General features: G+C 59.6%; 54 protein-coding genes and 1 pseudogene (1 of these 55 only partly in view). 32 read left to right on the top strand and 23 right to left on the bottom strand.

The genetic code is table 11. From position 1 onward, the window contains the following. A protein-coding gene (locus HX868_RS04695; protein WP_177002076.1) for an antibiotic biosynthesis monooxygenase crosses the window boundary here: on the bottom strand, positions 1-396 show its 5' portion. It extends 165 nt beyond the left edge of the window; the window shows 396 of its 561 coding nt (coding positions 1-396); its start codon is at positions 394-396; its stop codon lies beyond the left edge, outside the window. 215 nt (positions 397-611) lie between these two features. Here HX868_RS04695 and HX868_RS04690 point away from each other — a divergent pair, with 215 nt between their 5' ends. Further along, positions 612-1,556 (top strand): MerR family transcriptional regulator, encoded by a 945-nt coding sequence (locus tag HX868_RS04690; protein ID WP_177002075.1) that lies wholly within the window; start codon positions 612-614, stop codon positions 1,554-1,556. Between the two features lie 2 nt (positions 1,557-1,558). On the opposite strand, the gene HX868_RS04685 is transcribed toward HX868_RS04690, so the two are convergent. Both HX868_RS04685 and HX868_RS04680 read right to left on the bottom strand, forming a co-directional pair. Beyond that, positions 1,559-2,164, bottom strand: a complete 606-nt coding sequence (locus HX868_RS04685; protein WP_177002074.1) for a hypothetical protein — start codon at positions 2,162-2,164, stop codon at positions 1,559-1,561. Positions 2,165-2,222: 58 nt separating this feature from the next. Then, positions 2,223-2,690, bottom strand: a complete 468-nt coding sequence (locus HX868_RS04680; protein ID WP_038842203.1) for a PAS domain-containing protein — start codon at positions 2,688-2,690, stop codon at positions 2,223-2,225. Positions 2,691-2,828: 138 nt separating this feature from the next. Between HX868_RS04680 and HX868_RS04675 the strand changes: the two genes are divergently transcribed. Beyond that, positions 2,829-3,284 carry a flavodoxin gene (locus tag HX868_RS04675; RefSeq protein ID WP_177002073.1) on the top strand — a complete coding sequence of 152 codons (456 nt, stop codon included), beginning with the start codon at positions 2,829-2,831 and terminating at the stop codon, positions 3,282-3,284. Here HX868_RS04675 and HX868_RS04670 read toward each other — a convergent pair. After that, positions 3,265-4,161 carry a LysR family transcriptional regulator gene (locus tag HX868_RS04670; RefSeq protein WP_033896202.1) on the bottom strand — a complete coding sequence of 299 codons (897 nt, stop codon included), beginning with the start codon at positions 4,159-4,161 and terminating at the stop codon, positions 3,265-3,267. The two genes, HX868_RS04675 and HX868_RS04670, sit on opposite strands and share 20 nt — an antisense overlap. A 98-nt stretch (positions 4,162-4,259) precedes the next feature. Between HX868_RS04670 and HX868_RS04665 the strand changes: the two genes are divergently transcribed. The 8 genes from HX868_RS04665 to HX868_RS04630 all read left to right on the top strand — a co-directional run bounded on the left by HX868_RS04665 (position 4,260) and on the right by HX868_RS04630 (position 14,557). Beyond that, a complete protein-coding gene (locus tag HX868_RS04665) occupies positions 4,260-4,631 on the top strand; it encodes a CidA/LrgA family protein (RefSeq protein WP_177002072.1) in 372 nt (123 codons plus the stop codon). After that, the gene (locus HX868_RS04660) at positions 4,621-5,307 is read left to right on the top strand and encodes an LrgB family protein (protein WP_033896204.1); all 687 of its coding nucleotides are present in this window, start codon (positions 4,621-4,623) and stop codon (positions 5,305-5,307) included. Before HX868_RS04665 ends, HX868_RS04660 begins: the two co-directional genes overlap by 11 nt. Positions 5,308-5,457: 150 nt before the next feature. Continuing rightward, entirely contained in the window at positions 5,458-6,240 is a 783-nt protein-coding gene (locus HX868_RS04655) for a class II aldolase/adducin family protein (RefSeq protein ID WP_177002071.1), read from the top strand. After that, positions 6,240-7,142, top strand: a complete 903-nt coding sequence (locus HX868_RS04650; RefSeq protein ID WP_177002070.1) for an alpha/beta fold hydrolase — start codon at positions 6,240-6,242, stop codon at positions 7,140-7,142. Before HX868_RS04655 ends, HX868_RS04650 begins: the two co-directional genes overlap by 1 nt. A gap of 117 nt (positions 7,143-7,259) precedes the next feature. Next, entirely contained in the window at positions 7,260-8,171 is a 912-nt protein-coding gene (locus tag HX868_RS04645; protein WP_177002069.1) for an SDR family oxidoreductase, read from the top strand. 499 nt (positions 8,172-8,670) lie between these two features. Continuing rightward, a complete protein-coding gene (locus HX868_RS04640) occupies positions 8,671-10,452 on the top strand; it encodes a DUF1302 domain-containing protein (protein WP_177002082.1) in 1,782 nt (593 codons plus the stop codon). A gap of 26 nt (positions 10,453-10,478) precedes the next feature. Next, positions 10,479-11,837 (top strand): DUF1329 domain-containing protein, encoded by a 1,359-nt coding sequence (locus HX868_RS04635; RefSeq protein WP_038842226.1) that lies wholly within the window; start codon positions 10,479-10,481, stop codon positions 11,835-11,837. A gap of 218 nt (positions 11,838-12,055) precedes the next feature. Then, positions 12,056-14,557: a LuxR C-terminal-related transcriptional regulator gene (locus tag HX868_RS04630; protein ID WP_177002068.1), complete on the top strand. Its 2,502-nt coding sequence runs from the start codon at positions 12,056-12,058 to the stop codon at positions 14,555-14,557. Here HX868_RS04630 and HX868_RS04625 read toward each other — a convergent pair. Continuing rightward, the gene (locus HX868_RS04625) at positions 14,554-15,429 is read right to left on the bottom strand and encodes a helix-turn-helix domain-containing protein (protein ID WP_177002067.1); all 876 of its coding nucleotides are present in this window, start codon (positions 15,427-15,429) and stop codon (positions 14,554-14,556) included. The two genes, HX868_RS04630 and HX868_RS04625, sit on opposite strands and share 4 nt — an antisense overlap. Before the next feature lie 138 nt (positions 15,430-15,567). On the opposite strand from HX868_RS04625, the gene HX868_RS04620 reads away from it, so the two are divergent. Further along, the gene (locus HX868_RS04620) at positions 15,568-16,467 is read left to right on the top strand and encodes a DMT family transporter (protein WP_177002066.1); all 900 of its coding nucleotides are present in this window, start codon (positions 15,568-15,570) and stop codon (positions 16,465-16,467) included. 108 nt (positions 16,468-16,575) lie between these two features. Here HX868_RS04620 and norR read toward each other — a convergent pair whose 3' ends face one another. Further along, on the bottom strand, positions 16,576-18,099 hold the full coding sequence (gene norR / locus HX868_RS04615) for a nitric oxide reductase transcriptional regulator NorR (protein ID WP_177002065.1): 1,524 nt from the start codon (positions 18,097-18,099) through the stop codon (positions 16,576-16,578). Between the two features lie 147 nt (positions 18,100-18,246). On the opposite strand from norR, the gene hmpA reads away from it, so the two are divergent. The 8 genes from hmpA (at position 18,247) to ptaA (ending at position 27,013) form a co-directional block, all read left to right on the top strand. Next, positions 18,247-19,428 carry an NO-inducible flavohemoprotein gene (gene hmpA, locus HX868_RS04610; RefSeq protein WP_095013488.1) on the top strand — a complete coding sequence of 394 codons (1,182 nt, stop codon included), beginning with the start codon at positions 18,247-18,249 and terminating at the stop codon, positions 19,426-19,428. A 209-nt stretch (positions 19,429-19,637) separates the two neighbouring features. Next, entirely contained in the window at positions 19,638-20,144 is a 507-nt protein-coding gene (locus tag HX868_RS04605) for a disulfide bond formation protein B (RefSeq protein ID WP_010206438.1), read from the top strand. A 792-nt stretch (positions 20,145-20,936) separates the two neighbouring features. Continuing rightward, positions 20,937-21,878 carry a ubiquinol oxidase subunit II gene (gene cyoA, locus HX868_RS04600; RefSeq protein ID WP_177002081.1) on the top strand — a complete coding sequence of 314 codons (942 nt, stop codon included), beginning with the start codon at positions 20,937-20,939 and terminating at the stop codon, positions 21,876-21,878. A gap of 3 nt (positions 21,879-21,881) precedes the next feature. Then, positions 21,882-23,900 (top strand): cytochrome o ubiquinol oxidase subunit I, encoded by a 2,019-nt coding sequence (cyoB, locus tag HX868_RS04595; protein ID WP_016979642.1) that lies wholly within the window; start codon positions 21,882-21,884, stop codon positions 23,898-23,900. 3 nt (positions 23,901-23,903) lie between these two features. Further along, positions 23,904-24,530, top strand: a complete 627-nt coding sequence (locus HX868_RS04590; RefSeq protein ID WP_016979641.1) for a cytochrome o ubiquinol oxidase subunit III — start codon at positions 23,904-23,906, stop codon at positions 24,528-24,530. Further along, complete coding sequence (gene cyoD, locus HX868_RS04585) at positions 24,530-24,871, top strand: cytochrome o ubiquinol oxidase subunit IV (RefSeq protein WP_016979640.1); 342 nt, start codon at positions 24,530-24,532, stop codon at positions 24,869-24,871. Before HX868_RS04590 ends, cyoD begins: the two co-directional genes overlap by 1 nt. 11 nt (positions 24,872-24,882) lie before the next feature. Further along, positions 24,883-25,770 (top strand): heme o synthase, encoded by an 888-nt coding sequence (cyoE, locus tag HX868_RS04580; protein WP_003194050.1) that lies wholly within the window; start codon positions 24,883-24,885, stop codon positions 25,768-25,770. A 145-nt stretch (positions 25,771-25,915) separates the two neighbouring features. After that, positions 25,916-27,013, top strand: coding sequence for a pyoverdine biosynthesis transaminase PtaA (gene ptaA, locus HX868_RS04575; protein ID WP_177002064.1), 1,098 nt, complete (start codon positions 25,916-25,918; stop codon positions 27,011-27,013). 90 nt (positions 27,014-27,103) lie between these two features. On the opposite strand, the gene HX868_RS04570 is transcribed toward ptaA, so the two are convergent. After that, a complete protein-coding gene (locus tag HX868_RS04570) occupies positions 27,104-27,823 on the bottom strand; it encodes a hypothetical protein (protein WP_177002063.1) in 720 nt (239 codons plus the stop codon). Between the two features lie 70 nt (positions 27,824-27,893). After that, positions 27,894-28,397, bottom strand: a complete 504-nt coding sequence (locus HX868_RS04565) for a DUF6622 family protein (RefSeq protein WP_177002062.1) — start codon at positions 28,395-28,397, stop codon at positions 27,894-27,896. 199 nt (positions 28,398-28,596) lie between these two features. Between HX868_RS04565 and HX868_RS04560 the strand changes: the two genes are divergently transcribed. Further along, positions 28,597-30,621: a c-type cytochrome gene (locus tag HX868_RS04560; RefSeq protein ID WP_177002061.1), complete on the top strand. Its 2,025-nt coding sequence runs from the start codon at positions 28,597-28,599 to the stop codon at positions 30,619-30,621. Here the strand turns inward: HX868_RS04560 and HX868_RS04555 are convergent. Both HX868_RS04555 and HX868_RS04550 read right to left on the bottom strand, forming a co-directional pair. Beyond that, entirely contained in the window at positions 30,618-31,868 is a 1,251-nt protein-coding gene (locus HX868_RS04555; protein ID WP_177002060.1) for a 2-aminoadipate transaminase, read from the bottom strand. The two genes, HX868_RS04560 and HX868_RS04555, sit on opposite strands and share 4 nt — an antisense overlap. A gap of 83 nt (positions 31,869-31,951) precedes the next feature. Continuing rightward, positions 31,952-32,851 carry a LysR substrate-binding domain-containing protein gene (locus HX868_RS04550; RefSeq protein ID WP_177002059.1) on the bottom strand — a complete coding sequence of 300 codons (900 nt, stop codon included), beginning with the start codon at positions 32,849-32,851 and terminating at the stop codon, positions 31,952-31,954. 144 nt (positions 32,852-32,995) lie between these two features. Here HX868_RS04550 and HX868_RS04545 point away from each other — a divergent pair, with 144 nt between their 5' ends. Beyond that, entirely contained in the window at positions 32,996-34,024 is a 1,029-nt protein-coding gene (locus HX868_RS04545; RefSeq protein WP_016979634.1) for an amino acid ABC transporter substrate-binding protein, read from the top strand. A 12-nt stretch (positions 34,025-34,036) separates the two neighbouring features. On the opposite strand, the gene HX868_RS04540 is transcribed toward HX868_RS04545, so the two are convergent. The 5 genes from HX868_RS04540 to HX868_RS04520 all read right to left on the bottom strand — a co-directional run bounded on the left by HX868_RS04540 (position 34,037) and on the right by HX868_RS04520 (position 39,205). After that, on the bottom strand, positions 34,037-35,050 hold the full coding sequence (locus tag HX868_RS04540) for a diguanylate cyclase domain-containing protein (RefSeq protein WP_177002058.1): 1,014 nt from the start codon (positions 35,048-35,050) through the stop codon (positions 34,037-34,039). Positions 35,051-35,224: 174 nt separating this feature from the next. Then, a complete protein-coding gene (locus HX868_RS04535; RefSeq protein WP_095013479.1) occupies positions 35,225-35,533 on the bottom strand; it encodes an XRE family transcriptional regulator in 309 nt (102 codons plus the stop codon). 10 nt (positions 35,534-35,543) lie between these two features. Next, the gene (locus HX868_RS04530) at positions 35,544-35,885 is read right to left on the bottom strand and encodes a type II toxin-antitoxin system RelE/ParE family toxin (RefSeq protein WP_177002057.1); all 342 of its coding nucleotides are present in this window, start codon (positions 35,883-35,885) and stop codon (positions 35,544-35,546) included. A gap of 192 nt (positions 35,886-36,077) precedes the next feature. Further along, on the bottom strand, positions 36,078-37,967 hold the full coding sequence (locus HX868_RS04525) for an alkaline phosphatase D family protein (protein ID WP_177002056.1): 1,890 nt from the start codon (positions 37,965-37,967) through the stop codon (positions 36,078-36,080). Between the two features lie 449 nt (positions 37,968-38,416). After that, positions 38,417-39,205: an MlaA family lipoprotein gene (locus HX868_RS04520; protein ID WP_177002055.1), complete on the bottom strand. Its 789-nt coding sequence runs from the start codon at positions 39,203-39,205 to the stop codon at positions 38,417-38,419. Positions 39,206-39,370: 165 nt separating this feature from the next. Here HX868_RS04520 and HX868_RS04515 point away from each other — a divergent pair, with 165 nt between their 5' ends. Both HX868_RS04515 and HX868_RS04510 read left to right on the top strand, forming a co-directional pair. Continuing rightward, positions 39,371-40,081, top strand: coding sequence for a response regulator (locus tag HX868_RS04515; RefSeq protein WP_177002054.1), 711 nt, complete (start codon positions 39,371-39,373; stop codon positions 40,079-40,081). Beyond that, complete coding sequence (locus HX868_RS04510; protein ID WP_177002053.1) at positions 40,078-41,394, top strand: sensor histidine kinase; 1,317 nt, start codon at positions 40,078-40,080, stop codon at positions 41,392-41,394. Before HX868_RS04515 ends, HX868_RS04510 begins: the two co-directional genes overlap by 4 nt. A gap of 11 nt (positions 41,395-41,405) precedes the next feature. On the opposite strand, the gene HX868_RS04505 is transcribed toward HX868_RS04510, so the two are convergent. The 3 genes from HX868_RS04505 to HX868_RS04495 all read right to left on the bottom strand — a co-directional run bounded on the left by HX868_RS04505 (position 41,406) and on the right by HX868_RS04495 (position 44,835). Further along, positions 41,406-43,649 (bottom strand): ATP-binding protein, encoded by a 2,244-nt coding sequence (locus HX868_RS04505; RefSeq protein ID WP_177002052.1) that lies wholly within the window; start codon positions 43,647-43,649, stop codon positions 41,406-41,408. Beyond that, entirely contained in the window at positions 43,646-44,260 is a 615-nt protein-coding gene (locus HX868_RS04500; protein ID WP_177002051.1) for a biliverdin-producing heme oxygenase, read from the bottom strand. Before HX868_RS04500 ends, HX868_RS04505 begins: the two co-directional genes overlap by 4 nt. 194 nt (positions 44,261-44,454) lie before the next feature. After that, positions 44,455-44,835 (bottom strand): response regulator, encoded by a 381-nt coding sequence (locus HX868_RS04495; RefSeq protein ID WP_177002050.1) that lies wholly within the window; start codon positions 44,833-44,835, stop codon positions 44,455-44,457. A gap of 187 nt (positions 44,836-45,022) precedes the next feature. On the opposite strand from HX868_RS04495, the gene HX868_RS04490 reads away from it, so the two are divergent. The 3 genes and pseudogenes from HX868_RS04490 to HX868_RS04485 all read left to right on the top strand — a co-directional run bounded on the left by HX868_RS04490 (position 45,023) and on the right by HX868_RS04485 (position 46,200). After that, complete coding sequence (locus tag HX868_RS04490) at positions 45,023-45,397, top strand: c-type cytochrome (RefSeq protein ID WP_177002049.1); 375 nt, start codon at positions 45,023-45,025, stop codon at positions 45,395-45,397. 3 nt (positions 45,398-45,400) lie between these two features. Beyond that, a pseudogene (locus HX868_RS30645) lies at positions 45,401-45,559 on the top strand (two-component sensor histidine kinase); the annotation flags it as partial. 68 nt (positions 45,560-45,627) lie between these two features. Continuing rightward, on the top strand, positions 45,628-46,200 hold the full coding sequence (locus HX868_RS04485) for a hypothetical protein (protein ID WP_177002048.1): 573 nt from the start codon (positions 45,628-45,630) through the stop codon (positions 46,198-46,200). Here the strand turns inward: HX868_RS04485 and HX868_RS04480 are convergent. The 3 genes from HX868_RS04480 to HX868_RS04470 are packed head-to-tail and all read right to left on the bottom strand — an operon-like array spanning position 46,139 to position 48,167. Next, entirely contained in the window at positions 46,139-46,696 is a 558-nt protein-coding gene (locus HX868_RS04480; protein ID WP_343047982.1) for a hypothetical protein, read from the bottom strand. The two genes, HX868_RS04485 and HX868_RS04480, sit on opposite strands and share 62 nt — an antisense overlap. Positions 46,697-46,700: 4 nt before the next feature. Beyond that, positions 46,701-46,988, bottom strand: a complete 288-nt coding sequence (locus tag HX868_RS04475; protein WP_177002047.1) for a colicin E3-like toxin immunity protein — start codon at positions 46,986-46,988, stop codon at positions 46,701-46,703. Between the two features lie 15 nt (positions 46,989-47,003). After that, positions 47,004-48,167 (bottom strand): S-type pyocin domain-containing protein, encoded by a 1,164-nt coding sequence (locus tag HX868_RS04470; RefSeq protein ID WP_177002046.1) that lies wholly within the window; start codon positions 48,165-48,167, stop codon positions 47,004-47,006. Between the two features lie 163 nt (positions 48,168-48,330). On the opposite strand from HX868_RS04470, the gene HX868_RS04465 reads away from it, so the two are divergent. Both HX868_RS04465 and HX868_RS04460 read left to right on the top strand, forming a co-directional pair. Next, complete coding sequence (locus tag HX868_RS04465; RefSeq protein WP_016979613.1) at positions 48,331-48,627, top strand: ArsR/SmtB family transcription factor; 297 nt, start codon at positions 48,331-48,333, stop codon at positions 48,625-48,627. Between the two features lie 179 nt (positions 48,628-48,806). Beyond that, complete coding sequence (locus tag HX868_RS04460; protein ID WP_177002045.1) at positions 48,807-49,988, top strand: MFS transporter; 1,182 nt, start codon at positions 48,807-48,809, stop codon at positions 49,986-49,988. 136 nt (positions 49,989-50,124) lie between these two features. Here the strand turns inward: HX868_RS04460 and HX868_RS04455 are convergent, their stop codons facing one another. Next, positions 50,125-50,496 (bottom strand): PH domain-containing protein, encoded by a 372-nt coding sequence (locus HX868_RS04455; protein ID WP_016979611.1) that lies wholly within the window; start codon positions 50,494-50,496, stop codon positions 50,125-50,127. A gap of 127 nt (positions 50,497-50,623) precedes the next feature. Here HX868_RS04455 and HX868_RS04450 point away from each other — a divergent pair, with 127 nt between their 5' ends. Continuing rightward, complete coding sequence (locus HX868_RS04450) at positions 50,624-51,259, top strand: LysE family translocator (RefSeq protein ID WP_177002044.1); 636 nt, start codon at positions 50,624-50,626, stop codon at positions 51,257-51,259. Positions 51,260-51,267: 8 nt separating this feature from the next. Here the strand turns inward: HX868_RS04450 and HX868_RS04445 are convergent, their stop codons facing one another. Continuing rightward, on the bottom strand, positions 51,268-51,597 hold the full coding sequence (locus HX868_RS04445) for a hypothetical protein (protein ID WP_177002043.1): 330 nt from the start codon (positions 51,595-51,597) through the stop codon (positions 51,268-51,270). 176 nt (positions 51,598-51,773) lie between these two features. Here HX868_RS04445 and HX868_RS04440 point away from each other — a divergent pair, with 176 nt between their 5' ends. From HX868_RS04440 to HX868_RS04430, 3 genes are all read left to right on the top strand, one after another. After that, complete coding sequence (locus tag HX868_RS04440) at positions 51,774-52,310, top strand: sigma-70 family RNA polymerase sigma factor (RefSeq protein ID WP_177002042.1); 537 nt, start codon at positions 51,774-51,776, stop codon at positions 52,308-52,310. Beyond that, positions 52,307-53,272: a FecR domain-containing protein gene (locus HX868_RS04435; protein WP_177002041.1), complete on the top strand. Its 966-nt coding sequence runs from the start codon at positions 52,307-52,309 to the stop codon at positions 53,270-53,272. The genes HX868_RS04440 and HX868_RS04435 overlap by 4 nt, the downstream gene beginning before the upstream one ends. A 91-nt stretch (positions 53,273-53,363) precedes the next feature. After that, positions 53,364-55,772, top strand: a complete 2,409-nt coding sequence (locus HX868_RS04430; protein WP_177002040.1) for a TonB-dependent siderophore receptor — start codon at positions 53,364-53,366, stop codon at positions 55,770-55,772. The last annotated feature ends 193 nt before the right edge of the window (positions 55,773-55,965 follow it).

Genomic DNA, 55,965 nt, shown 5'->3' with positions numbered 1-55,965 from the left:
CAGGACAAAGTTGAACAGCAGCGACACCGGGAAAAACGCCAACCAGATCGCCACCGCCTGCTTCCAGCGCGGAGGGCGCGCTCCGACCGCGCCGAACCAGCCATCGATACCGCGTACGCGGTGCTCGGACGGGTTGGCAAACAGCTCGCTGCCACGGCTCAACCAGGCACTGCGGGAGGCCGAAAACTCCCAGGCATGCAGGGTCTTTTCATCGGCGAAGCGGAAAATGATCTGGAATTCATCATCGTTGGGCGGCGGTGCAAGGACGCCTGAGCCCAGGTAGCCGGGAAAATCCGTGGCCAATTGCTCGCCTTCGCGCAGCCAGGCCATCAGTTCTTCGTAGCGACCCTTGGCCACGCGGCGCGCAACCATCAGGGTGACGGGAGAGGTAGACATTGTGTATCTCCAAATAAGCGAGTGCGCTGGGCCGGGTAGGCGGCACACAAACGAGGCTGCGGGGTGGTGCAGCGACGTAGAAAAAACAGGCAAGGATTATTCCTGTTTTAACGAAATACGCCAGATACTTTGGTCGGTTCGTCGTGCAGCTTGTGTCGATCCGCTGAAAAAGCGTTAAATTGGATCCAAATCGACACGGATGTTTTTGACCTCTGATGCCCGAAACTATTGCTCCTCAACGCGAAACGACTTCCGACAACGGCAGCGTTTGCGGCGATCTTTTCCCTATCCGCGAAGTCGCTCGGCTGACCGGCGTAAACCCAGTCACCTTACGTGCCTGGGAACGACGCTATGGTCTTATCCAGCCCACTCGCACCGAAAGTGGGCATCGGTTGTACTCGCGTGACGATATTGACACCGTGCACCAGATTCTCGATTGGATCGAACGTGGCGTCGCCGTGAGCAAGGTGGGCAGGATTCTTGCGCGCGACGAGCTGCTCAGCGAACCTGGCGCCGGCCCTGGCGTGGAGTGGGAGCAGTGGCACGGGCAATTGCGCCAGGCAATCAGCGCGTTCGATGACCGCCAATTGGATCGTTTGTACGGCCAGATCTTTTCCGCCTATCCCCTCGCCGTGGTGTTCCAGGACATTCTCATGCCGCTCTGGCAGGCGTTGTTGCGTCACCAAGGCCGCTTTGGCCAGGCCAGCGAGTGGCTGTTCTTCGATAATTTCCTGCGCTCGCGTACGGCGCAACGTTTGCAGATGGCTGCCGCTGCGCCGGTGCCCCGGGTATTGCTGGCCGCCGTTGCCGGGGAGTGCCGCGAGCTGGAGTTGCTGGTCGCGGGCTTGCTGATGTCGGGGGAGAAACAGGCGGTCAAGGTCTTGGGCGTGGGCCAGCCATTCGATGAGTTGACCCTGATCTGTGAAAAGACCCAGCCCCAAGCCTTGGTGCTGTTTTCCAATCGCGCCCCCGGCAGTGAGTTGCCGTTGCGGCTCAGGCGTCTGGCGCTGACCCTGAATTGCCCGCTGCTGTTGGCCGGCGATGCAGCGGACTTGGCGCAGGAAAGCCTCGCCGGTTCATCAATCGGCTGCCTGGGTAATGAAGGCCGGTTGATGCAGCGCCGCTTGCAGCAGTTTCTGGGCGGTGGCCTGGATACCTGATCTCAGGCGTGGACTTCAGGATGGACCAGGCGGTGCTGGTGCAGGATGAACTGGCGCAGGCGCTCGGTTTCGTCGACGTCGCCCTGGCTCAGCCGATAGGCGAACAGCCCGCGTGCGGTTTCCCGTTCGAAGGTTCCGCGCAACGCAATGCGCTCGTAACCTGAAGGACTGAACCACAGGGAAAAGGTTTTCGGCGGCTTGACCCGGCCCCGAATCTCCACCAGCACACCCTTGAACGACACCTCATGCACCCACAGGGCACCTGGGGTACCCCTGACATTCTCCAGCGCCACCGGCGTTTCAAGTGCCAGGCGCCACGGCCGGATCATCGGACCGTCTTCGAAAATACTCGGTACGCCCAGACGCAGATGAACGGCGTGAAACTCATCTTCCACCAGGTGCAGTGGGAAGGTCAGTTGCTGGTTGTCGAACTGCGCCTGGATGGTGACGTGGTCGTGAGCGGCCAGTCGCGTGAGCAAATCGCGAATTTGCGCACCGCCGTTGACCGTCAGGCTCGACGACGCATCCCGCAGATTCAACTGCGGGTTGTGTTGCATGGTCTGGATAAAGTCCAGCTCGTCCTGTGTCAGGAGTGCGTCGCGTTGCATGAGGCTTGCTCGGTGGGTAGGCATTAAATTGCCATTATCCTCTTAATGACCGTTTTTTCTAATTATTGTTAGCTCCACTCGTCGTTTTGAGTGTGGCCAGTTCGGCCTTGAGTTCGGCCACCTGGGCTTCCAATTGAGCCACGCGCTGTTGGGTCTTGACCTGAACCGTCACGTCCTTTTGCACGCCGACGAAATACGTCTGTTTGTCCGCGGGGTTGTAAGTGGTGGATAACGACAATTCATTCCAGAAAGGCGTGCCGTCCTTGCGGTAGTTACGTAGGGTCTCTCGGCAGTTGACGCCGGCCCTGAGCGCTTCACGAATGGCGATCAGGCCCGATTGATCACGGTCACCGGATTGCAGGAAACGGCAATCCTGATAAAGGATCTCGTCGCGGGTGTAGCCGGTCATCCGCTCGAAAGCCGGGTTGACGTAGATCAGCGGCAGGTCCTTGCCTTCCCGTTCAGCGATTACGATGCCGTCATTCGAAGCGTCGATGACCATTTGCATCAATTGAGCATTAATCATGCAGGGGAATCCATCCATTTGAGATGTCGCAAGTCTAAGGCAGCGCAGTCATCTTTCCAGTGGGTCGCGACGTTTTTTTGATGAGCTCGGTTGAGCTGCTAATATCCCACGCTTTCGCTCAACTACAGGATCAGATTGATGAAAGTCGCCATCCTTTCCGGCTCGGTCTACGGCACCGCTGAAGAAGTTGCCCGCCACGCTGCCGATATCCTCAAGGCCGCCGGCTTCGAGGCCTGGCACAATCCCCGCGCAACGCTGGCGGATGTGCAAGCGTTCGGCCCCGAGGCGTTTTTGGCGGTGACGTCCACCACCGGCATGGGCGAGTTGCCCGACAACCTGCAGCCCCTGTATTCGATGATTCGTGATCAACTGCCTGCCGCCTGGCGTGGCTTGCCCGGTGCGGTGATCGGCCTGGGTGACGCCAGCTATGGCGACACCTTCTGCGGCGGCGGCGAGCAAATGCGCGAGCTGTTTGGCGAACTCGGCGTGCGCGAAGTGCTGCCGATGCTGCGCCTGGACGCCAGCGAGAGCGTCACCCCGGAAGCCGACGCCGAACCGTGGCTGGCCGAGCTGGTCACTGCACTGCGCGGCTGACCGGAAATTCTCGCAGCAACGCCAGCCAGGCCTGTGCTGCCTTCGACAGATAGGCGCCCGCACGCCAGGTAAACGCAATGTCCCAGCGCAGGTCGTCGGGTGCCTTGAGCGTCAGGCGCACCACGCCCGGTCGCACCAGCCCACGGGCAACCACGCTGGGCAACAGCACCACGCCCTGGCCGGCCGCGACGAGGGCGGCAAGGAAGTCTGCCTGGCCGCTACGGCCGATTTCCCTCGGGGTGAAGCCCACCTGCTGGCAGGCCTGGATCAGCCGATCATTGAGCACAAAGCTGCGCTGGTACATCAGGAACGGCGTGTCCGCCAGTTCCTCCAGGCGCACCTGGGCGTTCTGTGCCAGCGGGTGATCCATCGGCAGCAAGGCGTCGAGCGGCTCATCGCAGAAGGCTTGCCGGGCGAAGGCTGGATCACTGGAATTCAGGCAGCCACCCACATCCAGTTCACCATTGAGAATCGCCTGTTCGATCGTGCGGCTACCGCCTTCCAGCAACTGGATGGTGACCTTCGGGTAGCGCCTGCGGTACTCGGCAAACAGTCCCGCAAACAACGTGTCCCCCGCCAATAGCGGCAGGCCCAGGCGCAACTCTCCGCGGGCCAGTTGCTGCATGTCATCCAGCTCACTCAGCAATTCCGTCTGCAAGCGCAGCATGGCTTCAGCCCGCTGCAGCACCACCTCGCCGGCGGCGGTCAGGCGGATGTGTGAGCCGGTGCGCTCCAACAGCGGTGTGCCCAGGCTCTGCTCCAGTTGCGCCACTTGTTTGCTGACGGCGGATTGACTGATGTGCAGCGTTTTTCCCGCTTGAGTGAAGCCACCGCGGTGGATCACTTCGACAAAACTGCGCAGCTGTTTGAATTCCATGATCAGGATTCCCATTTGGAATAGCTGGCAGTCTAACAATTCGCTGTGGGGATGGGGTGTGCCTCTCTAAAATGAAGGCCTGCGAGGAACCAAAGCCCATGAAGCGTTTCACCCGTCTGTTGATTGAATTGGTCGTGCTGTTGGCCATTTACCTGCTCGGTTGCCAATTGGCCGTGTGGCTGGCGTGGCCGATCCCTGGCGGCGTGGTGGGGCTGGGCCTGCTGCTGGCAAGTTTTGCCAGTGGCCTGGTCAAGCCGGCGGCCCTGCAATTGGGCGCCGGTGTGTTGATGGCTGAAATGTTGCTGTTCTTCATTCCTGCGCTGATGAGCCTGCTGGACTACGGCGGCCTGTTGCGCAATGACGGCTGGCGCATCCTGCTGGTGATTGGCTTCAGCACGCTTGCGGTGATGTTGGTGACCGCGTTCACCGTCGAACTGGTGTGCCGCTGGAGGCTGCGCCATGAAGCTTGAGCTGATGCCGGTGTTCTGGCTCGCCTTGACCTTGGGCGCGTATGTCTTCAGCCGGTGGATCTACCGTCGCACCGGACGTTACCTGTTGTCGCCGCTGATCCTGGTGCCGGTACTCTTGCTGGCCGTGGCGGTGCCGATGAACACCGCCTACGCGGAATACTCCGCTGACACCCATTGGTTGATGCTGGTGCTGGGCCCGGTGACCGTGGCCTTCGCGGTGCCGATCTGGCAGCAGCGCACGTTGCTGGCGCGTTACTGGTCGGCCTTGTTGCTGGGCATGATCGCCGGCAGCGTGGCCTCCATCGCCACCTCATTCGGCTTGGCCAAAGCGCTGGCGTTGGACACCTCGGTGACGATGTCCCTGGTGCCGCGCTCCATCACCACACCGTTCGCCATGCCCGTGTCGTCCGACCTCGGTGGCGTGCCGGAACTGACGGCCGTGTTCGTGATGTTCACCGGCGTGTTCGGCGCCATGCTTGGCGGCGTGCTGCTCAAGTGGTTGCCATTGCGCACACCCTTGGCGCGCGGCGCGCTGTTCGGCGTGGGCGCTCACGGCGCGGGCGTGAGCCGAGCACACGAAGTGGGCGGTGAAGAGGGTTCGGTCGCGGGCTTGGTGATGGTGTTGACGGGCCTGCTCAACCTGTTCGCCGCGCCTTTATTGGCGGCACTTCTCTGACGTCGCATGTACAGATTTAAACTATTCTCAACGCTGACTCGTACGGTCATCAAGCTGGCTGCCAAGGCAACTACGGCGGCCACGACGTCTGACTAGACTGGCCCATCACTCAAAAAAACAACAAGAAAATGCGCCAAGGAGGTCGTTGCCGTGAGCCTAGCCCCCGTTCTATCGTCACAGAATGTCAAAGATCAGGTCAGCGCTGCCGAATGGCAGACCCGTGTCGACCTGGCTGCCTGCTACCGCCTGGTGGCGATGCATGGTTGGGATGACCTGATCTTCACCCATATCTCGGCCAAGGTGCCGGGCACTGATGACTTCCTGATCAACCCCTATGGGCTGATGTTCCACGAGATCACCGCGTCGAGCCTGGTCAAGGTCGACCAGGCCGGCAACAAGCTGATGGACAGCCCCTACGAGATCAACCCGGCGGGCTACACCATTCACAGCGCCATCCACGAAGTGCGCCACGACGTGACCTGCGTGCTGCACACCCACACCGCTGCCGGTGTGGCGGTGGCGGCGCAGAAGCAAGGCGTGTTGCCGATCAGCCAGCAATCGATATTCGTGCTGTCGAGCCTGGCCTATCACGCCTACGAAGGTGTGGCGCTGAATCACGAAGAGAAGGCCCGCCTGCAGGCCGATCTGGGCGACAACAACTTCCTGATGCTGCACAACCATGGCCTGCTGACCTGCGGCAGCACCATTGCCGATACCTTTTTGATGATGTTCACGTTCCAGCGCGCCTGCGATATCCAGGTGCTGGCGCAAAACGGTGGTGCTGAATTGATCAGCATCGGCCCGCAGATTCTCGCTGGCGTCAAGGCAATGGTGGCGGCTGTCACAAAGAGCGCACAAGGTATGGGGGGCGCGCTGGCCTGGCCGGCGTTGCTGCGCAAGCTGGACACTCAAGACCCTGGGTATAGAAGCTGATGCCACTCGCCGAGATCCCGCTGAGAGCCTGGCGCAAACGCAGCCAGACGTTCGACTTCCATGGCCGCACCATCCGGTATTGGGTGGCGGGGCAGGGCGAGCCGTTGCTGCTGATCCATGGCTTTCCCACCGCCAGCTGGGACTGGCACTACGTGTGGCAGCCCTTGGCCCAGCGCAACTTGGTGATCGCCTGCGACATGCTCGGTTTCGGCGACTCGGCCAAGCCACTCGACCACGGTTACTGCCTGCTGGAGCAGGCGGATTTGCAACAAGCCCTGCTGGAACATTTGCGCGTGGAGCAGCCGGTGCATGTGCTGGCCCACGACTACGGTGACAGCGTCGCCCAGGAACTGCTGGCCCGGCACTACGAAGGGCGCTTTCAGATGGCCAGCTGTGTGTTTCTCAACGGTGGGCTGTTTCCCGAAACCCATCGCCCGGCGCTGGTACAGAAGCTCTTGCTGAGCCCACTGGGCTGGATGATCGGTCGTGCCTTTGGGCGCAATGCCTTGGCGAACAGTTTCAGCCAGATCTTCGGCCCCAACACCCGCCCCAGCGAAAGCGCTCTGGATGATTTCTGGAGCCTGATCGACTGCCATGACGGCACGCGCATCCTGCACAAACTCATTGCTTACATCCCTCAACGCCGCCGTATGCGTGAGCGTTGGGTGGCAGCGATGCAACAGGGCGATGTGCCGCTACGGGTGATCGATGGCGAAATCGACCCGATTTCGGGCGCTCATATGGTGGAGCGTTACCGCGAGTTGGTGCCCCACGCCGACACGGTGCTGCTGGCCAACATCGGCCACTACCCACAGATCGAGGCGCCGGTGCAGGTGCTCAAGCACTACCTGGCGTTTCGTGATCGGATTGGGCAACCGACATCGCGATTGGCCTATTCCTGAGCTGACGATTATCCCCCAGCCTTATCGAGCACCATTCAGCCCTGGCCGGCTTTATTGTGACCAAAGCTCCCGTGCCTGACACTCGACCCATTCCCATTGTCGCCTTTGGAGTTCGGTATGAGTCAGTCAGTGCAGTTCCAGGATAAGGTCGTGATCGTCACCGGTGCCGGCGGCGGGTTGGGCCGGGCGCATGCGCTGCTGTTCGCGAAACATGGCGCCAAGGTGCTGGTCAACGACCTGGGCGGTTCTACCCAGGGGGAAGGTGCCAATGCCTCGGCTGCCGACCGTGTGGTGGCGCAGATCCGCGAAGCTGGCGGTATTGCTGAAGCCAACCATGACTCTGTCACCGACGGTGACAAGATTGTGCAGAACGCCCTCGATGCGTTTGGCCGTATCGACGTGGTGGTCAACAACGCCGGCATCCTGCGCGACAAGACCTTCCACAAAATGGACGACAGCGACTGGGACCTGGTTTACCGGGTGCATGTCGAAGGCGCCTACAAAGTCACCCGCGCCGCCTGGCCCCATCTGCGCGAGCAGGGTTACGGTCGGGTGATCTTCACCGCGTCCACCTCAGGCATCTACGGCAACTTTGGCCAGTCCAACTACGGCATGGCCAAGCTGGGTTTGTACGGGCTGACGCGGACCCTGGCGTTGGAAGGCCGCAAGAACAACATCCTGGTCAACGCCATCGCCCCCACGGGCGGCACGCGGATGACCGAAGGCCTGATCCCGCCGCAGGTATTCGAGCGGCTCAAGCCGGAGTTGGTCAGCCCGTTGGTGGTGTACCTGGGCAGCGACGCTTGCGAGGAAACCTCGGGGCTGTTTGAAGTGGGCGGTGGCTGGATCGGCAAGACCCGCTGGGAGCGCAGCCTGGGCGTGGGCTTTGATCCGGAAGCGGGCTTCTCGCCCGAAGACGTGGCGGCGCATTGGCAGCAGATTTGCGACTTCGAAGGGGCGGCTCACCCCAAGGACAACATCGAGGCGTTGAAGGAGATGATGGCCAATTTGCAGAAATTCAGCCTGTGATCGTTGCTTGAAAAAGCTTGAATCCTACGGGGCGCTAAGGGCGCCCCGTTTTATTCCAGGCATAAAAAAGGCCGCTGCATAGGCAGCGGCCGAAGTAAGACGTTGGATCAAGGAGCGACAAATCAACGTCAGTGAACACGGGTAACAGACTGAAAACAGGCATCAATCCATTTGAGTCTGGCTTTTCTTCCGGTTGTGTAAGCGGGCCGTTTGCCCTGAAAGCCCGGTAAGAATAGCCGCTTGTAACAAAATGAGTAATGCCGATTCGTGACAAGGACTGTTGCACAATAGGCAACAGTTTCAGCGCTCTCCATACATTCCCCTGATAAGCCACCATCCACCCAATGCATGCCGGTGCCCCAAGCCCAGGCCAGAGCGCCCTGTCATCCTTTCGGGCGACAACACGAATCCCTCCTTGGTGCGCTTATCGCTCCTGATGGGCGGCAGTAGGGTGGGGCCTTCTGTCACTCACCGGGGAAGACGCATGACAAGAACAACAATGCGCGCCATCTTCAGGCCACAGGCGCTGGCCGCTGCGGTTGCGTTGGGGTGCTGTGCCCAGGCACAGGCTGTTTCGTTCAACATTGGCGAGATCGAAGGGCAATTCGATTCCTCGCTGTCGGTGGGCGCGAGCTGGGGCATGCGCGACGCCGATAAAAAGCTGGTGGGCACCGTCAACGGCGGCACTGGCCAGGCGTCTACCGGGGATGACGGTCGCCTGAACTTCAAGAAGGGCGAGACCTTTTCCAAGATCTTCAAGGGTATTCACGACCTGGAACTCAAGTACGGTGACAGCGGCGTGTTCGTGCGGGGCAAGTACTGGTACGACTTCGAGTTGCAGGATGAAGATCGCGAATTCAAACAGATCAGCAATCACCACCGCGATGAAGGTGCGCGGTCTTCCGGCTACGAATTGCTCGATGCCTTCGTCTATCACAACTATTCCATTGGCGATCAGCCAGGGAACGTGCGGCTGGGCAAACAAGTGGTCAGTTGGGGCGAGAGCACCTTTATCGGTAACTCCATCAACAGCATCAACCCCATCGACGTCTCAGCCTTCCGCCGCCCAGGTGCGGAAATCAAGGAAGGGCTGATTCCGGTGAACATGCTGTTCGCCTCCCAGAGCTTGACCAACCAGCTGACAGTGGAAGGTTTTTACCAACTGAACTGGGAAAATACCGTACTGGATAATTGCGGCACATTCTTTGGTGGGGATGTGGCGGCCCACGGCTGTAATGGCAACTACACGGTGGGTAACCCGGCGATTGCGCCGTTGCAGCCAGTGGCGGCACGGTTTGGCCAAGGCTTCGAAGTGACTCCCGAAGGCGTGATTGTGCAGCGCGCGCGTGACCGTGATGCACGCGATTCCGGCCAATTCGGTACGGCGTTGCGCTGGCTCGGGGATGACACCGAGTACGGCCTGTACTTCATGAACTATCACAGCCGCACCCCGACGGTGGGGACGATCACCAACAACTCCAATGCGACGACGATGAACGCCATCCGTGACCTGGCTAACCTCCTGCAGCCGGTCACTCGCCCCGGCGCAGGGCTGGTCACCAGCACGATGCTCGGTCGTGGTCAGTATTACCTTGACTACCCGGAAGACATCCGTCTGTTCGGCGCCAGCTTCTCCACCACCTTGCCCACCGGCACGGCGTGGACCGGCGAGATTAGCTACCGCCCCAATGCCCCGGTGCAACTCAATACCACCGACCTGACCCTGGCGCTGGTCAACCCGACCTCCGGCCAACTGGCCTCGCCAATCCGCAGCAACTTCGGTGACGACAACAAAGGCTACCGCCGCAAGGAAATCACCCAGATCCAAAGCACCATGACCCAGTTCTTTGACCAGGTGCTGGGGGCCGAACGCCTGACGCTGGTTGGCGAGGCTGCGTACGTACACGTCGCCGGGCTGGAAGACAAATCCAAACTGCGCTACGGCCGCGACTCGGTCTACGGTGCCTATGGTTTCCAAGGTGACACCGATGGTTTCGTCACCGCCAATTCCTGGGGTTACCGCGCGCGGGCGATCCTTGACTACAACAACGCGATTTTCGGGGTGAACCTCAAGCCCAACCTGTCCTGGTCCCATGACGTGGCCGGCTACGGCCCCAATGGCCTGTTCAACAAAGGCGCCAAGGCCATCAGCATCGGTGTGGACGCGGACTACCGCAGCACCTACACCGCCAGCCTGAGCTACACCGACTTCTTCGGCGGCGACTACAACACCCTGACCGACCGCGACTTCCTCGCCCTCAGCTTCGGCGCGAACTTCTGACCTGGCTTAAAGAAGGACAAGCATCCATGCGTAAGACAATTGCAGTGTTGGCCCTCAGCCTGTTGGCCACCCACGTGATGGCAGCGGTGTCGCCGGAAGAGGCGGCCAAGCTCGGCACCACCCTGACCCCGGTCGGCGCCGAAAAAGCCGGCAACGCCGACGGCTCGATTCCGGCCTGGACCGGTGGCATCCCGAAAAATGCCGGTGCGGTGGACAGCAAGGGTTTCCTGGCCGACCCGTTCGCCAGTGAAAAACCGCTGTTCGTGATCACCGCAGCCACCGTCGACAAGTACAAGGACAAACTCTCCGACGGCCAGGTGGCGATGTTCAAGCGCTACCCCGAAACCTACAAGATCCCGGTGTACCCAACCCACCGCACGGTCAACCTGCCGCCGGAGATCTACGAGTCGATCAAGCGCAGTGCGCTGAACGTCAAGCCGATCAACGACGGCAATGGACTGGAGGGTTTCACCGGTAATCGCTACTACGCGTTTCCGATTCCGAAGAATGGCGTGGAAGTGCTGTGGAACCACATCACCCGCTACCACGGCGGCAACCTGCGCCGCATCATCACCCAGGCCACGCCGCAGACCAACGGCAGCTACACGCCGATCCGCTTCGAAGAGGAAGTGGCGGTGCCGCAACTGATCCCGGACATGGACCCGGCCAAGGCGGCCAACGTGCTGACCTTCTTCAAGCAATCGGTGACGGCCCCGGCGCGCCTGGCGGGCAACGTGCTGCTGGTGCACGAAACCCTCGACCAGGTGAAGGAGCCGCGCCTGGCGTGGATCTACAACGCCGGCCAGCGTCGCGTACGCCGCGCGCCGCAAGTGGCGTATGACGGGCCCGGCACTGCCTCCGACGGCCTGCGCACCTCGGACAACTTCGACATGTTCTCCGGCGCCCCGGACCGCTACGACTGGAAGCTGGTGGGCAAGAAAGAGATGTACATCCCCTACAACAGCTACAAGCTGGACCAGCCGACACTCAAGTACGACGACATCATCAAGGCCGGCCATATCAACCAGGACCTGACCCGCTATGAGTTGCACCGCGTGTGGGAAGTGGTGGGCACGGTCAAGCCGAGTGAGCGGCACATCTACGCCAAGCGCCACATGTACATCGATGAAGACAGCTGGCAGGTGGCACTGGTGGATCACTACGACGGCCGTGGTCAACTGTGGCGTGTCGCCGAAGGTCATGCGCAGTTCTATTACGACCACCAGACTCCGGCGTACACCGTGGAAACCCTCTACGACATCATCGCCGGGCGCTACATCGCGCTGGGCATGAAGAATGAGGAGAAGAGCAGCTTTGTGTTCGGTTTTGCGGCCAAGGCGGCGGACTACACCCCGGCCGCATTGAGGGCCGAAGGGGTTCGATAACACGACTCTCTGTAGGAGCGAGCTTGCTCGCGAAGAACGTCAATGATGACGCGCGCATCCAGTGTGCACGCGGCGCCTATGAGTTTTTCGCGAGCAAGCTCGCTCCTACAGTGGTCTATGTCCGTTGATCATTGTTCTGAATACTTCTTCAGTAACTGCCAGGGACGGGGCTAGGGTAGGCGCCACGTTGCATAACAATAAAAAAGCAGGATGCAGCAATGACCGCCATGACACGCTGCCTGGACCGTCCTGGATTCATGCCTCGGCTGTCCGCCCATCATTTGTTGCGCCCACGCTTGGCCGAGCCTTTGCTGGCGGCACAGGTCAGGGTCAAGTTGCTGTGCGCGCCCGGCGGCAGTGGCAAGAGCGCGCTGCTCGCCGAGTGCGCGTTGCAGGCACCCAAGGATTGCCCGGTGTACTGGTTGCCGCTCAATGGTGCTGCCCTGAGCCCCCTCGATCTTTGCCAGCGCCTGGCGCAGAACCTGGGTTTGCCGTTCACCGATGAAGCGACCCTGCTGTCGGACCTTGCGCGTTGGCAGGCCCCGGCGTGGGTGTTCCTCGATGACTTCTGCCGCTTGCCCGCGCCGGACACCGACGCTTTGCTCGATCGCCTGTTGACCGCCAGCAGTCCAGCCCTGACCTGGTGGCTGGGCGCGCGGCGCCGGCCACTGTGCAATTGGCCGCGGTTGCTGCTGGACGATGAGCTGCTGGAGTTTGGCGCAGACTTGGCGTTCAGCCCTGCCGAGGTCCAGCAATTGCTCATTCATGCCCCAGGGCAGTCTGTCGACAGCGTGTTGCAGTTCAGTGCCGGCTGGTGTGCCGGCGCGCGCATCGCCTTGCTGGGGGACGGCCACCCGGAAAAAACCCTGCTCGATTACCTGCAACACGAGCTGTTCAGCACCTTGCCACCCGAACTGGCCGAAGCCTGGCGCGTGCTGGCGCATTTGCCGCGCTTCAACGCGGGGTTGTGCGAGCACCTGTTCGGCTTTGGCGACGGTGATCAGTACCTGCACGATCTGCAGGCCCTCGGCGCGTTTGTCCAACCCTGGGAAGACACCGAGTGGCTGCAGGTCTTTCCACCCCTCGCCGATTTGCTGCGTGACGAGCCCTGGCCAGCCAAGCGTTCATGGCATCGCCGCGCCTGCCAATGGTTCACCGCCGAACAGGACTGGCAGGCCGCGTTTGAACACGCCTTGCTCGCCGAAGAATATGAAGTGGCGGTGAGCCTGTTGCAGCACTTCAGTTTTGAAGACCTGTTCCGCCAGCAGAACGCGATGTTGCTGTTGCGCCTGCATGAACAGCAGGGCGATGAGCTGATGCTCGGTTCGGCGCAATTGGTCGGTTTGCTGACGGCGGCGTTGCTGTTCGCCGGGCGCTTTGAGCAAGCTGCGCAATGCATCCATCAACTGGCACGCTTCGCGCCGCAACCGACGGCGGCGCAACAGCGCTACCTGCTGGCGCGCTGGCAGGCGCAATGGGGCTGGTTGCTGCATCTGGGCGGTGATGCCGAGCGCTCTCGCGAGCATTTTCTGGAGGCGCTGCAAGCCTTGCCCGACAGCGCCTGGACGTCGCGGTTGATGTGCCTTTCGGGCCTCACCCAGCAAGCCTTGCTGCGTGGTGAACTGGACGTGGCCCAGGCCCTGAGCCGCGAAGCCTTGTGCCTGGCCCGTGCTCATGGCTCGTTGCTGCTCGAAGCCCTGTTGGAGCTGGATCACGCGCAACTGCTGGAGCAGCGTGGCGCCCCTTATCGGGCGCAAAGCCTGCTGGAAAATGTGCAGGCGATGCTGCTCAAGCAGCGCCTCAAGGCCGGGCCTTTGGTCGGGCGCATCGCCCTGCGGCGCGGGCACTTGGCGTTGCGGCAAGGGCAGGACAGCCTGGCTGCCGAGTGTTTCGAGGCGGGCTTGAAGATGTGCCTGCACAGCCAGGACAAACGCGTGCTTTACGGATTCCTTGGACTGGCTCTGCTGGCCGCCAACCGTGGCGATTACGCCCAGGCCTTTGTGCAACTGCGCGATGCCGAGCGGCTGATGCAACAGCGTCAGGTGCCCGACACGGTGTACCGCGCGGTGTTGCTGCTGGTCAGCGGGCATTTCTGGTTGCAGCAGGGGCGTGCCGAATTGACAGTGGAAGCGGTTCGCCGCGTGCTTCGCCACTTTCGTGGGCCCCAGGCCAGACAGGCACCGCCGGCCACTCTGGAGCTGGTGCCGCGCCTGGAGTACCTGCTGGTGCTGGCTGAAGTGAAGCTGGGTTGCGCCGATCAGCCAGTGGCGCGGCTCACGGCCTTGCTGGACACCACCCGCCAACGCGGCATGCTCTGCCTGGAAACCGAGCTGCACTTGGTGCTGGGCGAAGTGGCCTGGCAAATCGGTGATTCCACGCTGGCGCGCCGCTCGCTGCAAACCGGGCTGGCGTTGGCGGCACGCTGCCAGGTGCAGCAGGCGATTCGTGAACTGCGGTTGCGCTCGCCGGGGTTATTGAGCGAGCTGGGCATGGAGCCGCAAGCGCCAGTGTCAGGTGCGGCAGAAAGCCCACTCAGCCAGCGTGAGCTGGAGGTGCTGCAGTTGATCGCCCTGGGCAATTCCAATCTGGAAATCGCCGACCGGCTGTTTATCTCCCTGCATACGGTCAAGACCCACGCGCGGCGTATCCACAGCAAGCTCGGCGTGGAGCGGCGCACGCAAGCGGTGGCCAAGGCCAAGACATTGGGGTTGATGACCTAGGCGCAAAACGCCTGTCGGTACTCGCCGGGCGTGGCGCCCATGGCTTGGCGGAAGCGATGGGTGAAGTGGCTGGCGCTGGAGAAACCGCACATCAAGGCAATTTCACTCAAGGGCAGGGCGCCACTGCGCAGCAGGGCCTGGGCGCGGGTGAGGCGACGCGCCAGCAGGTATTGGTGCGGCGGCAGGCCGAAGCTTTGGCGGAACATCCGCGCGAAATGGTATTCCGACAGTGCACACATCCCGGCCAATTGGCCCAGGCTGATCGGGTCTTCCAGGTGCTGGTCGATGTACTCCACCAACAGCCGTCGCTGATGCGCCGCCAGCCCGCCTTTCAACCGCAATCCTTCGCGGGCACCCACCTGGCTGAGCAGGGTATGGCTGAGCATTTCGTGGGCCAGGCTGCTGGTCAGCAGGCGTTCGGCGGGTTCGTGCCAGTTCAGTGCGATCAACTGGTGAAAGCGCCGGGCCTGGCTGGCGTCTTCCAGGAAGGTGCTTTCGCGCAATTGCAGGGTGCGCGGTTCGCGGTCGAGCAGGGTGACGCAGCCCAGGGCGAATTGCTCCGGGCTGAAGTACATATGGGCCAGGCGGATTTCGCCGTTGATCACCCAGGCCGACTGATGCTCGGCGGGCAGGATGCACAGCTTGTCGGGCCCGCCCTTGGTGCCGGGCTGGTCGCGCCGAAAGGTGCCGGTGCCGCCGCCGATGTAGCACGACAAGGTGTGATGGCTGGGCGCCTGGTAATCCTGGGCATCGTGATGGTTGCTCCACAAGGCTGCAGACAAGCCGTCACCGAGCTCGGCGCAGGCTTCGAGGCGTGCATTGGGCGAGCGGTTAAGGGCTTGAAAGACTTGCAGGGATTCCAGATCAGGCATGGTTCGTACTCTCCGACGCCTTGCATCCTACTCCGCGCGGTGAGTGCTGTGCGCCCACCGTCCGACAAAAGCGCAAGATTGTGCAAGAGCGTGCCATGAATCGCGGGCCACACTGTGGCTCAATCGATGGAGCCCGCTATGAACCTTTCCCTGTATTTACTCACCGTGCTGATCTGGGGCACCACTTGGATCGCCCTCAAATGGCAGCTGGGCGTGGTGGCGATTCCCGTGTCCATCGTCTATCGCTTCGGCCTGGCGGCGCTGGTGTTGTTTGTGTTGTTGCTGCTCAGCCGCAAGTTGCAGGTGATGAATCGGCGTGGGCATTTGATTTGTGTGGCGCAGGGCCTGTGTCTGTTCTGCGTCAACTTCATGTGCTTCCTTACCGCCAGCCAGTGGATTCCCAGCGGCCTGGTGGCGGTGGTGTTTTCCACGGCCACGCTGTGGAATGCGCTGAATGCCCGGGTTTTTTTCGGCCAGCGGGTGGCGCGCAATGTGTTGATGGGCGGCGGGCTGGGTTTGATGGGCTTGGGCCTGCTGTTCTGGCCGGAACTGGTGGGGCATACCGCCAGCCCGCAGACCTTGCTCGGCTTGGGGTTGGCGTTGCTGGGGACGATGTGTTTCTCGGCCGGCAATATGCTGTCTAGCCTGCAACAGAAGGCCGGGCTCAAGCCGCTGACGACCAATGCCTGGGGCATGGCGTACGGCTCGGCGATGCTGGCGACCTATTGCGCAATGCGTGGGATTCCCTTTGAGATGGACTGGAGCGCGCGGTACATCGGCGCGCTGTGGTACCTAGTGATTCCAGGCTCGGTGATCGGCTTTACTGCCTACCTGACGTTGGTCGGACGCATGGGGCCGGAGCGCGCGGCGTATTGCACGGTGCTGTTCCCGGTGGTAGCGCTAAACGTGTCGGCGTTTGCCGAAGGGTACCAGTGGACTGCACCAGCGCTGGCAGGGTTGGTGTTGGTGATGCTGGGCAATGTGTTGGTGTTTCGTAAGCCCAAGCCGGTCGTGGTTGCCTCACAATCCTTGGCCTGACCCATCAGTGTAGGAGCCGGCTTGCCGGCGATGGCGGTATGTCAGACAGCTTGTCTTTAATTGACCCACCGCTATCGCCGGCAAGCCGGCTCCTACAGCGCGTGGGGGTTATTTGAGGCCGAGGCGCTTGGCCATGCGGCCTAGGTTGGCGCGGTCCAGCCCGAGTTCACGGGCTGCGCTGGCCCAGTTGTGCTGGTGGCGCTCCAGGCAGGCGCTGATGATCTGGCGTTGATAGTGTTCGGTGGCCTGGCGCAGGTCGCCGGTTACGCTGGGCACCGCATCGACCGGTTCGTCGATCACCGGCGCACTGACATCGGGCAGATCCAGGTCCTGGGCGTTCAGGCTCAGAATCTTCGGACGCTCGCGACAGTTTCCCAAGGCTTTCAGCGCGCTGCGTCCGATCAAATGCTCCAGCTCCCGTACATTCCCCGGCCAGTTATAGGCCAGCAGCGCCGCCTGGGCGTCGCTGGTCAGGCGCAGACTGCCCAGGCCCATGCGTGACCTGTTCTGCTCAAGGAAAAAGCCGGCCAGCAGCAGTACATCGCGCCCGCGCTCGCGCAGCGCCGGCACTTGCAGCGGGTAGACGCTGAGGCGGTGATAGAAGTCGGCGCGGTAGCGGCCATTGCGCACTTCGTCGGCGAGGTCGCGGTTGGTGGCGGCGATCAGGCGCACGTCCACCTGGTGTTCCTTGTCCGAGCCCAGGCGTTGCAATTGACCGCTTTGCAGTACTCGCAGCAGCTTGGCCTGCACAGTCAGCGACAGTTCGCCCACTTCATCGAGAAACAGCGTGCCGCCATTGGCCAGTTCGAACTTGCCACGACGTTCGTTCAACGCGCCGGTAAAGGCCCCGCGCACATGGCCGAACAGCTCGCTTTCCACCAGGGTTTCCGGCAGGGCGGCGCAGTTGAGGCTGATCAGCGGTTTATCCGCGCGCGTCGAGGCCGCGTGGATGGCCTGGGCCACCAATTCCTTGCCTACCCCGGTTTCGCCGGTGATCAGCACGGTGAGGTCGCTGCCGCCCACCAGCTTGATCTCTTCTACCAGGCGCTTGTGGGGTTTGCTCTGGCCGATCATCTCCTTGTGCTGCTGGCCGCTGGCCTCGCGGTAGATTTCCGCGCGCAGGGTCAGGCGTTCGATACGCTCAGCCACATTGACGGTGGCGGCGGCGAGGCTGGCGAAGGCTTGCAGGGCGTCCAGTTCCACGCGCTCGAATCGCTCGGTGTCGAGGGCGTCCAGGGTCAGCAGGCCCCAGGGCTGATCGTCGACGAACAGCGGGCAGCCCATGCAATCGTGGACTTCCAGGTGCCCGTGCAGTCCATCGACCAGGCCGTCGTAGGGGTCGGGCAATTCGCTGTCACTGTCAAACCGCGTAGGGCCTGGGCTGCTCAGTAACACGGCAAAGCGCGGGTGTTCGCTGACCTTGAAACGCCGGCCCAGGGTGTCGGCGCTCAAACCGTCGACGGCCAGCGGCACCAGCCATTCGCCGTCCAGGCGCAACAGCGCGGCGGCGTCACAGGGCAGCAAGGCGCGCATGGCTTGTAATAGACGACGATAACGCTCGCCCTCGGGCAGTTCACGGGACAGGTCGGCGACCAGGGGCAGCAGGGTGGTGAGCAGCGATTGCGCAGTCATAATGACTCCTTGTAGTCCTTATGACTATACGTTGCAGGAAGTCATACTGACTACAAATTAAATAAGCTATTGAAATTAAACGATTTATTTTTTGGCACGAATACTGATTAGGTAAAGACAATCAGTAAAGAAGCCCAGGAGGCTCCCATGCTTAGTGCCCAAGACCGTGCCATCGTCAAATCCACCGTGCCCCTGCTGGAAAGCGGCGGCGAAGCGCTGATCACCCATTTCTACCGCATGATGCTTTCCGAGTACCCGGAAGTTCGCCCGCTGTTCAACCAGGCCCACCAGGCCAGCGGCGACCAGCCCCGCGCCTTGGCCAACGGGGTGTTGATGTATGCCCGGCATATCGACCAGTTGGACCAACTGGGCGACCTGGTGGCCAAGATCATTAACAAGCACGTGGCCTTGCAGATCCTGCCGGAGCATTACCCGATCGTCGGCGCCTGCCTGCTGCGCGCGATTTCCGAAGTGCTGGGCAGTGAGATTGCGACGCCCGAGGTGATGAACGCCTGGGGCGCGGCCTATGGCCAACTGGCCGACATCCTGATCGGCGCCGAGGCGGCGATCTATGAAGAGAAAGCGCAGGCCCCGGGTGGCTGGCGGGGGGCGCGGCCGTTCATCATCGTCAAGCGCGTGGTGGAGAGTGACGAGATTATCTCCTTCTACTTTGCCCCGGTGGACAACGGTCCGATTCTTGCCGCTGCACCGGGCCAATACATCGGCATGAGACTGGTGCTGGATGGCGAGGAAGTGCGCCGCAACTATTCGCTGTCAGCCCTGACCGATTCGGGCCTGTACCGCATCAGCGTCAAGCGCGAAGCCGGAGGGCGGGTGTCCAACTACCTGCACGACCAACTGCACGTCGGTGCGACTATTGACCTGTTTCCGCCTTCGGGAGAGTTCACCCTGGCAGCCAGCGACAAACCGCTGGTGCTGATCAGCGGTGGAGTGGGCATCACGCCGACCTTGCCGATGCTCGAAGCCGCCCTGGCTACCCAGCGCCCGGTGCACTTCATCCACTGCGCGCGTAACGGCGGGGTGCATGCGTTCCGTGATTGGGTCGATGCCCTGGCGGCCAAGCACCCACAGCTCAAGCGCTTCTATTGCTACGCCGAGGATGATGGTGTGAGCCCGGCGGCGGACAAGGTGGGTTTGCTCAGCCAGGAACAACTGGCGGCGTGGTTGCCGGAGCAGCGCGACATCGATGCCTACTTCCTTGGCCCTAAAGGCTTCATGGGCGCGATCAAGCGTCATCTCAAGGCCTTGGGTGTGCCAGAGAAGCAAAGTCGCTACGAATTCTTTGGCCCGGCTGCGGCGCTGGAATAACTCCAGCCCTTTGTAGGAGCGAGCTTGCTCGCGAAGATCGCCAACGAAAACGCGCCCGTCCAGAATGAATACGGCGCCCTGGCGTTTTTCGCGAGCAAGCTCGCTCCTACAGAAAGGCGCATTAATCCCCTGTTAACCCCCCTCTGTTTAAACCACTCCCTGTGTGTAAACTTGCGGCCATTGGCACAACCAAACAAAGGGAACCGGAAATGAGTGACGAATTGCGTTTAGGCAGGGAGCGGCGCTTTCTGGTGTTGCTGGGCATCATCTGCCTGGCGCTGATCGGCGGTGCGCTTTATATGCAGGTGGTACTCGGCGAGGCGCCGTGCCCGCTGTGCATCCTGCAACGCTACGCCTTGCTGTTGATCGCGATCTTCGCGTTCATCGGTGCGGCCATGCGCACCAAAGGGGCGCTCACGTTTTTCGAAGGGCTGGTGATACTCAGCGCCCTCGGCGGTGTGGCTGCAGCCGGTCACCACGTGTACACCCAGTTCTTCCCCCAGGTCAGTTGCGGCATTGATGTGCTGCAACCGATCGTCGATGACCTGCCACTGGCCAAAGTGTTCCCCCTGGGGTTCCAGGTCGATGGCTTCTGCAGCACCCCGTATCCACCCGTGCTGGGTCTGTCCCTGGCGCAGTGGGCGCTGGTCGCGTTCGTACTGACCGTGATCCTGGTGCCGTTGGGCATTTACCGGAATCGCCAGCGCAAAGCCTGAGCCCATCCCTGAAACGCTCCGGTCCTTCTTGAAGGAAGACCGGGGCGTTTTTGTTTGTAGGGATTTGTGAATAGAACGTGACGCGGGACAATCTTGGGTGCGCGCAGTGTGCGACATGTTGTCACACGGAAGCTGCCGCAGGACGTTTCTGACCCGCCAAACGGCCGCTTAAATTTGCATAAAACGGCCAAGATGTGCTGTCAGTTCGTGGTTCCGGCGAGGCCACGAACCTCAGGCCACGCCAGCAATTGGGTGATGTCCGAATGCCTTGTTTTATGGGGGGTTGCATGGGTTTGGCATGCCCTTACAGCGCGTAAGGACTGCAACGGATTACCCTATAACACGGCAATTTTTGTGGTTTTTGTTGAGAATCGAACGCGATAAGATCGCGAACCTTTGCAATATTGGTGAAGGATTATTGCTGTAATCGATAAAAATTATTTCTTTATAAGACATGGTTTATACATCGCTAGCTAACTACAATCGCCCGCACTGAATGTCCGGTGCTGTTCAATATTTGAGCACTGGAGCGGTCGAGGGGCAGATGGACGGCTCTGTGCGACCCCAAGGTTCCGACAGCCTTTCAACTATCCGCACCAAATGGAATTGGTCTGTAACAAGGCCTTTAACCACGAAATCGAATAAGAACTCACCGCAGGTCCGTGAAACGCCACCTAATGGCGTGATGGGCAGGCTCTTATTCAATCGAAGAGAAATGCCAACCCTTGGCAGGGTGAAGTGTTGGCGATCAAAACCCAACTGCATTGCGCAAGCTGCTTTAGAGGTCGTGAGATGAGTAAAAACAGGTACCCCCGATTACTAGGCTTTTTGCCGCTGCTGGGCATGATGTTAATGCTGGGAGGCTGCAAGTGGACCTTGATGGACCCAAAAGGACAGATCGGTCTGGATCAACGAAACCTGATCATCACCGCCACCCTGCTGATGTTGTTGGTTGTGGTGCCTGTGATCATCATGACCTTCGCCTTCGCCTGGAAATACCGCGCGTCGAACACCAGCGCGACCTACGCGCCGAAGTGGTCGCACTCCACCAAGATTGAAGTCGCAGTGTGGCTGGTGCCAATCCTCATCATCATCGCCCTGGGTTACATCACCTATAAGTCGACCCATGAGCTGGACCCGTACCGTCCGCTGGAATCCGACGTCAAGCCGATCAACATCGAAGTGGTCGCGCTGGACTGGAAGTGGCTGTTCATCTACCCGGACCTGGGTATCGCCACCGTCAACGAAATCCAGTTCCCGGAGAACACTCCGCTTAACTTCCGGATCACCTCCGACGCCGTGATGAACTCGTTCTTCATCCCAGCCCTGGGCGGCCAGATCTACGCGATGGCAGGCATGCAGACTCGCCTGCACCTGATCGCCAACGAAAAAGCTGAAATGGAAGGTATCTCCGCAAACTACAGCGGCGCTGGCTTCACCGGCATGAAATTCAAAGCGATCTCGACGAGCCAGGAAGGTTTCAACGCCTGGGTAGCCGAAGTCAAGGCCGCACCTAAACAGCTTGATCAAGCTGAATACGATGCCCTGACCAAACCAAGCCAGAACAACCCAGTCGCTCTGTACTCCACGTATGAGCCGAACCTGTTTCAGAAAATCGTCGACAAGTACGAAGGTATGAAGCCAGGCAAGCCGGTCAAGCACGAGAAGAAAGAAGTGGCCGCGGTTGAAGGTTCTGACACGGGCTCGCATTCAACTGCTGGGGCAGAGGAGTAAACGATGTTTGGTAAATTAAGTTGGGATGCGGTCCCGTTCCACGAGCCGATCGTAATGGTGACTATCGCCATGATCGCGCTGGGTGGTCTGGCACTGTTTGCAGGTATCACGTACTTCAAGAAGTGGACCTACCTGTGGACCGAGTGGCTGACTTCGGTCGACCACAAGAAAATCGGCGTCATGTACGTCATCGTTGCCATGGTCATGCTGCTGCGTGGTTTTGCCGACGCCATCATGATGCGTACCCAGTTGGCCATGGCCACCGAGGGTTCGCCTGGCTACCTGCCACCTGAACACTATGACCAGATCTTCACCGCCCACGGTGTGATCATGATCATCTTCATGGCGATGCCATTCTTCACCGGCCTGATGAACCTTGCCTTGCCGCTGCAGATTGGCGCGCGTGACGTTGCCTACCCGTTCCTGAACTCCCTGAGCTTCTGGCTGCTGGTTTCCGGCGTGGTGCTGATCAACGTGTCCCTGGGCGTCGGCGAATTCGCCAAGACCGGTTGGGTTGCGTATCCGCCATTGTCGGGCCTGCAATACAGCCCTGGCGTGGGTGTGGACTACTACATCTGGGCCCTACAGTTATCAGGACTCGGGACGACATTGACGGGGGTCAACTTCCTGGCCACCGTCCTGAAAATGCGCGCCCCTGGCATGAAACTGATGGACATGCCGATCTTCACTTGGACTTGCACCTGGGCCAACGTCCTGATCGTGGCTTCGTTCCCGATTCTGGCCGCTACCATGGCGCTGCTGTCGCTTGACCGTTACCTGGATTTCCACATTTTCACCAACGAACTTGGTGGCAATCCAATGATGTACGTGAACCTGTTCTGGGCATGGGGTCACCCTGAGGTGTACATCCTGATCCTGCCAGCGTTCGGTATCTTCTCCGAAGTGATCTCGACCTTTACCGGCAAGCGCCTGTTCGGTCACCACTCGATGGTTTATGCATCGGGCGCAATCTCCGTACTGGGCTTCATGGTGTGGCTGCACCACTTCTTCACCATGGGTTCGGGGGCCAGCGTCAACGCCTTCTTCGGCCTGGCGACGATGCTGATTTCCATCCCGACGGGGGTGAAGCTATTCAACTGGCTGTTCACCATCTACCACGGTCGTCTGCGCATGACCAGCCAGGTCCTGTGGACCCTGGGCTTCATGGTGACCTTCGCCATCGGCGGCATGACCGGCGTACTGCTGGCCATCCCGGGTGCTGACTTCGTGCTGCACAACAGCCTGTTCGTGATCGCTCACTTCCACAACGTGATCATCGGCGGCGCGGTATTCGGTTACATCGCTGGTTTCAGCTTCTACTTCCCGAAAGCGTTCGGCTTCAAGCTGCACGAAGGCTGGGGCAAGGCTGCATTCTGGTTCTGGATCTCGGGCTTCTTCGTCGCGTTCATGCCGCTCTATGCACTGGGCTTCATGGGCATGACCCGTCGTCTGAACGCCACTACCAACCCTGAGTGGGTGCCGTACCTGTACGTCGCCATGTTCGGTGCGGTGATGATCGCCGTGGGTATCGCTTGCCAGCTGATCCAGCTGTACGTGAGTGTCCGTGACCGTAAGCAGAACGCTTGCGACTCCGGTGACCCATGGAATGGCCACACCCTGGAATGGTCGACTTCGTCGCCACCGCCGTTCTACAACTTCGCCGTGATCCCGACTGCGAACACCATTGATGCGTTCACCGAAGCCAAGGAAGACGGTACTGCGTACCAGCGTCCTAAGCACTACGAACCGATCCACATGCCAAACAACACCGCCACTGGCGTGGTGATGGGCGCGCTGTTGACCGTGTTCGGCTTCGCGATGATCTGGCACATCTGGTGGCTGGCAATCGCGAGCCTGGTGGGCACCATCGGCTACTTCATTGTCCACGCTGCACGTGATGATCAAGGCTACATGGTGCCGGTCGAGACGATCGAACGCATCGAAGCCGAGCAACACGCTCGCCTGGTCGCCGAGAAGAAAATCCCGGCCAACCGTGTAGAAACCTCGTTGGAACAGGCTTAAACCATGTCGAACTTAGTGACCAATGCTGGACACGCCCATGTCGATGACCATGGGCACGATGACCATCACCACGACTCGGGGCCGATGACCGTTTTCGGTTTCTGGCTCTACCTGATGACCGACTGCATCTTGTTTGCGTCGATCTTCGCGGTGTACGCGGTACTGGTAAACAACGTAGCGGGTGGCCCGTCGGGCCACGACATCTTCGAACTGCCTTACGTGCTCGGCGAAACCGCCTTGCTGTTGTTCAGTTCGATCACCTACGGCTTTGCCATGTTGGCCTTCTACAAGGGCAACAAGAAAGGCGTACTGAGCTGGTTGGGACTGACCTTCCTGTTCGGCCTGGGCTTCATCGGCATGGAGATCAACGAGTTCCACCTGCTGATCTCCGAAGGCTACGGCCCGCACCGTTCCGGCTTCCTGTCCGCGTTCTTCACGCTGGTAGGTACCCACGGTCTGCACGTGTCTGCCGGCCTGCTGTGGATGGCGGTGATGATGTATCAGGTCAATAAGCACGGCCTGACCAACACCAACAAGACTCGCCTGACCTGCCTGAGCCTGTTCTGGCACTTCCTGGACGTGGTCTGGATCTGCGTCTTCACCGTTGTTTACCTGATGGGGACTCTGTAATGGCTAATGCACACTCCCATGACCATGACAGCCATGATGCGAGCCACGGCAGCGTTAAGTCGTACGCCATCGGCTTCATCCTGTCGGTAATCCTGACGCTCATCCCGTTCGGTCTGGTGATGTACCCGACCCTGCCGAAGTCGATCACGTTGATGATCGTGCTGGCATTCGCGGTGATTCAGGTACTGGTGCACCTGGTGTACTTCCTGCACCTGGACCGTTCCAAAGAACAGCGCGACAACGTGGTTGCGTTCGTGTTCGCAGGGATCGTAATCGTACTGCTGGTTGGCCTGTCGATATGGATCATGTTCAGCATCCATACGTTCATGATGGCGAAGTGAGGTAAGACCCGATGTCGCTTAAGCACTTTATCCAAATCACCAAACCGGGGATCATTTTCGGTAACGTGCTTTCTGTGGCGGGCGGTTTCTTCCTGGCCTCCAAGGGACATGTCGATCTGGCCATCTTCCTGGCTGCAATGATCGGCACATCCCTGGTGGTAGCTTCCGGTTGTGTGTTCAACAACTGCATCGACCGTGACATCGATATCAAGATGGAACGCACCAAGAATCGCGTGCTGGTCCAGGGCCTTATCTCCCTGAAACTGGCACTGATCTACGCGACCGTCCTGGGTGTTGCCGGTGTGGCGTTGTTGTACAAGGTGGCCAACCCGCTGGCGGCGCTGTTTGCCGTGATCGGCTTTGTCATCTACGTCGGCCTCTACAGCCTATACCTCAAGCGCAAGTCGGTTCACGGCACGCTGGTGGGTAGTCTGTCGGGGGCGATGCCGCCGGTGATTGGTTATGTGGCTGTAACCAATAGCTTCGACATGGCCGCGCTGACGCTACTGGTGATGTTCAGCCTGTGGCAGATGCCGCATTCCTACGCCATCGCGATTTTCCGCTTCAATGACTACCTGGCTGCTTCGATTCCGGTTCTGCCGGTCAAGCGTGGCATCCAAGTGGCCAAGAAACATATCCTGCTGTACATCCTGGCCTTCCTCGTGGCGACCTTGATGTTGACCTTCAGTGGCTACGCCGGCATGAGCTACCTTGCCGTCGCCGCCGCCATGGGCATGTACTGGTTGTACATGGCCTGGACCGGCTACAAGGCGGTGGATGACACCGTCTGGGCACGCAAGCTGTTCGTGTTCTCGATCTTCACCATCACCGCGCTCAGCGTGATGATGTCCCTGGATTTCCAAGTGCCGAAAGAGCTGTTGCTGACCTACGCTCACTGAGTGGTCCCGCAGTGAAAAAGCCCCGCCTTCGAGAGAAGCGCGGGGCTTTTTCTTGGGCGTCGGTTTAAATCTGCGGATGTTTATCTCGTCATACCCCTCTGTACGTGCTGTGCGAATCCATCACCCGCCAACAAGGAGTTGCCCCATGGTCAGCGTAAGTCGTCGGTCCCTTCTCGCCCTGGGCGCAGCCCTGCCTTTATTGGGACGCCTGGACTGGGCGGTTGCGGCGCCGCCGCCGGCAAAGGCTGACAAGGTGCGGCTCAATTACAACGAAAGCCCCTACGGCGCCTCACGCGCTGCGCGTGAGGCGATGCAGCAGGGTATCGCCAGCTCTGGACGTTACCCTTACGACCGTATGTATGCGTTGGCGGGACTGTTTGCCCAACAGCAGGGGATTGCCGAAGAACAGGTGGCGGTCTTTGCCGGTTCGATGGCGGCCTTGCGCTATGCAGTGCTGGCGTTCACCTCCGAGCCCCGCGGTCTGGTGATGGCTACGCCATCCTACGAAGTGCCGCGCCAGGCGGCGCAGGCGAACAAAGCTGCGGTGAAGGAAGTCAGCCTGAACGCCGACCACGCCCACGACATCCCGGCCATGCTCGCCGCCGACCCACAGGCCGGCATGCTCTACCTGTGCAACCCCAATAACCCCACTGGCACCGTTACGCCCGTCGACGCCATCCGCGAAGCGTTGACGAACAAACCCAAAGGCAGTGTGCTGGTGGTGGACGAGGCTTACATCGACTTCGCCGACGTACCCAGCGTGGTCAGTTGGGTTAAGGACCACGACGACCTGCTGGTGCTGCGCACTTTCTCGAAAATCTATGGCATGGCCGGTGCCCGCCTGGGCTTGGCGGTCGGCCATCCGGCGTTGCTGGAACGCCTGGCCGTCTTTGGCGGCGACAACGTGCCGGCCGGCACCACCTTGCTCGGCGGCCTGGCCAGCTTGGAGGACGTGAAGCTGTTGCCGCAACGCAAGGCGCTCAATAACCAACTGCGCAATGAGACTGTGGCCTGGCTGCAGGGGCGTGGTTTCACCTGCACGGCCTCCCAGGCCAATTGTTTCATGATCGACGTGAAGCAACCGGCCGAGCAGGTGATCGATAAACTGGCAGCCCAAGGCGTGCTGATCGGCCGTGTGTTTAAAAGCTGGCCGCAGTGGGTTCGGGTGACGGTGGGGAACAAGCGGGAGATGGCACGATTTCGTGAGGTGTTTGCGCAATTTGACACCACGAAACAATTGTAGGAGCCGGCTTGCCGGCGATGCACGCACTTCGGTGTGTCATGGCTACCGAGGTGATGCCCTCGCCGGCAAGCCGGCTCCTACAATGTGGGGTTATTGCTGCGCGATGCTGTACCCATCAAACGCAGTCTGCTGCTGCAACGCAGTAATCACGCTCTTGCGGCTCAACGGCTGCTCGGCGCCGGCGTTATCGACAAAACTCTCAACGTCCAACTCCGCCTCATCCCCTTCACCCACAAAGCTGAAACCCAGGAACTCGAACGCCTCACGGTCGACGTTCAGCTTGGACCGCGGCGTGCGCAACGGCAGGGTGACGCTGATGCCATCCTTGCTGATCACAAACACTTCGGCTTCTTTCTTGGGCCGTGAGGCCTTGCTCTTGCCGGCGCTCGGGTTGCTGATGGCCTGGTGGCTCTGGTTCAGCACTTTCAACGCCAGGCCGTAGACCAACTCCTGGAATTCAGGATCGTCCTTGAAGCTGGACAGGATGCGGCTGATCGAAAACTTGCTGCTCAGGTCTTCCAGGGCAGCGTTATCGGCGGCTTCGGCGTCCTTGAGTTGCTTGAGCTGGCCCATCAGGTCGTAGGCCTTGTCGTCGTCGAAAGCATCGTGGGCCTGACGGATGGCCACGCGCAGTTCGCGGATCTGGTCGCTTTCCTTGGACGTGTGGAAAGCGTCCAGCACCATCTCACTGATGATCTTGGCCGCAGGCAGATGCTGTGAAAGATTGATGGCGTTTTCGTAGTCGGCTTTGGAAGGCAAGGCGACTACGGATTCTTCGGGGGCGGATTTTTCGGTGTAAGAATCGGACATTGAAATTTCACTACTTCAGTAAACGAGGACAAAAAAGCGTCGGGCATTTTCAGGGGGGAGGGTGGTCAGGTCAAGGCAGCACAATGCCCTTATCCCGACGCAACGCCGTCAGCGCCCGCTGCAGCCGTACGGCTCGTCCGCAAAACAGACCTACGGTAAACCCCGATACGCCGCCGACTGCCATCAGCATCGACGGCGTGCTCAGCAGCAGCGGATGCACGGCTTGCTGGTAACCGAAGTAGTACTTCACCGCAAAGAACAGTTGCGAGATCAGCAGGGTTTTCCAGGTGCCCGGCAGCACCAGGGTCTCGCCATTGGCATCCAACCGCGCGCCTTCAGTGTTGAACAGCACCATCCCCACCAGGCTGCCCAGCACCGCGCCGCCAATCCACGCACCGCTCGACAAGATTGAAGGCGCCAGCGACATCAACGACCACACCACCAGCACCACCGGCAGGATCACCAACGAGCGACGATTCTCGCGACCGCCCAGGCAGGCCTTGATGCCGTAGTAGCAAATCCACAGGTAAATGGCGTAGACCCAGACGGGCGTGCCTTGGAGGATGTCGAGCATGGTGTGCGTCCGTGCAGAGGGGAGGTGGTGGATAGTCGTTGAGTACTGACGCCTTTGTCCAGCGATCTGCCCCTGACCCACATCAACACCCCCCGCCCACAAAACCGTTACAACACAGAGGCCTGATGAACCCATAAAAACGACCACTGACCTGCGCCGAGGGGACCGCCCCACGCCAGGTTATTAAAGGACTAATGCGATGGCGCTTTCCCTTTACCGCCTGGCCTTGCTGGGGGCGACGCTTTGCCTGTCTCTTCCCCTGCACGCCAACGTTCCCGACGCTTCGCTGATTGAGCAGGGCAAATACGTCGCGCAACTCGGCGACTGCATCGCCTGCCACACCGCCAAGCAAGGCAAGGTGATGGCCGGCGGTCTGGAGTTGAGCACGCCGATGGGCACGATCTATTCGAGCAATATCACGCCGGACCGAGAGACAGGGATTGGCGCCTACTCCTTCGAAGAGTTCGACCGCGTCATGCGCGAAGGCGTGACGCCGACGGGCATGAACCTGTACCCGGCGATGCCGTACCCGTCCTACGCCAAGATGAGCGAAACCGACATGCGTGCCTTGTTCGCGTACCTGATGCAGGGCGTCGAACCGGTGCAGCAGGTCAACCTTGCGGCGGACATGGGCTTCCCGTTCAACCAGCGCTGGGGGCTGGCACTGTGGAACTTTGCCTTCCTCGACAAACAGCCCTTCATGCCGGATCCGCAAAGAAATGAGCTGCTCAACCGTGGCGCCTACCTGGTCCAGGGCCTGGGCCATTGCGGCTCATGCCACACGCCACGGGGCATTGCGTTCCAGGAAAAAGCCATGAGCGACGAGGGTTCCAGCGGCCAGCACTACTTGGCCGGTGAAACCGTCGAGCATTGGCGTGCCCTGAGCCTGCGCAACCTGTGGACCGTGGAAGACACCGTGCAACTGCTCAAGACCGGACAAAACCGTTTTGCCACGGTCGCCGGCAACATGGCCGATGTGATTCACCACAGCACCCAGCACTTCAGCGACTACGACCTGACGGCTATCGCCAGTTACTTGAAATCCCTACCGCCCGGTAAAGACGACTTGCCCATGCCGTCCGTGGCCCAGGCCCCAGCCGTGCCACCTGCAGATTTGTTCACCAGTCGCGGTGGACTGGGTTACATGCAGTTCTGCAGCGACTGTCATCGCAGCGATGGTGCGGGCGTGAAAGGTCTGTTCCCACCGTTGGCCGGCAACCCGAGCATTGCGTCCAGCAACCCGACGTCGCTGCTGCACATCACCCTCACCGGCTGGGAAACCGCACAAACGGCGACGCATCCACGGGTCTACACCATGCCGGGTTTCGCCCGTTTGAAGGATCAGGAAATCGCCGAGATCCTCAGCTTCGTACGCACCCGTTGGGGCAACGAAGGTACGCCGATCAGCGCTGCCCAAGTGAAGAAACTGCGCGACCAACTCAACCCGGCCACCACCGATTCGTCGGCCTTCGAAACCCCACGCCTGGCCGAGTTGCTTGCGGCGCCCAACGCCGACCAGGTGGTTCGTGGTATGCGCCTGCACCTGCAAACCAAGGAGTTGCTGCCTAGCAACGTCGGCAATTCACTCAATTGCACCAGTTGCCATCTCAACGCCGGCACGGTGGCGGACGGCTCGCCGTTTGTGGGCGTCTCTGCGTTTTTCCCCAGCTATGCGCCGCGCGCGGGCAAGGTGGTGACCCTGGAAGAGCGCATCAATGGCTGCTTCCGCCGCTCGATGAATGGCAAACCACTGCCGCCACAATCGGCAGACATGCAAGCGATGGTCGCCTACTTCGACTGGATGAAAAACAACACCCGCCCCGAAGACAAAGTAGCCGGGCGCGGCGTGGGCAAGGTCGACCCGGCGATCAAGCCGGACCTGGCCAATGGCAAGCAGGTTTACGCCAGGCAGTGCGCGGTGTGCCACGGCGACAATGGCCAGGGCTTGGCGCGGGCGGATGGCGAGCTGATCTACCCACCGCTGTGGGGCGACCAATCGTTCAACATCGGTGCCGGCATGGCGCGCACCTACACGGCTGCGGCGTTCGTCAAACGCAACATGCCGATCGGCTTCCACGAGAAATTCCCGTTGGGGCAGGGCGGTTTGTCGGACCAGGAAGCCGTGGACGTGGCGGCGTATTTCTCAGGCCAACCGCGCCCGGACTTCCCGGACAAGGTCAAGGACTGGCCGAACGGCGGTAAACCTGTCGATGCGCGTTACTAGTCCAACTGTTTGAGGCAGGCCTCGAGAATATCCAGGCCTTCCTCCAGCACCGCAGGCTCGATGGTCAGCGGTGCCAGCAGGCGGATGATATGCCGCGACTTGCCGCTGGGCATCAGCAACAAACCGGCGTCCCGCGCCAGGCTGAGCAACTGGGCCAGCTGTTTCGGCGCGGGTGTGCCGTCGGCGTTGGCCAGCTCAATGCCGCGCATGGCACCGACGCCGGTCAGGCGGCCGAGGTAGGGTGTCAGGCCTTGTGCACGCCAGGTCTCATAACGACTGACGATGGCTTCTTGCTGCTGTGAACCCCAGTTTTTCAGGTGTTCATCGGTCATGGCGTCGAGGGTGGCCAATGCTGCCGCACAGGCGATGGGGTTGCCGGAATAGGTACCGCCCAGGCCACCCTTGGGCAGATTGTCCATCAGCGCCTTGCGCCCAACGACGGCGCCCAGCGGCACACCGCCAGCGATACTTTTGCCCAGCAGGATCAAGTCAGGCTCGATCCCCAGGCGCGAGAAAGCAAAACGCTCACCGGTACGGCCAAAGCCTGATTGGATTTCATCGGCAATCAGCAGGATATTGTTCGCGTCGCAAAAGCGTCGCAGCGCCTGGGCGAACTCGATGTCCAGCGCGAGGAACCCCCCTTCGCCCTGTACCGGCTCAATGATGAAACAGGCTACGTCGTTGACGTCGATTTCCACGCTGAACAGGCGGTCCATGGCCTTCAGTGCCTCGGCGCAGGTCACGCCGTTGTCGGTACTGGGGTAGGGCAGGTGATACACCGGGCCGGGTAGTACACCGACCTTTTGCTTGTAGGGGGCAACCTTGCCATTGAGGTTGAGTGTGGCCAGGGTACGACCGTGGAAGGCGCCATCAAACGCGATCACTGCGGTGCGACCGGTGGCGCCTCGCACGATCTTCAGTGCGTTTTCCGCCGCTTCCGCGCCGCTGTTGGTGAGCATGCCGCTGACGGGGTAGTCCACCGGCATAAATGCGGTAAGACGATCCATCAGCTCGATGTAGGGCGCGTGAGGAGCGGCATTGAACGCGTAGTGGGTCAGTTGGGTCGCCTGGTCACGAATCGCCTCGACCACGCCGGGATGGCAATGCCCGAGGTTGAGCACACCAATGCCGCCAACAAAATCGATGTAGCGTTTACCCGAGGTGTCCCAGACCTCAGCGTTCTTACCGTGGCTGAGGCTGATGGGGTGAACAATGGAAATCGATTGGCTGATGGTTTCGCGGCTCATGAATCGGGGACTCGGCAGTGACGGGCTTGTTTTTATCTAAGCCGGGCACCCGCCTTTGCCGCAAACGAAATAAAGTCGCCGGGTCATGACTGAAAGTCGGGATGTGTGCCGACGTACTCCACCATCCAGTTGAGGAAGGCTTTCACTTTGGGAATCTCGCCGGCATGTTCGGCATGGGCGATGAAGTGCGCGCCACTGCTGGGCATCGCATAGTTCCAGGGAATCATCAGGCTGCCCTGGGCGAGCTCATCCGCCACCAGATACTGCGGCACCAGCGCCACGCCGTAGCCCGACTGCGCCGCGCGGATGCACATGTAGAACGTGTCGAAACGCGGGCCGTGGTAGCTGTTTTGCGAGTGCAGGCCCTGTTCCAGGAACCATTCGTGCCAGGCTTCCGGACGCGAGGTGCATTGCAGCAAGGTGTGGCGCGACGACGCATCGCTGCCTTCGGCGACGAATCCTGGCGCACACACCGGCACCACGGCCTCACGGAACAGCTCGATGCAGGTCGCCCCCGGCCATGAGCCCTGGCCGAAGAAAAATGCGATATCGGCCTTGGCCTGCAATACGTCGAAAGGCTCCAGCTCGTTGCGCACGTCCAGATGGATATTCGGATGTTTCGCCGCGAAATCCTTGAGCTTGGGCACCAGCCAGCGGTCACCGAAGGTCGGCTGGGTGGCGATGCGCAGCACTTCAGTCTCGCCGCCGTAGGTGAGGATGTAACGGCTGGAGATGTCCACCTGGGTGAGGATCTTGTGCACTTCGGCCAGGTACAACGAGCCCGCCGGCGACAGATACAGGCGCTGACGCACCCGTTCGAACAGGTTGTGGCAAAGCATCTCTTCCAGCTGCGCCACCTGCTTGCTCACCGCACTCTGGGTCAGGTGCAGCTCTTCGGCGGCGCGAGTGAAACTCAAATGGCGGGCGGCGGCTTCGAAGCATTGCAGGGCGGTCATCGAAGGGGTCAAGCGTTTTGAAATCATGCAGTTCATTCCAAATCGGAAGGAGCCTTTGCCTAAAGGTCGTTTGTGGCAGCGGCGCAAAGCCGTTGATACTGCCCGGCAGCACTATAAACCGGCGCGGGCTGTGGGGCGCCGAATAATAAGGAATGACAGGGAGCGCCTTGCATGAACCCATTCAAAACTACTTTGGCCGCCATCGGTGCCACCGCCGTGCTGGGCTTGGCGAGCACCGCCCAGGCGGGCACGACCCTGGACGCCATCCAGAAAAAAGGCTTTATCCAGTGCGGTGTCAGTGACGGGCTGCCGGGCTTCGGCGTACCAGACAGCAAGGGCAAGATGACCGGTATCGACGTGGATGTGTGCCACGCCGTGGCGGCTGCGGTATTCGGTGACGCATCAAAAGTGAAGTTCACCCAGTTGACCGCCAAGGAACGCTTCACCGCGCTGCAATCCGGTGAAATCGACCTGATCTCACGCAACACCACCTGGACCAGTTCCCGTGATTCGGGCATGGGCCTGGTGTTCACCGGCGTTACCTACTACGACGGCATTGGCTTCCTGGTGAACAACAAACTGGGCGTCACCGCAGCCAAGCAACTGGACGGCGCGACGGTGTGCATCCAGGCCGGCACCACCACCGAGTTGAATGTCTCGGACTACTTCCGCACCCATGGCATGAAATACACGCCGATTACCTTCGACACCGCCGACGAAAGCGCCAAGGGCCTGGAAGCCGGGCGTTGCGACGTGCTGACCACCGATCAGTCGGGCCTGTACGCCCAGCGCATCAAGATGGCTCATCCGGACGAGTTCGTGGTGTTGCCGGAAGTGATCTCCAAGGAACCGCTGGGGCCGTTGGTGCGCAAGGGTGATGACGAGTGGTTCAGCATCGTCAAATGGACCCTGTTCGCGATGCTCAACGCCGAGGAAATGGGCATCACCTCGCAGAACGTCGAAGAGCAGGCCAAAACCACCAAGAACCCGGACGTCGCGCGGTTGCTGGGAACGGACGGCGAATACGGCAAGGACCTGAAGCTGCGCAAGGATTGGGTAGTGCAGATCGTCAAGCAGGTGGGTAACTACGGTGAAGTGTTTGAACGCAACATAGGCCAGGGCAGCGTGTTGAAGATCAAGCGCGGGCTCAACGCGCTGTGGAACAACGGCGGCATCCAGTACGCACCGCCGGTTCGCTGACACACTGGGGTGTTATTCGGACACCCCATCCTTTCCCGCTGCCTTGGCGCGATACAACGCCTGATCGGCGCGCGCAAGCAAGGCGGCGGGGGCCTCCTCCGTTTGACGCTCGGCCACGCCCAGGCTCAGGGTGACCTTGAAGTCATCCCGGTGCGGGCTGTTCTTCAACTTCAGACGGATACTCGCCGCCATTGTTTTTGCGATTTCCACCGAGGTTTTCGGCAGGATCAGCACAAACTCATCGCCACCCCATCGAGCCAACAGGTCACCTGGGCGAATACAGCTTTGCAGGCATTCAACCACCTGCACCAGCGTCTGATCGCCCACACCGTGACCGTATCGATCATTGATCGACTTGAAATCATCGATGTCCATGGCGATCAGCGCCAGCGGCAGGCGAAAGCGCTGGGCGCGGTCGCACTCTTCCAGCAACACTTTTTCCAGGCGGTAGCGATTGGCGACCAGAGTCAGGGCATCCCTTTCGGCCAAGGCGCGGTTTTCATCCAACTGCAGTTGCAACTGTTGATTGACTCGTGACAGCTCGCGGGTGCGTTCGGCCACCAGCGCTTCAAGGGATTGATTGCGCCGTTCCAACTGTTCGACGGAGCATTTCCTTAGATGAATATCGCGGTGGGCGCCCACCATGCGCGCCACCGAGCCATCCTCATTGCGCGCAATCACGTAGCCGCGGTCTTCGATCCACAGGTAGCTGTCATCCTTTTTGCGGCAACGATACTCGGCCTGGTAGTGAGGGGCGCGACGGTGGATGTAGTCGTCGAACACTTTCATCACCTGGGGGTAGTCATCCGGGTGGATCACGTTCTCCCAAGTGAATACGCTGTTCTCCAGTGCATGGCGATGATAGCCCAGCATTTCGTACCAGCCTGGGTTGCGGTAGACGAACCCGGTATTGGCGTTCCAATCCCAGATTCCGTCACTGACCAGCTCCAGGACGGTGTGCAGCATGTCGGCGTTGAAGTGAGAGAAATCCTGCTTTAACGGATTATTGTCGGAGGTCTCGTTCATCTGCGCATTTCCTTGCGTAGGCAGGCGTCTGAAGCCCGCCTTGGTTGTCGCCGATACTCCGTGGCTGGGGCTACTGTACAACGCGGGCTGGAGGCTTTGAATAGGGCAGATGTACGGCTTAAGGAGGAAGGCGGATTGCCATTACTCTATTTTGATCGTTTGATGGAGAGTGGTTCAGGTGAACGAAGGGCTTGCGTCTGGATCAGGTACAAGCCGAACTTCAACTCGCTGGCCCAGTGCCCTTGCCGCACTGGCCAATGTGGCGAGCGTCATACCAGCATCGTTCTGATCCAATGCCCGGTCCACTGCGGTGCGGCTGGTATGCATGCGCTCAGCCAGTGCTTTTTTACTGACTTTCTGGGACTTCATTGCTTCGACTAATTGCCAGGCGATAACGCGCTTTAATGCACCGGCAGATACCTCTTCAATGAGCCCTTCATCTTTGAGGAACTCATCGAAATTTGAACCGATATGCTTGTTCATGGAAAAAACCTCATAGGTTGCCTTTGCGACGTCGTGCGGTGTCCATCTCTACCAAAGGCGTTTTCTGGCTTTTTTTGATGAAGCCGTGTAGCAGTACCATCTCGCAATCAACCAGCGTAAAAATGACCCGTGCGATACCTTTTCCAAGGTCGACTCTTATTTCCCAAAGCCGGTGTTCAAGCTTTCGAACCAGAGGCATCCCCTGTGGCCACCCATATTGGACGGACTTGATGTCTATCCCGATGAGTTTTCTTGCTTCCTTTGGTAGATCCATCAGCCACTCACGGACGGGCTCATTACCAGCCTCGGTTCGATAAAAAACTACGTTCAACACGAGATGTATATTGTTCACGGGCGAGTGTACCAAAAAAGGTTCATGTGACCATCGGCGATTGAAGAGACTTATCGCGAAGAATGGTCAGAGCCTGGCACTTTTTTTGGTGGGTTAAGGAACTGAATTTATTCAGGAAAATTCAGTTAAAACATCTGATTGGGACATCCCTGATAGTTTGGTATGAACTCGGTTTTATGCCCGTGGGAAAGTTTACTTTGGCGCCACCATCCTCGTCGGCACCTTCCCATCCGCATTGTGTTGGTAAATCGCTTCAGGCTGACCTCGCTCATTGAAAAACACCTGGCCAATCCCCGCCGAATTCCATAGCCGCTCACCGGCTTCGGCATGCTCAGGAATATGTGGCACCACCTGCATGGTACGGCGGCGCGTAAACCAATTTAGGGGCGAACGGGGTGAGTAGAGCCAGCGGTTGAGGCGGTCGAACCACTCCAGTAAGCGTGGTGGGAATTCGTTCTTGATACCGCTGCTGGTGATCTGCCAGATCCTGGGGCCGGCGTTGCGATGGCGGATCAGCACTTCGTAGACGAACGAGTAGTGCACGTCACCGGAGAGGATCACGTAGTTACCCGGCGTGCGCGAGTGGCGGAAGATATTGAGGATAACTTGGGCGGCGCCACGATGGGCCATCCAGTTTTCCGCATCGACGAGCAAGGGGTGGCCGCACCAGCTGAAGACTTTCTGCACCGTCTCGATCAGCTTGACGCCAAAGATCGGCGCGGGTGAGACGATGATGGCCGAGGGGTGGTCCAGCAGTTCCTGTTGCAGTTCGCTCAAGGCTTCCCAGTCCAGCAGGCCGGAGGGTTGCTTGAGGGTGAACTCGCTGCGCCAGCGCCGGGTGCGGGTGTCGAGCACTACCAGGGCAGGGTTGGTGGGCAGTACGTAGTGCCAGCGTTGAAATTTCAGCAGTGTTTCGAGCAGTTCATCCTGCGCGGTGGCGTCAAGATGGTTGGCTTGCGGCTGAGCAGTGAGCGCTTGGGTCTGGTTGATCAGTTCAGCAAATACGTCCGGTTGGTTGCCCCAACCTTGGCACAACAAGTAGGCCAACAGGGCGTTGCCGATGATGCGCTTCGAAAAGGGGTGGCCGTAGGCGGTTTCTTCCCACTGGGCACTGAGGTTCCAGTCATCAGTGATGTCGTGATCATCAAAGATCATCAAGGTGGATAGGTGCGCAAAGACCCGTGCGACGCCTGGCAGGCCGTCGCGGAATCGGTCGATCTGGATCTGTTCACGGGCGTAACGCTGCTGTCGTTCTGCGTTCAGGTGCGGAGGCTGAGGCGCGATCAGCGTCCAGGGCGTCGGCGACCACACCAGCAAATACATTGCGATGACTTCGGCGAAAGTCACCAGGTGGTTGTCGGCGGTGCTGCTGGTAAAAATTGGTTTTTTCACACCGCCAAAGAAGCGTTCGCGCAGGGTTTCGTTGCTGTCCAACGCCGGTAGCAGGTCGGCGCGATGGTAATAACTGGCGCTATGTCCATAGAGGCTGGCGCTGTCATCTACCACAGCGCCCTCCAGGTATTCATCGAATAAACCCAGGCGTGCAATCAATGCATGGATTGCCCGCAGCATCGGCCCAGCGACATCGTCGGCGTAGACTTGGTCGCCGCTCATCATCAACAGCGCCGGGCGGTCGGCAGGCGTTTGGGCATCGGCCAGCAGGCGATCGACACACAAAAGACCCTCGTCGGCGCTGTGATGGGGTTTGCGGCATGAGCCGTGAACCAATTGATGGATGCGGCTGTGCAGCACGAAGCTCGGGAACTGGGCGTTGGCGTACAGCAGGTGCGGTGCCCAGTCGGCGATGCTGGTGTTGTCGAACAGCAGGTCGTAGCTGATTTCCACGTCCAGGGGCAGTGCGTTGTCCAGTGTCACATCGATCAGGTGGATAAACGCGTGGCACCCCACCGGTACGACCTGACAGTGGTCAAGGGGGACTTCCAGGATTCGGGCGGGTAGATGGAGCCTCAGGGTCAATGCCAGTGCTTGACTCCCCACCAGCCACAACACCAGGCGCCGTGGTTCGAGGCGTCGCAGCAGTGGTCCAGCCAGTACGGCGGGCAGTGTGTGAGTGAGAGGCATGCAGGCAAGATTTCCAGACTGGATTTAACCCGCAAGATTAATCCAGTGAATGTCATGATTTTGTTAAGGCAGAGTACGAAGGGCCGTGCACTGCCCTTCGTCTAATGCGGTTTAAAGCAGATTGCCTCTACCGAGGCTGTCTAGCCCACCTCCGGTCTTACGGCGCCGATCATTGACGGCCGAGCCTTCAGGATCAGCAGCGCTCTGTTGCGTATGTGTTGCTTCAATGCTGCGCTTCCTGCGCTGGGGCTCTGCATCATCCTGCTGCAGGGGAGGGTATTGAAAGCTGCCCAGTGAGTGATTGATTGCGCCAAGCATGAATGTTTCCTTCTAGTGAGTAGAGGGTCACTTCGCCTGTTGGAGCGAAGTGAGGCCAAACTTATAGAGGACGAAACGGGTCAGCTATAAACGCGCTGCTGCAAGATATGACCAGAGGGTGGCTGGCGCTTTCAGAAGTCATCCGAGGCGCTGTTCGCGCAACTGTCTAGACCGGGAGAGGTAGCGCCTTGCTTGCCCTCCCGCACAAACGCCGCGCGATTGTCCGCCACCACATTACGCAATGCGCTGTAGTAATCCGGCAGTTTCTGCAGGCTGTCGGTGAGCGGCAACAATGACGCCCGTGTATCGACCGTACCGCCGACCAGGCTGACGGTGCCCAGGGTCTGCACCGTGTCGCTGTCCCCCAGTGGCGAAACCAGGAAGCTCAAGACCTTGCCCGCAGCGTCCCGGCTGTTGCTGGTGCCCAGCAATGGCAATTCGACGATCGGGCCGTTACCCATGCCCCACACACCGAATGTCTGGCCGAAGTCAGCGGTGTGGCGCGGGATGCCCAGGCTGTCGGACACGTCGAACAGCCCCACCACGCCCACCGTCGTGTTCACTGCGAAACGCCCTAGGGTATTGACCGAGCGCCGGGGGTTGCCTTGCAGCAGGTCGTTGATAAACACCTTTGGCTCGCTGAAGTTGCTCGCGAAGTTATGCACACCCTGCTGGAAAAAATCCGGCAGGTAACGGTAACCACGGGCCACAGGGGCGAGGGCGTAGTCGTCCACCGCACGGTTGAATGCAAACACCCCACGGTTGACCGGCTCCGCCGGGTCATACACCGGGTAGTTCACCTGTGCGCACTGCGTGGTGGGCGTTACGGGCGCCGGGCTCGCACAGCCCGTCAGGTAGGACACAGTCAGCAACAGCACGGCCTGGCGGGCCAGATGTTGGGGGTAGGTCAGCGAGCGCATGGGGGACGGCCTCTGCAAAAAGGAAGCCGATGCTGGCACTGCCGTCTTGCGCAAAGATGTCTGGTTTATTGCGCCATTGACGCTTTATTGCACGGTTGAAATATATGACGCGCCGCGCCGAATGGTTTTAGATGGCACCTTGTCCCAGCCCAGTGAAGACCGTCGGTGAGCAACCTGTTGATCGTGGACGATGACCTTGAAGTCCTCGCCCTCCTGAAGAAATTTTTCCTGCAACACGGCTATGCGGTCGAGACCGTGGCCAGTGGCATCGAGCTGTGGGCGGCCATGGAGCGCCAGCCCGCCGACCTGATCATCCTCGACCTGATGCTCCCCGGCGACAACGGCCTGTTGCTGTGCCAGCGCTTGCGCCAGCAATACGCCACGCCGGTGATCATGCTCACCGCCATGGGCGAACTCAGTGACCGTGTGGTGGGCCTGGAAATGGGCGCCGATGATTACCTGAGCAAGCCTTTCGACGCGCGTGAATTGCTGGCCCGAGTGCGTGCGGTGTTGCGCCGGGCGGGGGAGAACCGGCCGCCCTTGGGCGATGCCGCGCGCCCGCTGATCCGTTTTGCAGGCTGGCAACTGGACCTCACGCGCCGCGAATTGCGCTCGCCCGATCAGGTGATGATCCCATTGTCATCCGGCGAGTTCGACCTGCTGCTGGTGTTTGTCGAACACCCCCAACGGGTGCTCAGTCGCGAGCAATTGCTGAACTTGGCGCGCGGCCACAGTCACGATGCGTTCGACCGCAGCATCGACGTGCAAGTGAGCCGCCTGCGCCGCAAGCTGGAATTCGATACCAAGCGCCCGGCGATGATTCGCACGGTGCGCAATGGTGGCTACCAATTCACCGCCAGCGTGACCCGCTCATGAGGCGCCCACGCGATACTGTGGCGCGCTGGATCGCCCTGACCATCTTGATTGCGATGTTGACTGCATTGGCATTCAACGCTTTGTTTGTGCAAATGGCAGGTGTGTGGGCGCGACCACCGCTGACTGAAATCGGGTTGTTGGAAAGGATCGCCGTGGTCGTGCGCGTGGTCGAGGCCTCCGACCCGTCGCAACGTTCACGTCTGGCCCAAGCGGTAGGTGACGAAGCGTTCAGGGTGACCTGGGCCGCGCAGCGCCAGGCATTGGGGTTACCCGTTCTGGCCGACCCTGATTTCCACTCGGGCGAGCAGGTCTTCAAGCACCTGCTCCAAGGGCCACCTCGTCCGATGGAGGCGTATGAGCCGTCTGACTGGCCCGGCGGCAACGGCCGCTATGCGCTGCTGGTGCAATTGGCTGACCGCTCCTGGCTGATGTTCAGCGCGCCGTCGCGCAGTTGGGGTTTGGATGATGGTGCACGCAGCCTGATCGTGGTGCTGCTGGTGCTGATCTCGACCGCGCTGGTCACCCTGGTCGCGACCCGCCGCCTGGCCCGCCCTCTGCAGCACTTCACTCAAGGCGCGCGGCGCTTTGGTGCCGACTTTCGGGCACCGCCCATCGAGCCGGTCGGCCCGCACGAAATCCGCCAGGCGATCCTGGCCTTCAACAGCATGCAGGCGCAGTTGCGGCATTTCATCCAGGATCGCACCCAAATGCTCGCGGCCATTTCCCACGACCTGCGTGCGCCGTTGACCCGCCTGCGCCTGCGCGGGGAGTTCATCGAGGATGCTGATCAGCAGCAAAAGCTGTTTCGCGATGTGGATGAAATGCAGGCCATGATCAACACCGCGCTGGAATTCTTCCGCGACGATGCCCGCCTGGAACAAGCCACCCAACTGGACCTCGCGGAATTGCTGCAAACCCTGATCGACGACTACCGCGACCAGGCCATTGACCTGACCTTTCGCGGCCCGCCGCGCCTGGTGTACTTCGGCCGACCGTTGGGCCTCAAGCGCGTGATGACCAACCTGATGGACAACGCGATTCACTACGGCACCGCGCCGGAGATCGAGTTGCAGCAGAGGAATGGAGAGGTGGTGGTTCGCGTACTCGATCGCGGGCCAGGCATTCCCGTTGAGCATCGTGAGCAGGTGTTCCTGCCGTTCTATCGCCTTGAAGGGTCACGCAACAAAAGCACGGGCGGTGTCGGCTTGGGGCTCTCCACCGCTCGGGCGATTGTGCTGGAACATGGCGGCACCTTGACCCTGGCCGAGCGCCAGGGTGGGGGGTTGGAGGCGGTGGTGGTGTTACCTGTTTAGCCCAAGGTCCATCAGGTATGCGAGTCGTCAATCACCTTCGGCACTGTGAACCGGAACTCACTGCCGCGACCCACCTCACTCTCGGCAACGATCTTGCCGCCATGGGCCTGGACGATGCCTTGCGTGATGTACAGTCCCAGCCCGCTGCCAGTCGGATTGTTTTCCGCTTGAGTCCAGTAGCGATCGAACACGTGAGGCAGTTGTTCCGGTGCAATACCTTCACCGGAGTCACGCACCGAGAACACGATTTCTTCGCCATTGCTCATGGCGCTGATACCGATGTTGCCCTGGCGCGGGGTGAACTTGATGGCATTGCCGATCAGGTTCGACAGCACCTGGAACAGACGCTCCGGGTCGGCATTGATTTGCAGCCCAGGCTCGGCGTTGAACGACAGGTCGATGCCTTTCTCCATCGCCAGGGGCGCCAGCAGTGAGTAGGCCTCGTCGAAGATCTGGCTGACATCCAGGATCACTGGCCGAACCACGTAACGCCCGGCCTCGATTTTCGAGGTGTCGAGCAAGTCTTCCAGCAACACATTCATACGCCCGGCGGCCTGCTGCATGGTGTCGATGGCCGAGGAAATCCGTCGCGATGTGTGTGGGCCGTCAGAGCTGAAGGCCTTCTGCATCATGCCGCACAGCATCGAGATCACCGTCATCGGGTTGCGCAGGTCGTGGGACACCACCGCCACCAGTTCATCGCGGGCGCGCACAGCTTGTTGCTCGCGGAGCACCTGGCGGGCCAGGTCGTTTTCCAGGGCCGAGCGGCGCAGATCGTTGGCGGCAAAGTGATCGCCATGGCTCCACTTGGTGGAGATGCCGGCCATTTCCACTTTCCAGATTTCAAATGAGGTGCGTGGGCGAAGGCGCAGGCCGGCGTCGGAGTTTTCCAGGTCCAGCGGTTTTTTCGGGTCGCCGCTCCAGTTGATGTTCTCCTTCACTTCCGGGCGGAACCACAGCACGCCGTTATCCACAGGCTTGGGCAGACTCATGGCCAGCACGCCACTGGCTACCTGCTGGAACTCGGCGGCCGGCGGGTAGACCGACGACAGGTTATGGCTGGAGAACACCGGCTCGCCACCTTCCTGCAGCCACTTGTGCAAAGCACGGATCTGCGCCGGCTCCGGGCAGTTGCCGTAGCGGTGCAGTTGCTTGTCTTCGATGATTGCCACGCCGCCGGACAGGGTCAGGTCCATCAGCAACTGACCTTGCTGGGCCAGGCCGTCGAACACGTTTGCTTCCGAGCGCTTCATCGCCTGATCAAGCAAGGCCAGGGCCTCGACTTTCTCTTCACGCTGACGGCTCAGGTCCAGGGCTTCCATGGCGCTGATTTGCAGTGACAGCACCTGGCCGATGGTTTGGCAGGCCGTGCGCAGGTCATTGGGCACCAGCAACGGATCACGGTTGCCGCAGCTGATCAGGCCCCACAGTTTGTCGCCCTTCATCAGCGAGATACTCATGGACGACAACACGCCCATATTCTGCATGTACTGGCAATGAATCGGCGACACGCTGCGCAGGGTGGCGAAGCTCAAGTCCAACGGCTGGCCGGTGTCCGGACGCAGCTTGGGCAGCAGGGGCACGGGCTCGTAGGCCGCGTTCGGGATGATGCGTAGCCAATTGGTGCGATACAGCTCACGGGCTTGCTCCGGGATGTCGGACGCGGGGAAGAACAGCCCGTTGAACAGCTCCATGGACGGCGCCGACGCTTCGGCGATCACTTGGCCATGGCCTTCGTCTTCAAAGCGATAGATGAGTACCCGGTCGTACCCAGTCATGGCCTGGATTTCATTCACGCTGATTTCGTACAGCGCTTGCAGGGTTTTCGCCGACTGCAAACGCTGCAGCATTTTGCCCAGGTCACTGGTGCGACCATTCAGCGCCCGTGGGCGGAAATCCTTGACCAGCGGTTCGAACTCCAGCACCAGCACATTTTGATGGCGGTGCAGCAGGCCTTCGAATTCCGCGCCGTTGAATGTGACATGCAAAGGGGGGGCATCGAAGAACGTATGGTTTTCGGCCATGACGGCAACCGCCTTGGCGTGCTCCGCGCCTACCAACGTGTGCAGTGGCTGGCCCAGCAGCGCATCGGGGGCATGGCCAAACAAATTGGCGATGTTGGCGCTGACCTGGATGATGTTCAGGTCCGGCTCCGACAACGTCAGCAGCACACCGTGGGGCTGGATCGCTCCAGGAAAACGGATGGGCTCGTCGGCACAGTTGGCAAGCAGCTCTTCAAAATCTTCGGGTTTCATAGCAGTACCTCCTGGCTGTCGAGCCATTGCTCAAAACAGCTGAATGTTGATCGGGCAGCGTCCACTGCGCGCTGTTTGGCTGGCGCGTCGAGTGGCTGGTCGCCCAGGTAATCAAGAAAGTCTTTCCAGCGTCGGCCGGTTTCTACTCCGTAGATATTGAGAAACGCACCACCGTTGTCGGCACTCACACTCAGGCGCTGGTTCATTTCCCGGCGCAGTACCTGGCCGCCCAGGGTCGCGCCTTCGAGTACATACAAGGCGCCCAGGCAGGCAGCGGGAGTGTCGAACGTGGGGAGTTCAAGGCAACGGGGCAGGGTGTCGACAGCTCGGTCATCCAGGCCTAGGGCATTGAGATCACTGACCAGCGTCGGCGTTTTCACACGCAACGCGGAGTCGTAGCCGTCAGGAATCAAGCCACTGTCGTACAGTGCTGACTCGACTGCACCATAAAACCCGTAATACGCCTGGAGTAAGCGCAGGTACCAATCGGCATCCAGTCGTTCTGAGAAAAACGGCAGACGCTTTTCCAGCGCCACATGCAGCAGGGCCGTGCCTGTGCGCAACGCTTCCAGCAATGAGGGCGCACCAACGTCATGGGCCTGTGAATGCATTCAGTAAGCTCGAACTGTGGGCCTTTCGACCATGAATGACGCGTGGAAATGGGCGACGATTCTACACACCTCAAAGCCTTCTTCTGAACGCACAAGGCGAAAAGGCTGACCAGCGGATCAGAAAAGTCGCTCCTTGCTCATCAATGACCGCAGCGCTTGGCGCGAAGTTCGGTTTAAATGATGTCGTGACGCTATCAATGCATGGACGATCCTTGCTGGGTCAGGGCGGTTTGCACGCACCTGAGCAAAATCTCGGCGCTCCACGGTTTGGGTAAAAAACGCACAGAACCACCCAGTTGCGCGGCCAGCTTGGTGTTGCCGGAGGTAAGCAGCACCGGCACGGTTGGCCAACGATGGGCCACCACCCGACTCAAGTCATAGCCGTTGAGCAAACCGGGCATCTGAATGTCGCTGACAATCAGGTCCACCGGATCATCGCCCCGTTCCAGATAAATCATCCCTTCATCTGCCGAGGGAAACGACGTCACCACCGCGCCGAAATCCTCCAGCACATCCACCATCAACGCCCGAATGATTTCGTCGTCTTCCAATACCAAAATCGATGGCTGAGCCATGATCGTTACTCCACCATCAGGGTTCAGTAAGGTGGAGTAGACCACCGCCCGATAGGTTCGATTGGATGTATTTGAAGCGATGGGTGGTCGTTCAGAGGGCTGCGGCGCTACGTGAATCATGACCTGAGTGGCCATTGGGGCCGGACAAACAGGCATAATCCTCTCTCTACCTGTTGTGGAGCCGTCCATGAAGTACGCCGTGTTCACCCTCGCCTTGATCCTCAACGCGAGCCCAACCTTCGCAGCCGGTGACGCCGAGGCCGGCGGCAAGCTCTTCACCAAGACCTGCGGCGGTTGCCACAGCATCGGCGAAGGTGCGCGAGGTGGGTTCGGGCCCGAGCTCAACGGCATCATCGGAAGGCCTGCCGGGACCACCACGGACTATCAGTACTCCGACGCGATGAAAAACTCCGGCGTGGTCTGGACGCGCGACAAACTCGCCGCCTACATCGAAGCACCGAAGAAAGTGGTGAGCGGCACGCGCATGATTTTCTGGGGCATCAGTGATCAGGAGAAAATTGAAAACATCCTGGCGTACCTGGAAACCTTCCAGCCCAAGTGATCACTCGCGCGCGTTTCTGAACGTCGAGGCAACGCCAATGGCGCGGGGTTGGGCTTGGCGATTGTCGAAATGATCGTGAGCAAGATCGGCTGTCGGTTGGCACTGCATAACCGTGAGCAAGGTGGGTTGTGCGCGCAGTTGGTGTTTAACGAATCGGCATAGTGGCGGAACATTCTGTTTAAACGCGGGTCCAGTCATTACTCACTCTCACCCCGATAAGGACATCCCCCGTGAAGCGAATCGCGCTGCTCTCCATCGCCCTGGCCCTGGGCGCCTGCCAATCCAACCAACGCGACTCATCGCCCAGCCTGCTCAAGGACGGCATTCAACTGCGCCAGAAAACCGTGGCCGTGGATGCGGAGCACGCCAAGGTCATCATGAAGGCCACCGGCGGCACCAACCCCGTCGAATTTGCGATCCGCCGCGAAGGCGACCCCGACCAACGCCTGGAAACCCTCGGCACTGTAATGGACACCGGTGAAGGCAAGGTCTTCAACTGGATCGCCAAGCTGAACCAAACGGTGGCGAGTGCGGGGTTCAAGCGGTTTCCACAGTTGGAGATTCAGGCGGACCCTGGCAAGAAACTCACCGTGTCTAGCTCGGCGAGAAGCCAGGGCAATGGGGCTTATTACAGCTGCGGGCCGGTGATGAGCACGTTCAGCCCAGAGAAGGCCAAGGTGTATTTGGTGGAGTTTCAGTTCCTGCTCAACCGTGCGGCGTGTGCGCTGCAGGTGTTTGATGTTACGGATCCGGGGAATCGGGTGTTGATTGGGGGGGCGGGGAGTGAGGTGAAGGAGGGATGAACGCGGGCGTTGGCCTCCGTTTGCGTGGTAAAGGCTGGGCGAATACCACACCGTTGAAGGTGTGGGTGTAGCCATCGCAAATGGGTTTCATCTGCTCGGGCGTCAGCTGTGGATTGACCTTTTGCAGCAGGCCGGCTTCGTCGATACACAAGCCGCTGTAGTAGCTATTTTCATCTGTTCTCACGTAGTCATGCTTGTCGCTTTCATGTTGCGCAACTATCCAGAACACCGGCTCCGGGCGATTCAGGCGGGCGTTGGCTTCGCTGAAAACCTGATCCCAGGGATGACCGACTTTGGATAGGAGGAAGCGGAATAGTGGGGTGTAATCAAACCCGTGTTGATGGTGGCTGTGCATTGAGCCTCGAGTTGATAGGGTGCGCTGTGCTTTTTTGCTGTGGCGTTCGTACCGGTAAGCGCCGCAACTCCCGTGGCGTACGCCATGGGTTCGGGTGTTGACTGAGCGGTAGAGGAGGGGCTTTTGCAGTACAGGTCTCATTGCATCAAAACTCCTTGTTAGGTTGCTTGGGAGGTGGTGGCCAGGCGCCTTGGTAGCGGAAGGAGATTTGATAGTCGAAGTGGTCGGGTTCAATCATGTGTTGGAAGTACGGTTGAATAATCGCTAGCCATTTAGGCAATACGTTGAATACATCTGCATATATCGCAGTTTCTTCAGCTAAACCCAACGCTTCAAAAACGCCGTCTGAATCTTCGATGTCCGCTGAGTACTCATGCGCTTTCAAGTCATTGCTGTGCTTTTCGTACCATCGTAATTTGATTTTCATCACCATTTTCCGAGTTCCTCGTTATCTGTAGATTCGACGTTTCGGGTCCGCCGGGCCTCGACGTTCGGCGGTGTAAGGGTCAAACGCGCCTAGGTGTTCTAGATCACTGTTCCGATAGACTTCCAGCTCGCCTTTCTTGGAATCCCATTCAAATATCTTTCTTCCTTTTGCGTCTATCCAGCGCTCGCGTAAGCCGGCTCCACCTCTTCTTGGTGTCACAGGTTTTTGGGGGATCAGACCAGGGAAACCTGTTATCTCCTCGGTTTCGGGGGCAGGGAAATAGTCATGGTCTGGGTTTCTGAGCCCTTTCCTTGGATTGTTGATTACCACATACAGTGGCCGAACCCCCGACTCCACCGGGAACACCAGAATAAAATCCCGATACTCCGGCGGGTAAATCGGGTTCACCAGAATCTGCGCCGCCTTCTCCGTCGGCGGGTAAATCCATATCACTGGCGCTTGCGGCGCAGCCTCCAGAGCCGGAATACCTAGCGTGTCGCCTGGATCCACGGCAGGTGTCCAGATCAGCTCCACACCTTCACCCAAATCCGCCACAAACTGATCGCCGCGACTTTGGAACTGCACCACATCAATCATCTGCCAGTCAGGGTTGTTGCCTGTGTAAAAACCATACCCCTTGAGCGTGCCGTCCTCCTTTTGCTCGATATGCAGCCGCATCTGCGAACGCGCCCGTTGCATCGAGCGCAATTGCGCTTCGCTGTAGAGCGCGCTATCGCCCAATTCCGACGGCCAAGCCAGCGCCACCAAACCTGTCAACAATCCACCAGCAGCGGACACGACGGCAGTAGCCGCGGACTCCAAAACTGCCGAACGCAATGCCAATTGCCCCAGCCCAGCAGGCAAAGCGCTACCACTGATCTTGCGTAAGGCAACCGTCCCCCGGCTGTCCACTTCACGCCCACCCAACAGGCTTAAATGGCTGTACTCCTTGATCAACTCCAGCGGGACGTAACCGGCTGGGTTGAAGTAGTGAGTGATGCCGTCAGGCAGTTGGCAGGGCTTGATAAAGACGCAGCCGGGAGGTTTGGCTGTCGCGGGTGGCGGGGCAGGGGATGCCTCGAAGTAATCAACAGACGGCGAGTACGGCACACCCGATGGCTGCGGGGTCAGGATCCGTCGCTTGCGTAACTCTTCTTCTGTGGGTGGGTAAAAGCGTTCTGACATGTCGGCTCACTTCCTTGTGCGAGGGAGTGAGCGTACAAGGGGGAGCCGGTGGCAGATATTGGCTTTGTTCGATAGGGCGTGTGGGAAAAGTCTGCGGGAAATTATTCCGCAGGCCTTCCATTTCTTGTTGTCAAACGATTAGCTAATAAACTAATCTTTCGCCATGACTTCAATCCTGATCCAGACCAACGCCCTCGCCAACCCAAACCGGTTGCAGATCCTTGAATTGCTCAAGGAGCCTAAACTGCACTTCGCCGTAGGCGAGTTTGATGAGCATGAGGGGGTTTGCGGCCTGTACATCTCCGAAAAGCTGGGCATCTCCGCGCCCACAGCGTCAGCCCATCTGAAGGTTCTGGTGCAAGCGGGCTTCCTGAGCTCCTTACGGGTCGGCAAGTTCACCTATTTCAAGCGTGTTCCACGAGGGATGGACGCGTTTGCGGAGGCGGTAAAAACGATATGAACGCGTGGCTTTAAAGGTTTTCATTTGTCTGTAAGATTAGTGTATTAGCTAATTGATTAATTGAATAAATTTCCTATCAGCTCCGCCATGGGGCAGGCACAAGGGTGACGTAATGAACACCGAGAACCCATTCGATTCGAGAAAACCTTCCCACTCGTCAACTGAGGGAAATCGCTGATATGTCTAACGCCTTCAGAATTTTCCTGCTCGCGTTTATTAGCTTTCTGCTGGGGACGGCCGAATACATCATCGCTGGGATCCTGGGGCTGATTTCCCAAGACTTGAAGCTGCCGATCCCGGTGATTGGCCAGATGATCACGGTGTTCTCTATCGCCTTTGCCGTTGGCACACCGATTGTGATTACCCTCACAGCACGCATGGACCGTAAAAAACTGTTGGTCCTGTTCATGCTCATATTCGCAGCGTCCAACGTGATCATGCTGGCGTTCAGTAGCTACAGCCTGCTCAACGTCGCCCGCGCAGTCGCGGGCCTTAGCGCTGGCGTGGTGGAAGTGGTGCTGTTGACCCTGGCGGCACTGTTGGCGCCACCGGGTAAAAAGGCCAGTGCTATCGCAACTGTCGTCATGGGCTTCAGCGCGGCCTTGGTGGTCGGTGTCCCGTTGGGGCGGGTTATCTCCAGCCTCATGGATTGGCGGTTCATTTTCGTCGGTATAGGTGCGCTCACTTTATTCTCGTTGGTCGCAGTCCTCCTCTGGATTCCCAATACTGAAGGCGAAACAGCGATTCCACTCATCCAGCAACTCAAACTATTCAAGAACAAACAGATTTCCATCCTCTACGTAATGACACTGTTCTGGATCAGCGCGTTTTCCATCATCTATTCCTATATCACCCCATACTTGTCCGGCATTACATACATGGCCGAGGGCGGAATCAGTGTGATGCTGCTGGTGTGCGGCGTGGCCAGCATCATCGGTTCGCAACTGGGTGGCCGGTTCACCGATAAGTCGGGCTATGTCTTCACCCTGTTGGGCGGGCTGCTGATTCATTGCGCAACGTTGGCGCTGTTTGCATTCTTCGGGCACATCGCCTGGGCCATGTGCGTCCTGCTGATTACCTGGTCCTTGTCCGCATGGTCCTCGGGACCTGCATTGCAATTGCGCCTGATCAGCCTGGCGCCGGAATCAACCAGCATCATCTTCAGTTTCTACACGTCGATGATCCAGTTCGGCATGGCGGCGGGTGCAATCGTGGGGGGATTGGTAATTCAAGCCGGGATGTTGGGGGCTCTACCGGTGGTGGGAGCCATAGGCGTGTTGGTTTCATTGCTGTTGCTGGCGAAGGTGGTGCAAGGGAGTGGTGAAGTAGTGCTTGGAGGATGTGTGTCGGAAGAAGGGTGATGGGCTCAGCCTGATGATCCATTTTGGTGACTGCGATTTTCATTTGTTGCAGACAAACAACGCAGGGTGCATCTGTTCAATTCGGGTTTGCAGTAAAGAAGACCTTGGGACGCCAAGGTCTTTTCTTACCTGTTGATCAGCCCAACAGATGCTTGGAAATCAACCGCGAGATTTCGACGATCGAGGTCTTCCCGGTAAATTCGAATTTCACCTTCCCCAACGACGAAAAGTAAATCTCCAACTCCGAATCCAGGTCAAACGTTCCGGACGTCTCCACCGAATACGCGACGATGTTCTTGTACGGCAGCGACGTGAAATCCTTCTTGCTTCCGGTAATCCCCTGCACATTCACCGCGATAATCCGCTTGGTGGTAAACACCACCCCGTCACGCATGGCCTTGTACGCATCCACCACTTCTTCGCCGTCCAGCAGCAGGTCGGCGACGCGTTCGGCGTATTCGTTGTTTTGCTTGAGTTTGAAGAAACCTTTGTTGTTGAAGTCGATCATGGGCCTGCCTCTTGGGTGTATGCCGTTTTGCTAGCGGATCTGTATCTAACGCGGGCATTTTGAACGCCCTACCATGGCGGCCAACCTTACAACCTTGGCCAGATGTTTCAAAAAGTGGAGCCCCATCATGCCTGAACTGTCCAACTGGCTGGCCTATGCGTTGATCTCACTCGGCATGGTGCTCACCCCCGGCCCGAATATGATCTACCTCATTTCCCGCTCGATCTGCCAGGGGCGCACGGCCGGGTTGATCTCCCTGGGCGGCGTGGCGCTGGGGTTTCTGGTTTATATGCTGTGCGCGGCGCTGGGGATCACTGCATTGGTGATGGCAGTGCCGTTTGCCTACGACGCGTTGCGCTTCGGCGGGGCGATGTACTTGGCGTATATGGCTTGGCAGGCGATCCGACCGGGTGGGCGCTCACCGTTCCAGGTGCGGGATTTGCCCAAGGACAGCCCGCGCAAGCTGTTCACCATGGGCCTGGTCACCAACCTGCTGAACCCCAAGGTGGCGGTGATGTATTTGTCGTTGCTGCCCCAATTCATCGACCCTAACGGTCACGGCAGTGTGCTGGCGCAATCGCTGGCGCTGGGTTTTACGCAGATTTTTATCAGTGTGAGCGTCAATGCGGTGATTGCCACGATGGCGGGTTCCATCGCGGTGTTTTTCGTCACTCGGCCGGGGTGGCAGGTGGTGCAGCGTTGGTTGATGGGGTCGGTGTTGATGGGGTTGGCGGTGCGGATGGCGGTGGAAGGGCGGCGGTGAGTTGTGCTTTATAGGACGGCTTTGAGATAGTCCTTGAGTGCGCCGAGCGGGGCGTTGAGTTCATCCAATGTCGACGCTTGGTGTGCATCCACCGCCAGCCGTTGCAGTTCGCGGCCCATCACGGTATCGGCGCCACCCAGGGAATCGAGCGCCAGCGTCAGGCATTCATTGAGCTTCATCTGAATCCCAACCAAATCCCCCTGCCGCACCAACAACCCAAACACCTCGCGGTCATACCCCTCCATCACCGGATCATCCCGTAAAACCGGGCTGCCGCCGTCCGTCTCGTGCACCAGCTTCAGTGCAAAGAGCGCAACCGCTTCCAGCGTCAATTCCATGGTTTCGCTTCCTCGGCGTCTTTGGGGGATTAGGGGAGGGCGATGATCCCTGTTCTGTGACGGAAAAAAAAGACCTGGGCTATACGCCTGCTGTTGCAGTGCGGTGGCTTTTGCTCGTTGTAGTGGCCAGTTTTTCTCATTACCATTGGGAATAATTCTTATTCGTAGGGCTTTGTATGCCCCCGCTTCCCGAGCCCGTCGCCGCACCTTTCAGTGTTGGCAGCCTGTATTCGGCCCATCACGGCTGGATTCAACGCTGGCTGGCCCGAAAACTCGGCAATGTCAGTGATGCCGCCGAGCTGGCTCACGATGTCTTCGTCAGGTTGTTGAGCCATCCGCGTGAATTCGGCAGCGATGGACATGCGCGTGCGTATCTCAGCACGTTGTCGCGCAATGTGTGTGTGGATTTCTTCCGACGCAAGCAGGTAGAGCAGGCCTGGCTTGAGGTGTTGGCGAGCCGGCCTGAAGACTGTGTGCCTTCGGAAGAACATCGCGCATTGGTGCTGGAGGCCCTGGTGCATGTGCAGGCGATGCTTGATCGCTTGCCGGCCAAGGTGTCCGAGGCATTCTGCCTGGCTCAGATCGAGGGTTTGAACTACCGCGAGATCGCGCTGCGTATTGGGGTGAGCGAGCGTACGGTCACCAAATATATTGGCCAGGCCATGTTCCAGTGCATGGTGCTGGAGGCTGAACTGGATGGTGCCTTGTCATGAGCACCAACCCTGGTGGCCTCGATCACGCCACCCTGCAACAAGCCGCTGACTGGTTCGCCCGCCTGAGTGCCGAGCCCGATGCCTTGCCGTTGCATGAGGCCTGGCGCCAATGGCATGCCCACAGTGAGGTCAACCGGCTGGCCTGGAGCTATGTCGCACGTGTAGGCCAGCGCTTTGCGCCGTTGCAGGACGATGCCGTGGGAGCCAGCAAGACGCTGGAGAGTCTGCGGCATTCTCAGCGTTCGCGGCGTCAAGTGTTGCGCGGGTTGTCGGTGCTCATGGGCGGCACTTTGTTGGGTTGGGCCGGCTGGCAACAGCGCTGGTTGTCGGGGGGCTGGAACACGGATTTCCATACCAGCACCTCGGTGTTGGGCGAGCAACTGTTGGCTGACGGGACGCGCATCTGGCTTAACAGCGGTACGGCATTGGATGTGAATTTCAGCGCCGGCCAGCGCGAGTTGAAACTCTATAGTGGCGAAGTCCTGATCAACACCGGCAAGGACGGGCGACCGTTCGTGGTGCAAACACCTCAAGGCCGCTTGCGTCCGTTGGGTACGCGCTTCAGCGTGCGTGAGCTGGACGGGCACACGTTGCTCAGTGTGTTCGAGGGCAGCGTAGAGGCTGCCTGTGGGGATACTGATCAACGCCGCATCCTATCGGCGAGGCAGGGCGTTCTATTTGATCGACAGCGTCTGGCCGCAACGCAACCTGCTCAACCTGGGCGCGAGGCTTGGGCAAAAGGCGTATTGATGGCGAACGATATGCGGCTGGGGGACTTCATTGGTGAGCTGGCCAGCTATCGCCATGGCCATCTGGGCATCGATCCCCAGATCGCCAATCTTCGGGTGATGGGTACTTATCCACTGCAAGACACCGATCAGGCACTGGCCATGCTTGAGCAGGTCTTGCCCGTGCGCATCGAGCGGCGCTTCGCCTGGTGGACCACGGTGGTTGCGCGCTGACACTTTTTGCATCTCGTGCTTCCGGTTTTGGCTGCTCATTCGAATTAGAGAAGGACAACGGCTTGACGCCTCCTTCGACCGGAACTGTTTTATGTCCTCATTCCTGCGTAACTCACCACAACCTTTGGCGCTGGCTATCGCGTTTGCCTTGGCCATTCCCTCTAGCCTGAGCATGGCGCCACTGGCGGTAGCCGCTGAACAATCGAGCGTGCAGACCTACGATCTGCCAGCCGGTGCCCTGGCCGACCAACTCAACCAACTCGCCACCCAGGCCGGCATCTACCTGGCGGGCAATGCCGCGCTCACCGCCGGCAAGACCGGTGCGGCGCTGCGCGGCAGTTACACGGTTGACCAGGCGCTGCAAACGCTATTGGCGGGGAGTGACCTGACGGTGGTGCAGACCGGCGAGGGGCGCTATCAACTGCAGCCGGGTGCGGGCGGGGCTTTGCAATTGGGCGCGGTGTCGATCTCCGGCATGGCGCCGGGTTCGACGACCGAAGGCACCGGTTTGTACACCACGTATTCGTCCAGCAGTTCGACGCGGCTGAACCTGACCCAGAAAGAAACCCCGCAATCGCTCACGGTGATCACCCGCCAGCGCCTCGACGACCAGAAACTCACCAACCTTACCGAAGTGCTGGAAGCGACGCCGGGCATCACTGTGCTGCGCGTCGGCGTGGGCGCGGAGAACGATACTTACTGGTCCCGTGGCTTCCAGATCAACAACTTCGAAATCGATGGCGTCCCCACCTCGGCGCGCTTGGACAACACCACGCAGAACACTACGATGTACGATCGTGTTGAAGTGGTGCGCGGCGCCACTGGGTTGATCAGCGGTTCGGGTACGCCCTCAGCGACCATCAACCTGATCCGCAAGCGCCCGACCGCCGAAGCTCAGGCCAGCATCACTGGCGAGGCGGGCAGTTGGGACCGTTATGGCACCGGCTTTGATGTGTCCGGGCCCTTGAACGACAGCGGCAATATTCGTGGGCGCCTGGTGGTGGACTATAAGAAGCAGAACTCCTGGGTCGACCGCGTCAACACCGACTCGCAATTGGTGTACGGCATTTCCGAGTTCGACCTGAGCGACGCCACCATGCTCACGGTGGGCTTCAGCTATATCAACAATCAGGTCAACGACCCGCTGCGCACCGGCTTCCAGATGTTCTACAGCAATGGCAATCGCACAGACTTCAGCCGTTCGGCCAACAGCGCACCGGACTGGGCCTACAACGACCGCAAGCAGACCAACGTCTTCACATCTATAGAGCACCAGTTCGATAACGGCTGGAGTGGCAAAGTGGAAGTCAGCCACACCCAGAATGAATTCGACGAACTGATCAACTATATGAATGGTGATATCGACCAGGTCACCGGGCAAGGCGCCTATCTATATCCCAACCGCTGGTCAGGCACGCCGCGCCAGAACAACCTTGATGTCTACCTTACCGGCCCTTTCAGCCTGTTTGGGCGCGAGCATGAGTTGATCACTGGCGTCACGATGTCGCGCTACAACGAAAATACCCCAAGTCACGGCGGTTGGTTCGGCCCCTGGACCGGCTACGACGGCACTGTGCCCAACATTTTCAACTGGAACGGCAGTGGCGCCAATCGACCGGATACCACGCCAGTGGGCAAGACGCACATCGAAGAAAACCAGTACGCCGCCTACCTGACCTCGCGCTTCCATGTCACCGACAACACTGCTGTCATCCTAGGCAGCCGTGTCACCGACTGGAAGCGCAACAACGAAGTCAGCGTTTACGCCGACCCGTCCCAGAACACCGAAAGCAAGGAAACCCGTAACGGCGTGTTCCTGCCCTACGCCGGAATTGTCTACGACCTGAGCGAGACGTGGGCGGTGTACGCCAGCTACACCAAAATCTTCAACCCGCAGGCTTATGGTGTTCACGACGAAAACAACAAAGCCCTCGACCCGCAGGAAGGTACTGGATACGAGGTTGGGGTAAAAGGCAGCTTCAACGACGACAAACTCAATGCCAGCCTGGCGCTGTTCAAGATCGACCAGGACAACCTGGCGGTGTATGTGCGAGCGCCGGATATCTACCGCCTGGAACAAGGCACGACCACCAAAGGCGTCGAGTTGGAGCTTAACGGTGAGTTGAGCGTAGGCTGGCAGGCGTCGGCGGGGTATGCGTACAGCGTGAGCACCAATCAGGACGATCAGCGCATTGTCACGACCAGCCCGCGGCATAGTCTCAAGACTTTCACTACTTACCGGCTGCCGGGTGTATTCAACAAGGTCACCGTGGGCGGTGGCGTGAACTGGCAGAGCAAGACGGGGATGGATCTGCATACGTTCGAGCAGGGGAGTTATGCGCTGACCAATGTGATGGCTCGGTATGACATCAGCAAGAACCTGAGTGCCACGCTGAATGTGAACAACGTGTTTGATCGTAGCTACTATGCGTATGCTGACAGCTGGAGTGTTTATGGCGCACCCCGGAATATCATGACCAGTTTCAAGTACGCCTTCTGACGGCGCCGCCCGGACGGGGTCTTCGGTAAGGAAAAAGAATTTCCATGCGGGGGTTGACCACGAATTTTAAAGCTGTATTATTCGCCTCCCGCTGACGAGAGATCGGAAGCGCAAGTGGTTGAAGTTGTTGAAGAAATCTTCGAAAGCTTCTGAAAATAATCACTTGACAGCAAATGAGGCTGCTGTAGAATGC

This window comes from Pseudomonas reactans, from assembly GCF_013385825.1.
GTDB classification, from domain to species: domain Bacteria; phylum Pseudomonadota; class Gammaproteobacteria; order Pseudomonadales; family Pseudomonadaceae; genus Aquipseudomonas; species Aquipseudomonas reactans.
This window is presented reverse-complemented; position numbering and strand designations above follow the sequence as displayed.

Excerpts from the sequence above, each read along its gene's own strand:
- HX868_RS04690 (WP_177002075.1), top strand. The coding sequence starts at position 612 with ATGCCCGAAACTATTGCTCCTCAACGCGAAACGACTTCCGACAACGGC.
- HX868_RS04685 (WP_177002074.1), bottom strand. The coding sequence starts at position 2,164 with ATGCAACGCGACGCACTCCTGACACAGGACGAGCTGGACTTTATCCAG.
- HX868_RS04680 (WP_038842203.1), bottom strand. The coding sequence starts at position 2,690 with ATGATTAATGCTCAATTGATGCAAATGGTCATCGACGCTTCGAATGAC.
- HX868_RS04675 (WP_177002073.1), top strand. The coding sequence starts at position 2,829 with ATGAAAGTCGCCATCCTTTCCGGCTCGGTCTACGGCACCGCTGAAGAA.
- HX868_RS04670 (WP_033896202.1), bottom strand. The coding sequence starts at position 4,161 with ATGGAATTCAAACAGCTGCGCAGTTTTGTCGAAGTGATCCACCGCGGT.
- HX868_RS04665 (WP_177002072.1), top strand. The coding sequence starts at position 4,260 with ATGAAGCGTTTCACCCGTCTGTTGATTGAATTGGTCGTGCTGTTGGCC.
- HX868_RS04660 (WP_033896204.1), top strand. The coding sequence starts at position 4,621 with ATGAAGCTTGAGCTGATGCCGGTGTTCTGGCTCGCCTTGACCTTGGGC.
- HX868_RS04650 (WP_177002070.1), top strand. The coding sequence starts at position 6,240 with ATGCCACTCGCCGAGATCCCGCTGAGAGCCTGGCGCAAACGCAGCCAG.
- HX868_RS04645 (WP_177002069.1), top strand. The coding sequence starts at position 7,260 with ATGAGTCAGTCAGTGCAGTTCCAGGATAAGGTCGTGATCGTCACCGGT.
- HX868_RS04640 (WP_177002082.1), top strand. The coding sequence starts at position 8,671 with ATGCGCGCCATCTTCAGGCCACAGGCGCTGGCCGCTGCGGTTGCGTTG.
- HX868_RS04635 (WP_038842226.1), top strand. The coding sequence starts at position 10,479 with ATGCGTAAGACAATTGCAGTGTTGGCCCTCAGCCTGTTGGCCACCCAC.
- HX868_RS04630 (WP_177002068.1), top strand. The coding sequence starts at position 12,056 with ATGACCGCCATGACACGCTGCCTGGACCGTCCTGGATTCATGCCTCGG.
- HX868_RS04625 (WP_177002067.1), bottom strand. The coding sequence starts at position 15,429 with ATGCCTGATCTGGAATCCCTGCAAGTCTTTCAAGCCCTTAACCGCTCG.
- HX868_RS04620 (WP_177002066.1), top strand. The coding sequence starts at position 15,568 with ATGAACCTTTCCCTGTATTTACTCACCGTGCTGATCTGGGGCACCACT.
- norR (WP_177002065.1), bottom strand. The coding sequence starts at position 18,099 with ATGACTGCGCAATCGCTGCTCACCACCCTGCTGCCCCTGGTCGCCGAC.
- hmpA (WP_095013488.1), top strand. The coding sequence starts at position 18,247 with ATGCTTAGTGCCCAAGACCGTGCCATCGTCAAATCCACCGTGCCCCTG.
- HX868_RS04605 (WP_010206438.1), top strand. The coding sequence starts at position 19,638 with ATGAGTGACGAATTGCGTTTAGGCAGGGAGCGGCGCTTTCTGGTGTTG.
- cyoA (WP_177002081.1), top strand. The coding sequence starts at position 20,937 with ATGAGTAAAAACAGGTACCCCCGATTACTAGGCTTTTTGCCGCTGCTG.
- cyoB (WP_016979642.1), top strand. The coding sequence starts at position 21,882 with ATGTTTGGTAAATTAAGTTGGGATGCGGTCCCGTTCCACGAGCCGATC.
- HX868_RS04590 (WP_016979641.1), top strand. The coding sequence starts at position 23,904 with ATGTCGAACTTAGTGACCAATGCTGGACACGCCCATGTCGATGACCAT.
- cyoD (WP_016979640.1), top strand. The coding sequence starts at position 24,530 with ATGGCTAATGCACACTCCCATGACCATGACAGCCATGATGCGAGCCAC.
- cyoE (WP_003194050.1), top strand. The coding sequence starts at position 24,883 with ATGTCGCTTAAGCACTTTATCCAAATCACCAAACCGGGGATCATTTTC.
- ptaA (WP_177002064.1), top strand. The coding sequence starts at position 25,916 with ATGGTCAGCGTAAGTCGTCGGTCCCTTCTCGCCCTGGGCGCAGCCCTG.
- HX868_RS04570 (WP_177002063.1), bottom strand. The coding sequence starts at position 27,823 with ATGTCCGATTCTTACACCGAAAAATCCGCCCCCGAAGAATCCGTAGTC.
- HX868_RS04565 (WP_177002062.1), bottom strand. The coding sequence starts at position 28,397 with ATGCTCGACATCCTCCAAGGCACGCCCGTCTGGGTCTACGCCATTTAC.
- HX868_RS04560 (WP_177002061.1), top strand. The coding sequence starts at position 28,597 with ATGGCGCTTTCCCTTTACCGCCTGGCCTTGCTGGGGGCGACGCTTTGC.
- HX868_RS04555 (WP_177002060.1), bottom strand. The coding sequence starts at position 31,868 with ATGAGCCGCGAAACCATCAGCCAATCGATTTCCATTGTTCACCCCATC.
- HX868_RS04550 (WP_177002059.1), bottom strand. The coding sequence starts at position 32,851 with ATGATTTCAAAACGCTTGACCCCTTCGATGACCGCCCTGCAATGCTTC.
- HX868_RS04545 (WP_016979634.1), top strand. The coding sequence starts at position 32,996 with ATGAACCCATTCAAAACTACTTTGGCCGCCATCGGTGCCACCGCCGTG.
- HX868_RS04540 (WP_177002058.1), bottom strand. The coding sequence starts at position 35,050 with ATGAACGAGACCTCCGACAATAATCCGTTAAAGCAGGATTTCTCTCAC.
- HX868_RS04535 (WP_095013479.1), bottom strand. The coding sequence starts at position 35,533 with ATGAACAAGCATATCGGTTCAAATTTCGATGAGTTCCTCAAAGATGAA.
- HX868_RS04525 (WP_177002056.1), bottom strand. The coding sequence starts at position 37,967 with ATGCCTCTCACTCACACACTGCCCGCCGTACTGGCTGGACCACTGCTG.
- HX868_RS04520 (WP_177002055.1), bottom strand. The coding sequence starts at position 39,205 with ATGCGCTCGCTGACCTACCCCCAACATCTGGCCCGCCAGGCCGTGCTG.
- HX868_RS04510 (WP_177002053.1), top strand. The coding sequence starts at position 40,078 with ATGAGGCGCCCACGCGATACTGTGGCGCGCTGGATCGCCCTGACCATC.
- HX868_RS04505 (WP_177002052.1), bottom strand. The coding sequence starts at position 43,649 with ATGAAACCCGAAGATTTTGAAGAGCTGCTTGCCAACTGTGCCGACGAG.
- HX868_RS04500 (WP_177002051.1), bottom strand. The coding sequence starts at position 44,260 with ATGCATTCACAGGCCCATGACGTTGGTGCGCCCTCATTGCTGGAAGCG.
- HX868_RS04495 (WP_177002050.1), bottom strand. The coding sequence starts at position 44,835 with ATGGCTCAGCCATCGATTTTGGTATTGGAAGACGACGAAATCATTCGG.
- HX868_RS04490 (WP_177002049.1), top strand. The coding sequence starts at position 45,023 with ATGAAGTACGCCGTGTTCACCCTCGCCTTGATCCTCAACGCGAGCCCA.
- HX868_RS04480 (WP_343047982.1), bottom strand. The coding sequence starts at position 46,696 with ATGAGACCTGTACTGCAAAAGCCCCTCCTCTACCGCTCAGTCAACACC.
- HX868_RS04475 (WP_177002047.1), bottom strand. The coding sequence starts at position 46,988 with ATGGTGATGAAAATCAAATTACGATGGTACGAAAAGCACAGCAATGAC.
- HX868_RS04470 (WP_177002046.1), bottom strand. The coding sequence starts at position 48,167 with ATGTCAGAACGCTTTTACCCACCCACAGAAGAAGAGTTACGCAAGCGA.
- HX868_RS04465 (WP_016979613.1), top strand. The coding sequence starts at position 48,331 with ATGACTTCAATCCTGATCCAGACCAACGCCCTCGCCAACCCAAACCGG.
- HX868_RS04460 (WP_177002045.1), top strand. The coding sequence starts at position 48,807 with ATGTCTAACGCCTTCAGAATTTTCCTGCTCGCGTTTATTAGCTTTCTG.
- HX868_RS04455 (WP_016979611.1), bottom strand. The coding sequence starts at position 50,496 with ATGATCGACTTCAACAACAAAGGTTTCTTCAAACTCAAGCAAAACAAC.
- HX868_RS04450 (WP_177002044.1), top strand. The coding sequence starts at position 50,624 with ATGCCTGAACTGTCCAACTGGCTGGCCTATGCGTTGATCTCACTCGGC.
- HX868_RS04445 (WP_177002043.1), bottom strand. The coding sequence starts at position 51,597 with ATGGAATTGACGCTGGAAGCGGTTGCGCTCTTTGCACTGAAGCTGGTG.
- HX868_RS04440 (WP_177002042.1), top strand. The coding sequence starts at position 51,774 with ATGCCCCCGCTTCCCGAGCCCGTCGCCGCACCTTTCAGTGTTGGCAGC.
- HX868_RS04435 (WP_177002041.1), top strand. The coding sequence starts at position 52,307 with ATGAGCACCAACCCTGGTGGCCTCGATCACGCCACCCTGCAACAAGCC.
- HX868_RS04430 (WP_177002040.1), top strand. The coding sequence starts at position 53,364 with ATGTCCTCATTCCTGCGTAACTCACCACAACCTTTGGCGCTGGCTATC.